The organism is Amycolatopsis orientalis DSM 40040 = KCTC 9412 (genome assembly GCF_000478275.1).
GTDB classification, from domain to species: Bacteria; Actinomycetota; Actinomycetes; order Mycobacteriales; family Pseudonocardiaceae; genus Amycolatopsis; species Amycolatopsis orientalis.
Genome location: NZ_ASJB01000083.1, coordinates 279,464 through 335,225, shown reverse-complemented (window position 1 = coordinate 335,225; position 55,762 = coordinate 279,464). Strand labels below are relative to the sequence as shown.

Annotated in this window: 57 protein-coding genes (1 of these 57 only partly in view); 29 read left to right on the top strand and 28 right to left on the bottom strand. The window is 68.6% G+C overall.

All coding sequences use genetic code 11. The annotated features are described in order from the left end of the window. Positions 1-114 precede the first annotated feature (114 nt). From L324_RS32750 to L324_RS32740, 3 genes are all read left to right on the top strand, one after another. A complete protein-coding gene (locus L324_RS32750) occupies positions 115-1,008 on the top strand; it encodes an endonuclease domain-containing protein (protein WP_037317898.1) in 894 nt (297 codons plus the stop codon). A 315-nt stretch (positions 1,009-1,323) separates the two neighbouring features. Beyond that, a complete protein-coding gene (locus tag L324_RS32745) occupies positions 1,324-3,015 on the top strand; it encodes an SDR family oxidoreductase (protein ID WP_037317895.1) in 1,692 nt (563 codons plus the stop codon). Positions 3,016-3,038: 23 nt separating this feature from the next. Then, positions 3,039-3,629: a TetR/AcrR family transcriptional regulator gene (locus tag L324_RS32740; protein ID WP_037317893.1), complete on the top strand. Its 591-nt coding sequence runs from the start codon at positions 3,039-3,041 to the stop codon at positions 3,627-3,629. A gap of 51 nt (positions 3,630-3,680) precedes the next feature. Here the strand turns inward: L324_RS32740 and L324_RS32735 are convergent, their stop codons facing one another. Beyond that, positions 3,681-4,835 carry a citrate synthase 2 gene (locus L324_RS32735; protein ID WP_037317889.1) on the bottom strand — a complete coding sequence of 385 codons (1,155 nt, stop codon included), beginning with the start codon at positions 4,833-4,835 and terminating at the stop codon, positions 3,681-3,683. Between the two features lie 291 nt (positions 4,836-5,126). Between L324_RS32735 and L324_RS32730 the strand changes: the two genes are divergently transcribed. Genes L324_RS32730 through L324_RS32705 form a run of 6 tightly spaced genes read left to right on the top strand, consistent with a single transcriptional unit; the run spans position 5,127 to position 9,527 of the window. Then, entirely contained in the window at positions 5,127-5,429 is a 303-nt protein-coding gene (locus tag L324_RS32730; RefSeq protein WP_037317886.1) for an urease subunit gamma, read from the top strand. A gap of 11 nt (positions 5,430-5,440) precedes the next feature. Beyond that, positions 5,441-5,734: an urease subunit beta gene (locus L324_RS32725; protein WP_037317883.1), complete on the top strand. Its 294-nt coding sequence runs from the start codon at positions 5,441-5,443 to the stop codon at positions 5,732-5,734. Next, positions 5,734-7,455, top strand: a complete 1,722-nt coding sequence (locus L324_RS32720; protein ID WP_037317880.1) for an urease subunit alpha — start codon at positions 5,734-5,736, stop codon at positions 7,453-7,455. The genes L324_RS32725 and L324_RS32720 overlap by 1 nt, the downstream gene beginning before the upstream one ends. Further along, complete coding sequence (locus L324_RS32715) at positions 7,455-8,129, top strand: urease accessory protein UreF (protein WP_037317877.1); 675 nt, start codon at positions 7,455-7,457, stop codon at positions 8,127-8,129. Before L324_RS32720 ends, L324_RS32715 begins: the two co-directional genes overlap by 1 nt. After that, entirely contained in the window at positions 8,119-8,826 is a 708-nt protein-coding gene (gene ureG, locus L324_RS32710) for an urease accessory protein UreG (protein ID WP_037317874.1), read from the top strand. The genes L324_RS32715 and ureG overlap by 11 nt, the downstream gene beginning before the upstream one ends. Then, positions 8,823-9,527 (top strand): urease accessory protein UreD, encoded by a 705-nt coding sequence (locus L324_RS32705; protein ID WP_037317872.1) that lies wholly within the window; start codon positions 8,823-8,825, stop codon positions 9,525-9,527. The genes ureG and L324_RS32705 overlap by 4 nt, the downstream gene beginning before the upstream one ends. A gap of 396 nt (positions 9,528-9,923) precedes the next feature. Here L324_RS32705 and L324_RS32700 read toward each other — a convergent pair whose 3' ends face one another. Continuing rightward, positions 9,924-11,015 (bottom strand): lipase family protein, encoded by a 1,092-nt coding sequence (locus L324_RS32700; protein WP_037317869.1) that lies wholly within the window; start codon positions 11,013-11,015, stop codon positions 9,924-9,926. Between the two features lie 91 nt (positions 11,016-11,106). Between L324_RS32700 and L324_RS32695 the strand changes: the two genes are divergently transcribed. Beyond that, entirely contained in the window at positions 11,107-11,727 is a 621-nt protein-coding gene (locus tag L324_RS32695; protein ID WP_037317866.1) for a TetR/AcrR family transcriptional regulator, read from the top strand. Between the two features lie 259 nt (positions 11,728-11,986). Here the strand turns inward: L324_RS32695 and L324_RS32690 are convergent, their stop codons facing one another. Genes L324_RS32690 through L324_RS32660 form a run of 7 tightly spaced genes read right to left on the bottom strand, consistent with a single transcriptional unit; the run spans position 11,987 to position 18,834 of the window. Next, complete coding sequence (locus tag L324_RS32690; protein WP_037317863.1) at positions 11,987-12,580, bottom strand: GTP-binding protein; 594 nt, start codon at positions 12,578-12,580, stop codon at positions 11,987-11,989. Further along, the gene (locus tag L324_RS32685; protein WP_037317861.1) at positions 12,558-12,938 is read right to left on the bottom strand and encodes a DUF742 domain-containing protein; all 381 of its coding nucleotides are present in this window, start codon (positions 12,936-12,938) and stop codon (positions 12,558-12,560) included. Before L324_RS32685 ends, L324_RS32690 begins: the two co-directional genes overlap by 23 nt. Positions 12,939-12,958: 20 nt before the next feature. Further along, positions 12,959-13,384, bottom strand: a complete 426-nt coding sequence (locus L324_RS32680) for a roadblock/LC7 domain-containing protein (RefSeq protein WP_005156032.1) — start codon at positions 13,382-13,384, stop codon at positions 12,959-12,961. Further along, on the bottom strand, positions 13,381-16,083 hold the full coding sequence (locus L324_RS32675) for a sensor histidine kinase (RefSeq protein WP_037317859.1): 2,703 nt from the start codon (positions 16,081-16,083) through the stop codon (positions 13,381-13,383). Before L324_RS32675 ends, L324_RS32680 begins: the two co-directional genes overlap by 4 nt. A 14-nt stretch (positions 16,084-16,097) precedes the next feature. Beyond that, positions 16,098-16,874, bottom strand: coding sequence for an ABC transporter ATP-binding protein (locus tag L324_RS32670; RefSeq protein ID WP_037318845.1), 777 nt, complete (start codon positions 16,872-16,874; stop codon positions 16,098-16,100). Beyond that, a complete protein-coding gene (locus L324_RS32665) occupies positions 16,871-17,830 on the bottom strand; it encodes an ABC transporter permease (protein WP_037317857.1) in 960 nt (319 codons plus the stop codon). The genes L324_RS32670 and L324_RS32665 overlap by 4 nt, the downstream gene beginning before the upstream one ends. Continuing rightward, complete coding sequence (locus L324_RS32660; protein ID WP_081736545.1) at positions 17,827-18,834, bottom strand: ABC transporter substrate-binding protein; 1,008 nt, start codon at positions 18,832-18,834, stop codon at positions 17,827-17,829. Before L324_RS32660 ends, L324_RS32665 begins: the two co-directional genes overlap by 4 nt. Before the next feature lie 391 nt (positions 18,835-19,225). On the opposite strand from L324_RS32660, the gene L324_RS32655 reads away from it, so the two are divergent. Further along, complete coding sequence (locus L324_RS32655; protein ID WP_037317851.1) at positions 19,226-19,597, top strand: hypothetical protein; 372 nt, start codon at positions 19,226-19,228, stop codon at positions 19,595-19,597. A gap of 62 nt (positions 19,598-19,659) precedes the next feature. On the opposite strand, the gene L324_RS32650 is transcribed toward L324_RS32655, so the two are convergent. After that, on the bottom strand, positions 19,660-21,348 hold the full coding sequence (locus L324_RS32650) for a purine-cytosine permease family protein (protein ID WP_037317848.1): 1,689 nt from the start codon (positions 21,346-21,348) through the stop codon (positions 19,660-19,662). A 241-nt stretch (positions 21,349-21,589) separates the two neighbouring features. Between L324_RS32650 and pdxH the strand changes: the two genes are divergently transcribed. From pdxH to L324_RS32630, 4 genes are all read left to right on the top strand, one after another. Next, positions 21,590-22,270: a pyridoxamine 5'-phosphate oxidase gene (pdxH, locus tag L324_RS32645; protein WP_037317845.1), complete on the top strand. Its 681-nt coding sequence runs from the start codon at positions 21,590-21,592 to the stop codon at positions 22,268-22,270. Between the two features lie 349 nt (positions 22,271-22,619). Next, entirely contained in the window at positions 22,620-23,891 is a 1,272-nt protein-coding gene (locus L324_RS32640) for an MFS transporter (protein WP_037317842.1), read from the top strand. Positions 23,892-23,915: 24 nt separating this feature from the next. Further along, entirely contained in the window at positions 23,916-24,500 is a 585-nt protein-coding gene (locus L324_RS32635; protein WP_037317839.1) for a hypothetical protein, read from the top strand. A 95-nt stretch (positions 24,501-24,595) separates the two neighbouring features. Next, a complete protein-coding gene (locus L324_RS32630) occupies positions 24,596-25,978 on the top strand; it encodes an APC family permease (RefSeq protein ID WP_037317836.1) in 1,383 nt (460 codons plus the stop codon). 29 nt (positions 25,979-26,007) lie between these two features. On the opposite strand, the gene L324_RS32625 is transcribed toward L324_RS32630, so the two are convergent. The 3 genes from L324_RS32625 to L324_RS32615 are packed head-to-tail and all read right to left on the bottom strand — an operon-like array spanning position 26,008 to position 28,222. Further along, positions 26,008-26,832: an MBL fold metallo-hydrolase gene (locus L324_RS32625; RefSeq protein ID WP_037317833.1), complete on the bottom strand. Its 825-nt coding sequence runs from the start codon at positions 26,830-26,832 to the stop codon at positions 26,008-26,010. Further along, a complete protein-coding gene (locus tag L324_RS32620) occupies positions 26,829-27,659 on the bottom strand; it encodes an MBL fold metallo-hydrolase (protein WP_037317831.1) in 831 nt (276 codons plus the stop codon). Before L324_RS32620 ends, L324_RS32625 begins: the two co-directional genes overlap by 4 nt. Next, entirely contained in the window at positions 27,659-28,222 is a 564-nt protein-coding gene (locus tag L324_RS32615; protein ID WP_037317828.1) for a TetR/AcrR family transcriptional regulator, read from the bottom strand. The genes L324_RS32620 and L324_RS32615 overlap by 1 nt, the downstream gene beginning before the upstream one ends. Before the next feature lie 87 nt (positions 28,223-28,309). Here L324_RS32615 and L324_RS32610 point away from each other — a divergent pair, with 87 nt between their 5' ends. Further along, a complete protein-coding gene (locus L324_RS32610) occupies positions 28,310-29,053 on the top strand; it encodes a helix-turn-helix domain-containing protein (protein ID WP_152547066.1) in 744 nt (247 codons plus the stop codon). Beyond that, complete coding sequence (locus L324_RS32605) at positions 29,053-29,847, top strand: hypothetical protein (protein ID WP_037317822.1); 795 nt, start codon at positions 29,053-29,055, stop codon at positions 29,845-29,847. The genes L324_RS32610 and L324_RS32605 overlap by 1 nt, the downstream gene beginning before the upstream one ends. Here L324_RS32605 and L324_RS32600 read toward each other — a convergent pair. Then, entirely contained in the window at positions 29,844-31,352 is a 1,509-nt protein-coding gene (locus tag L324_RS32600; protein ID WP_037317820.1) for a fatty acyl-CoA synthetase, read from the bottom strand. The two genes, L324_RS32605 and L324_RS32600, sit on opposite strands and share 4 nt — an antisense overlap. Positions 31,353-31,450: 98 nt before the next feature. Between L324_RS32600 and L324_RS32595 the strand changes: the two genes are divergently transcribed. From L324_RS32595 to L324_RS32580, 4 genes are all read left to right on the top strand, one after another. Next, on the top strand, positions 31,451-32,356 hold the full coding sequence (locus L324_RS32595) for an aldose 1-epimerase family protein (RefSeq protein WP_037317818.1): 906 nt from the start codon (positions 31,451-31,453) through the stop codon (positions 32,354-32,356). Continuing rightward, positions 32,356-32,844: a GNAT family N-acetyltransferase gene (locus tag L324_RS32590; RefSeq protein ID WP_037318843.1), complete on the top strand. Its 489-nt coding sequence runs from the start codon at positions 32,356-32,358 to the stop codon at positions 32,842-32,844. The genes L324_RS32595 and L324_RS32590 overlap by 1 nt, the downstream gene beginning before the upstream one ends. Before the next feature lie 11 nt (positions 32,845-32,855). Further along, positions 32,856-34,085: an amidohydrolase gene (locus L324_RS32585; protein ID WP_037317815.1), complete on the top strand. Its 1,230-nt coding sequence runs from the start codon at positions 32,856-32,858 to the stop codon at positions 34,083-34,085. Between the two features lie 67 nt (positions 34,086-34,152). Then, entirely contained in the window at positions 34,153-34,770 is a 618-nt protein-coding gene (locus L324_RS32580; protein WP_037317814.1) for a hypothetical protein, read from the top strand. Positions 34,771-34,842: 72 nt separating this feature from the next. Here the strand turns inward: L324_RS32580 and L324_RS32575 are convergent, their stop codons facing one another. Continuing rightward, positions 34,843-35,988 carry an acyl-CoA dehydrogenase family protein gene (locus L324_RS32575; RefSeq protein WP_037317811.1) on the bottom strand — a complete coding sequence of 382 codons (1,146 nt, stop codon included), beginning with the start codon at positions 35,986-35,988 and terminating at the stop codon, positions 34,843-34,845. Between the two features lie 103 nt (positions 35,989-36,091). Here L324_RS32575 and L324_RS32570 point away from each other — a divergent pair, with 103 nt between their 5' ends. The 4 genes from L324_RS32570 (at position 36,092) to L324_RS32555 (ending at position 40,639) form a co-directional block, all read left to right on the top strand. After that, a complete protein-coding gene (locus L324_RS32570; protein ID WP_037317808.1) occupies positions 36,092-36,682 on the top strand; it encodes a TetR/AcrR family transcriptional regulator in 591 nt (196 codons plus the stop codon). Between the two features lie 43 nt (positions 36,683-36,725). Beyond that, positions 36,726-37,667 carry a carbohydrate kinase family protein gene (locus L324_RS32565; RefSeq protein WP_037317805.1) on the top strand — a complete coding sequence of 314 codons (942 nt, stop codon included), beginning with the start codon at positions 36,726-36,728 and terminating at the stop codon, positions 37,665-37,667. Positions 37,668-37,859: 192 nt separating this feature from the next. Further along, positions 37,860-39,176 (top strand): citrate synthase, encoded by a 1,317-nt coding sequence (locus L324_RS32560; protein WP_051174222.1) that lies wholly within the window; start codon positions 37,860-37,862, stop codon positions 39,174-39,176. Positions 39,177-39,289: 113 nt separating this feature from the next. After that, entirely contained in the window at positions 39,290-40,639 is a 1,350-nt protein-coding gene (locus L324_RS32555) for a cryptochrome/photolyase family protein (RefSeq protein WP_037317802.1), read from the top strand. 65 nt (positions 40,640-40,704) lie between these two features. On the opposite strand, the gene L324_RS32550 is transcribed toward L324_RS32555, so the two are convergent. The 8 genes from L324_RS32550 to L324_RS32515 form a co-directional block, all read right to left on the bottom strand. Next, a complete protein-coding gene (locus L324_RS32550) occupies positions 40,705-41,895 on the bottom strand; it encodes an ABC transporter permease (protein ID WP_037317799.1) in 1,191 nt (396 codons plus the stop codon). Then, positions 41,892-42,818: an ABC transporter ATP-binding protein gene (locus tag L324_RS32545; protein ID WP_037317796.1), complete on the bottom strand. Its 927-nt coding sequence runs from the start codon at positions 42,816-42,818 to the stop codon at positions 41,892-41,894. The genes L324_RS32550 and L324_RS32545 overlap by 4 nt, the downstream gene beginning before the upstream one ends. Continuing rightward, complete coding sequence (locus L324_RS32540; protein ID WP_037317793.1) at positions 42,815-43,045, bottom strand: hypothetical protein; 231 nt, start codon at positions 43,043-43,045, stop codon at positions 42,815-42,817. The genes L324_RS32545 and L324_RS32540 overlap by 4 nt, the downstream gene beginning before the upstream one ends. Beyond that, entirely contained in the window at positions 43,042-43,497 is a 456-nt protein-coding gene (locus L324_RS32535) for a hypothetical protein (protein ID WP_037317790.1), read from the bottom strand. The genes L324_RS32540 and L324_RS32535 overlap by 4 nt, the downstream gene beginning before the upstream one ends. Beyond that, positions 43,494-44,048 (bottom strand): hypothetical protein, encoded by a 555-nt coding sequence (locus tag L324_RS32530; RefSeq protein WP_037317786.1) that lies wholly within the window; start codon positions 44,046-44,048, stop codon positions 43,494-43,496. Before L324_RS32530 ends, L324_RS32535 begins: the two co-directional genes overlap by 4 nt. Continuing rightward, complete coding sequence (locus L324_RS32525) at positions 44,045-44,314, bottom strand: helix-turn-helix transcriptional regulator (RefSeq protein WP_034308595.1); 270 nt, start codon at positions 44,312-44,314, stop codon at positions 44,045-44,047. Before L324_RS32525 ends, L324_RS32530 begins: the two co-directional genes overlap by 4 nt. 235 nt (positions 44,315-44,549) lie before the next feature. Then, complete coding sequence (locus tag L324_RS32520) at positions 44,550-46,091, bottom strand: glycerol-3-phosphate dehydrogenase/oxidase (RefSeq protein WP_037317781.1); 1,542 nt, start codon at positions 46,089-46,091, stop codon at positions 44,550-44,552. Continuing rightward, positions 46,088-46,651 (bottom strand): TetR/AcrR family transcriptional regulator, encoded by a 564-nt coding sequence (locus tag L324_RS32515; RefSeq protein WP_037317778.1) that lies wholly within the window; start codon positions 46,649-46,651, stop codon positions 46,088-46,090. The genes L324_RS32520 and L324_RS32515 overlap by 4 nt, the downstream gene beginning before the upstream one ends. Before the next feature lie 97 nt (positions 46,652-46,748). On the opposite strand from L324_RS32515, the gene L324_RS32510 reads away from it, so the two are divergent. After that, on the top strand, positions 46,749-48,368 hold the full coding sequence (locus tag L324_RS32510; protein WP_081736544.1) for an FAD-binding oxidoreductase: 1,620 nt from the start codon (positions 46,749-46,751) through the stop codon (positions 48,366-48,368). On the opposite strand, the gene L324_RS32505 is transcribed toward L324_RS32510, so the two are convergent. The 4 genes from L324_RS32505 to L324_RS32490 all read right to left on the bottom strand — a co-directional run bounded on the left by L324_RS32505 (position 48,346) and on the right by L324_RS32490 (position 53,360). After that, positions 48,346-48,993 (bottom strand): gamma-glutamylcyclotransferase family protein, encoded by a 648-nt coding sequence (locus L324_RS32505; RefSeq protein WP_037317774.1) that lies wholly within the window; start codon positions 48,991-48,993, stop codon positions 48,346-48,348. The two genes, L324_RS32510 and L324_RS32505, sit on opposite strands and share 23 nt — an antisense overlap. Beyond that, positions 48,987-50,081: an S-(hydroxymethyl)mycothiol dehydrogenase gene (locus tag L324_RS32500; protein ID WP_037318836.1), complete on the bottom strand. Its 1,095-nt coding sequence runs from the start codon at positions 50,079-50,081 to the stop codon at positions 48,987-48,989. Before L324_RS32500 ends, L324_RS32505 begins: the two co-directional genes overlap by 7 nt. Before the next feature lie 132 nt (positions 50,082-50,213). After that, positions 50,214-51,476, bottom strand: a complete 1,263-nt coding sequence (locus L324_RS32495; protein ID WP_051174220.1) for a C39 family peptidase — start codon at positions 51,474-51,476, stop codon at positions 50,214-50,216. A gap of 153 nt (positions 51,477-51,629) precedes the next feature. Continuing rightward, positions 51,630-53,360, bottom strand: coding sequence for a TIGR03767 family metallophosphoesterase (locus L324_RS32490; protein WP_037317771.1), 1,731 nt, complete (start codon positions 53,358-53,360; stop codon positions 51,630-51,632). 177 nt (positions 53,361-53,537) lie between these two features. Here L324_RS32490 and L324_RS32485 point away from each other — a divergent pair, with 177 nt between their 5' ends. The 3 genes from L324_RS32485 to L324_RS32475 all read left to right on the top strand — a co-directional run bounded on the left by L324_RS32485 (position 53,538) and on the right by L324_RS32475 (position 55,411). Then, positions 53,538-53,969 carry a hypothetical protein gene (locus tag L324_RS32485; protein ID WP_037317768.1) on the top strand — a complete coding sequence of 144 codons (432 nt, stop codon included), beginning with the start codon at positions 53,538-53,540 and terminating at the stop codon, positions 53,967-53,969. Positions 53,970-53,985: 16 nt separating this feature from the next. Continuing rightward, positions 53,986-54,381 carry a MerR family transcriptional regulator gene (locus L324_RS32480; RefSeq protein WP_037317765.1) on the top strand — a complete coding sequence of 132 codons (396 nt, stop codon included), beginning with the start codon at positions 53,986-53,988 and terminating at the stop codon, positions 54,379-54,381. A gap of 106 nt (positions 54,382-54,487) precedes the next feature. Further along, complete coding sequence (locus L324_RS32475; RefSeq protein WP_152547063.1) at positions 54,488-55,411, top strand: NADP-dependent oxidoreductase; 924 nt, start codon at positions 54,488-54,490, stop codon at positions 55,409-55,411. A gap of 115 nt (positions 55,412-55,526) precedes the next feature. Here the strand turns inward: L324_RS32475 and L324_RS32470 are convergent, their stop codons facing one another. Further along, on the bottom strand, positions 55,527-55,762 hold the 3' portion of the coding sequence (locus L324_RS32470) for a TetR/AcrR family transcriptional regulator C-terminal domain-containing protein (RefSeq protein WP_235783716.1). It continues 115 nt past the right edge of the window; the window shows 236 of its 351 coding nt (coding positions 116-351); its start codon lies beyond the right edge, outside the window; the stop codon is at positions 55,527-55,529.

Below are 55,762 nucleotides of genomic sequence, written 5' to 3'. Positions count from 1 at the left end.
GCATCCAGAGGACTAAACGCGGGGTTGTGCACAGGGGCGAGGCGTTGTGGACAAGTGCAGCGAAGATGATCTTGAAACCGAGGTGACGGCGGGGGCGGATGGCATCGTCGAATCGTGTCCAGAAACCACTACGCGACCATCTGCGATTTCTCCGGCCCCTTCGTGGGCAGCCGTGCGGTCAGCGAAGGCGACCTTACCCGCGCCCAGCTCCGGTCCGGTCCGTACAACCGCCTGTTCCAGGACGTCTATGTCCCGATAGGGATTCCTCAGGATCACGAACTGCGGTGCAAGGCCGCGATCCTCGTCGCTCCCGACGGCGCGGTGCTGACCGGATGCTCGGCCGCGACCGTGCGCGGATTCCCGTTTTCGCTCGAGAACGACCCTGTCGAGTTCGTCGTGCCCGAGCAGAAGGGCTTCCACAGCCTGAGCGGCACGCGCCTGCGCCGGACCAGGCTGCTCGGTAGGGATTTCGAGCCATGGCGGGACGGTCTGATCGCCACCCCGCTGCGCATGACGTTGGACATCCTCGCCGACACCCGGCTGCGCCGTTCCTTCCCGCGCGTCGTCGGACTGCTGGATGTCCTGCTCCGTGCGGGATTCGTCGATCGCGACACGCTCGAGGCATATCTGGCCCCCCGGCACGACAACGGCATCGTCCGGGCGCGTCAAGCCTTGGCGTTCTCGGACGGCCGGGCGGAGTCCATCCCGGAATCGGAGGTCAGGGTGTGGCTGCAGCGCCAAGGCATCCGGGCGGAGCCTCAGGTGGAGGTCTACCGGGGGACCCGGTTGCTCGGCAGGCTCGATCTCGCGATCCGGGAGGCCAAACTCGCCATCGAATACGACGGCGCCTGGCATCTCGAAGGCGAGCAGCCCCGGATGGACGCTCTCCGGCGAGCGTTGATCGAGGCGGAGGGCTGGAGGTTCATCGTCATCACCAAGGAGGAGCTCTACGCCGATCCGCACGCCATGGTCCGCCGGGTGCAAGCGGCCCTCGACTCCCGCATTTAGTCCTCTGGATGCGATCGTTGCGCGGGCAAGTACCGCATCCAGAGGACTAAATGCGGTGGCGCCGACCGGCGTGTCGGAGTGGCGAAGTTTCCCGTGGAACCAGCGAAAACGCCGTCACAGAAGGGAAAACCGGCCGCCTGCATGGTCCAGGTGAGCTCGCAAGCGGCCGAATTGGTGAAGGTCGATACGAACAGGCGCGCGAACCCGCTCCGGAACTGGGTGGTGTCTGCCGTGCCCTGCGTCCTCGCGCGGGAGGCGCTGGAAAGGCGGCCTTATTGACATGTTGTCTAACATGACACTATGTCTCATACGTGGGTGACGGCCAGCGACGGTGTCCGCCTCTCGGTCCGGGTGACCGGTGTCGACGACGCGCCCACGGTGGTGCTCGTCCACGGCTACCCGGACAACGGGTCCATGTGGGACGGCATCGCCGCCCTGCTCGAACGCCGCTACCGGGTCGTCGTCTACGACGTCCGCGGGGCAGGCCGTTCGGACAAGCCTTCGGGACGCGCGTCCTACAGGCTGGACCAGCTGTCCGAAGACCTGGCTTCGGTCATCGACGAGGTCCGCCCCGAAGGCAAGGTCCACCTGCTCGCGCACGACTGGGGCTCCATCCAGACCTGGCACGCCGTCACCGGCGACCGGTTGCGCGGACGGCTCGCGTCGTTCACCTCGATCTCCGGGCCGAGCCTCGATCACGCGGGCGCGTGGTTCCGCGCGCAGATGCGCCCGAGCCCGAAGCGGCTCAAGAACGCACTGGCGCAGGGGCTGCACTCGACGTACATCCTCGGCTTCCAGATCCCCCTGATCCCGCAGCTGCTGTGGCGCACCGGCGTGATGGGCACGCTGATCGGCCGGATGGACCCGGCGGCCGCCGCTCCGTCCACTTCGGACGGCCTGTACGGACTCAACCTCTACCGCGCCAACATGTTCACCCGGCTCTCACGGCCGCGGCCGCGTAAGGCCGAGATCCCGGTCCAGGTGCTCGCGCCCACCGGCGACAAATTCGTCACCACGCCGCTGCAGACCGAGGTCGGGCGGTGGGCCCCGGACCTCCGGATCCGCCGGATCGTCGGCACGCACTGGGTGCCCCGGGAGAAGCCGGAAGTGATCGCTTCGGCCGTGGGCGAGCTGATCGACCACGTCGAAGGCGGCGAGGAGAGCCGCGCGCTCAAGCGGGCCCGCTCGGCCGGGTTCGCGCACAAGCTCGTCGTGGTCACCGGCGCGGGCAGCGGCATCGGCCGCGCGACGGCACTCGCGTTCGCGGACAAGGGCGCCGATGTCGTCATCACCGACATCAACGGCTCGGCCGCCGCGGACACCGCCAAGCTCCTGCGGGACAAGGGTGTCACCGTCGGCGAGTACACAGTGGACTCCTCCGACGCCGAAGCGGTCGAGAAGTTCGCGCAGCGGGTCAAAGAAGAATTCGGTGTCCCGGACATCGTCGTGAACAACGCGGGAATCGGCCTTTCCGGCCCGTTCCTCGACACGACGATCGAGGACTGGGAACGCCTCATCGACGTGAACCTCTGGGGCGTCATCCACGGCTGCCGCGTCTTCGCCGAGCAGATGCGGGATCGCGCCGAAGGCGGCCAGATCGTCAACGTCGCGTCGGCTGCGGCGTATCTGCCGTCGAAGATCCTTTCGGCCTACGCCACCACGAAATCCGCCGTGCTGACGCTGAGCGTGTGCCTGCGCGCGGAACTCGACGCCGAGAACATCGGCGTCACCGCGATCTGCCCCGGCATCGTGAACACCAACATCACCAGCACCACGCGGTTCGTGGGTGTCGACGACATCGAGCAGAAGCGGCGCCAGAAGTCGAGCAGCAAGCTGTACGCGAAACGCGGTTTCGGACCGGAGAAGGTCGCGCGCGACATCCTGCGCGCGGTCGAAAAGGACAAGGCGATCCAGCCGTCGACCCCGGAGGCCAAGGCCGCGCTCGTCCTTTCCCGGCTCACCCCCGGACTGCTGCGGGCCTCGGCGAAACTGGACCTCACCCCGTGACCTCCGCCAGACGCCCTCGCCGGATGTCGCCCCAGGCGCGCCGCGAGGACCTGATCCGCGCCGCACTGGACCTGTTCGGCTCGCGCGCGCCCGAACTCGTCACGGTCGACGACATCATCGCCCGCGCCGAGGTCTCGCGGCCGCTGTTCTACCGGTACTTCTCAAGCCTGCGGGAACTGCAGGTCGAGGCGCTGAAGACGGTCACCGAAGGCCTCATCGACGGCCTCGCGGGCCTTGAGGAAGGGCCGCCCGAGACGAGGCTGCGCGCCGCGGTCCGCGGCCTGATCGACGTCGCCGACCACTACCGCGCCGGCTACGTCGCCTTGCTGCGAAGCGGTTCGGTGATCGCGACGTCGGAGACCGACGCGGCGATCGACGAGGTCCGCAACCGTGCCGTCGAGCTGATCCTCGACGCGCTGGAAGTGTCGGATCCCTCGCCCATGCTGCTGCTGACCTTGCGGTGCTGGACCGCCGTGGTCGAGGGCGCACTGCTGAGCTGGCTGCAGGAACGCGCCGTGCCCCGGGAGGTGCTCGATCGCTGGCTGGTCGATCAGCTCACGGCCATGCTCGCGACGACCGCGAACCACGAGTCCTCGGTCCCGCAGATGCTATGAAAGGTCCTTTCCTTGCAAATTTCGCAAGGAAAGGACCTTTCATAGCGCGCGCTACTGGGAGTGCTTCGTGACCAGTTCCCAGCCTTCGACCTCTTCCGGCTGACGCGGCTCCGGCCCGACGTACTTGGCCGAGGGGCGCACGAGGCGACCGGTCTTCTTCTGCTCCAGGATGTGCGCGGCCCAGCCGGCGGTGCGGGCCGAGCTGAACATCGCGGGCATCATATGCGGCGGCACCTGGGCGAAGTCCAGGATCACTGCCGCCCAGAACTCGACGTTGGTCTCGATCGGGTGATCCGGGCGCCGTTCGCGCAGTTCCTTCAGCGCGACCTGCTCCAGCTCCGCGGCCGCCTCGTAGCGGGACGCGCCGAGCTCCTGACAGGTGCGGCGCAGCACGCGCGCCCGCGGGTCCTCCGCGCGGTACACGCGGTGCCCGAAGCCCATCATGCGTTCCTTGCGGTCCAGGATGCCCTTGACCAGGCCGACGGCGTCACCGGTCTTCTCGACCTCTTCGATCATCGGCAGCACCCGCGCCGGCGCGCCGCCGTGCAGCGGGCCCGACATGGCGCCGATCGCGCCGGACAGCGCCGCGGCGACGTCGGCGCCGGTCGAGGCGATGACGCGGGCGGTGAAGGTCGAAGCGTTGAGGCCATGCTCGGCGGCCGAGACCCAGTAGGCGTCGATGGCCTTGACGTGGGCCGGGTCGGGCTCGCCGCGCCAGCGGACCATGAACCGCTCGGTGATCGACTTCGCCTCGTCGACCCTGGTCTGCGGGACGGCGGGCTGCCCGATGCCGCGGGCGGACTGGGCGACGTAGGAAAGCGCCATCACGGACGCGCGGGCCAGCTGGTCGCGGGCCTCTTCGTCGCTGATGTCGAGCAGCGGCCGGTAACCCCAGATGGGGGCGAGCATGGCGAGCGCGGCCTGGACGTCGACCCGGACGTCACCGGTGTGCACCGGCAGCGGGAAGGGTTCGGCGGGCGGTAGCCCGTGGCCGAACTGACCGTCGACGAGAAGGCCCCACACGTCACCGAAGGTCACCTTGCCGGCGAGGTCCTCGATGTCGACACCGCGATAGCGCAGGGCGCCACCGTCACGGTCGGGCTCGGCGATTTCGGTCTTGAAGGCGACCACGCCTTCGAGACCCGGTCGGAAACCGTCGTCGACCTGGTCGGACGGCTGATTGGTGCTGATCGTGGAGGTACTCACTGTGGTGAAACCTTTCGATGCGCATTCCCCGGCTTTGTGTTTCACGCGTGGACGGGATACACGCAGCGAAGGCGCGCCTCATCGCACGGATGGACAAACCTTGCTCCACGCACGCGCCCGGGGCAATCGAAAGATGTGGTGGTTTCGGTCACGATTACGAGAACGATTCAGTGAAAACCACCTTCGTACGCGAAGAGTTACGGCTTCGTTCACTTTGCGTGTACCGCCGCGCAGGTAAATCCTGTGTTTCGAGAACCGGCGCCACGCGGTTTCCGGTGATAGACCTTTGTCATGCACTTGAGCCCCCAGGAGCGGGACAAACTGCTCATCCACGTCGCGGCGGACGTAGCTCGCAAACGGCTGGAGCGCGGGGTGCTCCTGAACTACCCCGAGGCGGTGGCGCTGATCACCGACCACGTTCTCGAAGGCGCCCGCGACGGCCGGACGGTCAGTGAACTCGTCGCCAGCGGGCGTTCCGTGCTCAGCCGGGCCCAGGTGCTCGGCGGCGTACCGGAGATGGTCGATTCGGTCCAGGTCGAGGCCACTTTCCCGGACGGCACGAAGCTCGTCACCGTGCACGATCCGATCGTCTAGGAGGGGGACGAGTGCGTCCAGGAGAGATCATCACCGGTGATGGACCGGTCGAGCTGAATCCCGGCAGGCCGCGGCTCCGGCTGTTCGTCCGGAACCTCGGCGACCGGCCCGTGCAGGTCGGCTCGCACTACCATTTCGCGGCGGTCAATCCGGGCCTCGAATTCGACCGTGAAGCCGCGCGCGGGCATCGTCTCGACGTCCCGGCGGGGACGTCCGTGCGGTTCGAGCCGGGCGTCGAACGCGAAGTCGACCTCGTCCCGCTGGCCGGGAACCGCGTGGTGCCCGGATTGCGCAAGGAGTCCTGATGCCGTCGATCGACCGCGAGCGCTATGCCGAGCTCTTCGGCCCCACGACCGGCGACCGAATCCGGCTGGCGGACACTGATCTGCTCATCGAGGTCACCGAGGATCGCAGCATGGGGCCGTCCGGCAGCGGTGACGAGGTGCTGTTCGGTGGCGGCAAGGTCATCCGCGAATCGATGGGCCAGGGCATGGCGACCCGGGCGGAAGGCGCGCCGGACCTGATCATCACCGGCGCGGTGATCCTCGATCACTGGGGCATCGTGAAGGCCGACGTCGGCGTCCGTGACGGCCGGATCGTCGGCATCGGCAAGGCGGGCAACCCGGACACGATGGACGGTGTCGACCCGGCGCTGGTCATCGGCCCGTCGACGGAGGTGCTGTCCGGCAACGGGAAGATCCTCACCGCGGGCGGGATCGACTGCCACGTCCACTTCATCTGCCCGCAGCTGACCGACACCGCGCTCGCCTCCGGGCTGACCACGCTCGTCGGCGGCGGGACCGGCCCGGTCGAGGGCAGCAAGGCCACCACCGTGACCCCCGGTGCGTGGAATCTCGGCCGGATGCTGCAGGCGATGGACGGCCAGCCGGTCAACGTCCTGTTGCTGGGCAAGGGGAACACCGTCCGGCACGAGGCGCTGCGCGAACAGCTCGCGGCGGGCGCCGGCGGGTTCAAACTGCACGAGGACTGGGGGACCACCCCGGCCGCGATCGACGCCTGCCTCACCGTCGCCGACGAATCCGGTGTCCAGGTGGCGATCCACACCGACACGCTGAACGAGGCGGGCTTCCTGGAGTCCACTGTGGACGCCATTCGCGGCCGGTCGATCAACGCGTACCACACCGAAGGCGCCGGAGGCGGGCACGCGCCGGACATCATCCAGGTCGCCGGGCTGGCGAACATCCTTCCGTCGTCGACGAACCCGACGCGTCCGCACACCGCGAACACCCTCGACGAGCACCTCGACATGCTCGTGGTCTGTCACCACCTGAACCCGTCCGTGCCCGAAGACCTGGCGTTCGCCGAAAGCCGGATCCGGCCGACGACCATCGCGGCCGAGGACGTCCTGCACGACATGGGCGCGATCTCCATGATGAGTTCGGATTCGCAGGCGATGGGCCGGATCGGCGAGGTGATCATCCGCACCTGGCAGACCGCGCACGTGATGAAACGACGGCGCGGGGCGCTGCCCGGTGACGGCGCGGCCGACAACCTGCGTGCTCGTCGCTATGTCGCCAAATACACGATCAACCCCGCGATCGCGCACGGGATGGATCGCGAGATCGGCTCGGTGGAGGTCGGGAAGCTCGCGGATCTCGTGCTGTGGGAACCGAAGTTCTTCGGGGTCCGGCCGCACGTCGTGCTCAAGGGCGGGTTCGCGGCCTGGGCGGCGATGGGCGACGCGAACGCCTCCATCCCGACGCCGCAGCCTGTCCTCGCGCGGCCGATGTTCGGCGCGGCCCCTTCGGTCGCCGTCGCGAGCAGTTTCCATTTCGTGGCACCGGAAGCTCTGGAAAGCGGTGTCGCGGAGCGGTTCGGTATCGCGCGGAAGCTGGTGCCGATCTCGAACACCCGCTCCCGTGGCAAGGCCGACATGGTGCTCAACGACGCGACACCCGACATCCGGGTGGAGCCGGACAGTTTCGCCGTCCACGTCGACGGCGAGCTGATCGAGCCGCGGCCGGTGACGGAACTGCCCATGGCGCAACGGTACTTCCTCTTCTGATGGACCTCGCCGCACTCATCCTCGCCGACTCCCGGTTCCCCGGCGGCGGACACGTCCACTCCGGCGGGCTCGAAGAAGCCGTCACCCGGAAGCTGATCACGCACGAGCGTGATCTGCCGGGGTTCCTGTCCGGGCGCCTGCGGACCGCGGGTTCGCTGGCCGCCGTGTTCGCCGCGGCGTCGGCGCACGCGGCGGCACGCGATGTCCAGAGTGGACATTGGCGGCGGCTCGACCTCGAACTCGACGCCCGGACGCCTTCGCTCGCGCAGCGGGAGGCGTCCCGGGCCCAAGGACGGGGCACGGCGCGGGCGGGCAAGGCCGCTTGGCCGTCGCCGGTGCTTTCCCGGCTGCTGAAGGAAACGCCACGGCCGCATCATCCGGTGATCGTCGGCGCGCTGATCAAGGTGCCCTTCGACGCCGCGATGGCGGTGGCCTACCTCGCGATCAGCGGTCCCGCGAGTGCGGCCGTGCGGCTGCTCGGGCTCGACCCGTTCGCCGTCAACGCCGTGGTGGCGGGGCTTTCCGCCGAAGTCCGCGAAGTCTCCTTGCTCGCCGCCGAGGTCGCGGGGGACGACCCGGCCGATCTCCCGGCGCCCGGATCCCCGGCGCTCGATCTGTTCGCCGAGGCACACGCCCGGCATCACCAGGAAGAGGTGCGTCTCTTTGCCAGTTGAGCACGGTCATGGCCACGGGCACGTCCACCCGGTCAACTTCGACCCGACCGCGGCGGAACCCGACCACTACGAGCAGGCGCCGACCGCGGGCCGGGCCTACCGGATCGGCATCGGCGGCCCGGTGGGCAGCGGGAAGACCGCGCTCACCGCGGCGCTGTGCCGGGCGCTCGGCGACGAGGTGAACCTCGCCGTCGTCACCAACGACATCTACACCACGGAGGACGCGGACTTCCTGCGCAAGGCGGGTGTGCTCGATCCGGAGCGGATCGAAGCCGTGCAGACCGGAGCGTGCCCGCACACCGCGATCCGCGACGACATCACCGCGAACCTCGACGCCGTCGAACGGCTGGAGGAGCGGTTCCCCGGACTGGACCTGGTGATCATCGAAAGCGGAGGAGACAACCTCACCGCGGTGTTCAGCCGGGGGCTCGCCGACAGCCAGGTCTTCGTGGTCGACGTCGCGGGTGGCGACAAGGTGCCGCGCAAGGGCGGTCCCGGCGTGACGACGGCGGACCTGCTGGTGATCAACAAGATCGACATCGCGCATCTGGTCGGCGCGGACATGGACGTGATGACTTCGGACGCGCACCGGATGCGGGGTGAACTGCCGGTGATCACCCAGTCCCTTGTGGACACGCCGAACGCCCCGGCGGTCGCGGACTGGGTCCGCTCGCTGCTCCCGGTCCGCGCGGGGTGAAGGCGCACGCCCGGCTGGTCGCCCGTTGTGAGGGCGGCCGGACCGTTCTGCGTGAGCTGCGTTCGATGGCGCCGCTCACGCTTCTTCCCAAGCGGGGCACCGGTGCGACGGCGATCGTGCATCTGGTCAACTCGGCGACCACGCCCTTGGGTGGCGACGAGCTGAAGCTGACCGTCCGGATCGGACCGGGCGCCTCGCTGCGGATCTCCGGGGTGGCCGCGACGATCGCGCTCCCCGGCCTGCACGGCGAGGGGAGTTCGTCCCTTGTGGACGTCGAGGTGGACGAAGGCGGTTCGCTGGAATATCTGCCGGAGCCGACCGTCGTGACCGCCCGCGCCCGGCATGAGGCGGTGTTGCGGGCGTCCCTGGCCGCCGGGGCCTTCTTGCATACGCGGGAAGTGCTCGTGCTCGGGCGGTCGGGGGAGCGGCCGGGTTCGCTGGTGACGACGCAGCACGTGACGCGGGGCGAAGTCCCGGTGCTGCGGCAGACACTGGTGATCGGCGACTCCACTTTGGACTCCAGTCTCGCGCATCTGGCCGGGCGGCGGGTGCTGGCCACCGACCTGGTCGTCGGTGGTCCGGAGCTGCCCGCGGCTTCCGGCGACTGGTGGTCCCGTACCCCACTCGCCGCCGGTGGCACCCTCACGACCTCACTGGCCCCGGACGCCGTGACCGCGCTCAAGCCGCTCGCCGCTTGCTAGCGCCACTAGTATGCCTGCCGTTACTAAAGGTCCCTTGCTCCCCTCTGGAGTGACTGGTGGGACTTATGTGAACGGTCTGATGTCCCCAATGCCACTTTGGAGACGCTCAGCGTCTCCAAAGTGGCATTGGGGACATCGGCAGCCCTGACTCCCTGGTGTGGTCGGAGGCCGAGCGTGGAGGATTCGGGACGTTGAACGTCCCGAATCCTCCACGGCTGGCCCCGGTTGATGAGGGATGTTGGTCGTGACCGGCGCGATCAACATCCGCGACCATAGCGACCACCGTGACGATGAAGGAATCGGGACACTCAACGTCCCAATTCCTTCATCGTCGTCCCTCGACGACCGTCCCGAAAGTGGCTTTCGCGACGCGGGGGCGCCGCAGAGGCAGCCGGGTCAGAACTTGGTGCCCAGCCAGGACATCGCGACCGGACCACCCGCCGAGACCCCGCCGATGTGTTCCAGCAGCGGGAACTCCTGCCAGGTGACGTCGGCGCCGAGGGCGCGATAGCGGTCGCGCAAGCCCTTGCCGACCGACAGCGGGATCAGTTCGTCCAGCGACGCGTGGTACAGGTAGACCGGCGCGCCGGGTTTGGTCTTGCCCGCCAGGTTCTCACCGAGCCGGGCCTGCCAGCGCGGGTCCGACGACATGTTCGGCACGGTCGTGAAGTCGTTGAGCCGCGCGAAGGGCGCCGCCGCGCCGAGTTCGACGGTGCACGCTTCCTTGACCTTCGCGACGGCCTGCTCGCCCTTCGCGTTGAGCACGTCGTTGAACGGCAGTTCCGGGTACGCCGTCGAGTAACCGACAGCGGCGCCGAGCACCAGACCGAACGCCGGACCGCCGTCGTTGAACTTCAGTACCGCGTTCAGATCCGCCGGGACCCCGCCTTCCGCGACGCCGACGAGGTTGACGTCGGGAGCGTAGGACGGCTGCAGTTCGCCCGCGAACGCGGCGGCCTGACCGCCTTGTGAGTAACCGAAAACGCCCACCGGGCCGGTCTTGGAGAGACCGGCGTCGGGCACCCTCGCGGCGGCGCGGGCCGCGTCGAGGACGGCCCGGCCTTCGGACTGGCCGACGGCGTAGGTGTGCGTGCCCGGGGTGCCGAGGCCTTCGTAATCGGTCACGACGACCGCCCAGCCACGCGAAAGTGCTTGGCTCATCAGGAGGACTTCGTTCTCTGACCCGTTCGTCAGCCGGGTCGACGGCGCGCAGCGGTCGCCGAGACCGTGGGTGCCGACGGCGTAGGTGACCAGCGGGCGCGGCCCGTTCGTCCAGGGGGTGTGGGGGACGAGCAGGATGCCCGACACCGTGTTCGGCTGCCCTGTCGCCGAGGTGGAGCGGTAGAGGAGTTTCCAGGCCTTCGCCGGGGCGGTGGCGATGACCGGCTTGTATTCGACCAGATCCCCCGGCGCGCTCGGCGCGGCTTGCGCGGCCGGGGCGCCGATCAGGGCGGCGGTGAGAGCTGCGACCAGAACTGTCCGAAGCACCGTTGCCTCCAGTTTGGTAATTAAGATTTTCGCAATGTAGGCGCTGTTGGTACCATCTGGCAATCCCTATTACCGAATCGGGGGAGGTCGAGTGGCCCGCACCTACGGCGGCGTCGCACCCGAGCAACGGCGCGCCGAACGGCGTGAACGCCTGCTCTCGTCGGCGCTGGACCTGTTCACCTCGACGGGCTACCAGCAGGCGAAGATCACCGAGTTGTGCACCCGCGCCGGCGTCTCGACGCGGAACTTCTACGAGGAGTTCGAGAGCAAGGAGCAGGTGCTGCTGACCCTGCACGAGCGGATCAACGCCCTCGCGCTGGAACATGTCACCGGCGTCCTGGACCGGCTGGAGGACGCCGACGCGGTCACCCGGATCGGGACCCTGCTCGACGTCTTCGTCAGCACGGTGACCTCGGATCCCCGGATGCCGCGGCTGAACTACGTCGAGGCGGTCGGTGTCAGCGCGGCTTTGGAAGCGCAGCACCAGGAATGGGTCGACCGGTGGGCCGCGTTCATCGAAGCCGAGGCCCGGCACGCCGCCGAGCACGGCGTCGCCCCGGACCGCGACTATCACCTGACGGCCATCGCGCTCGTGGGCGCGGCGACCGGGCTGCTGCGCGAGTGGCAGGCGCATACGCCGCCGTTGCCCGTCGCCGACGTCGCCGCCGAACTGCGGGCCCTGATGCTGGCCGCCATCACCCGGCCGGTCTGACCCCCCGCGTTTCGTCCTCTGGTGGTCGTGAGTGGCAGGGGTAAGACAAAGTTGTCGTGACCGACACCCCCAACTGCGCGTTCTCCCGAAGCCAGTGGCTTTCGCGACACCTCGGTGAAGACTCCAGGAGCCGGGCACGTCTCCAATGTGGCATTGGAGACGCTGAGCGCCCCCAATGCCACATTGGAGACATCAGACCGCGACACCGGCAGCGGGCGCCGATTACGCCAGTTTGCCTTACCCTTCAATAGAACCCTCGTCAGGAGGCGGCGGAGGCCCGGCGGAAGGTGTTGTGCAGGACGGCCAGCAGCGCGTCCCGGACCGACAGCCGCTGCCGCGCGTCGAAGGTGATCAGCGGGACGTCGTCGCCCACCGCGAGCGCCCAGCGCACGTCTTCGAGGTCGTGCTTGAGCGAACCGTCGAACACGTTCACCCCGACCACGAACGGCAATCCGGCCTTCTCGAAGTAGTCGACGGCCGGATAGCAGTCGTCGAGCCGTCGCGTGTCGACGATGACGAGCGCGCCCAGCGCCCCGAGCACGAGGTCGTGCCACATGAACCCGAACCGGTCCTGGCCCGGGGTCCCGAAGAGGTACAGCTTCACCTCGTCGTCGATGGTGATGCAGCCGAAGTCCAGCGCCACCGTCGTCGTGGTCTTCGACGGCACGTCTCCGCCCGCGTCGTCGACGGCCGCCCCGGTCGAGGTCATCGCGGCCTCGGTGGTCAGCGGTTTGATCTCCGAGATCGCCCCGACGGTGGTCGTCTTGCCGACCCCGAACCCGCCGGCGATGACGATCTTGACCGGCGTCGGCGGCTTGGCCGACACCGGTTCAGCGAATTGCTTCGAGTCCACGAATGACCCTTTCGATCATGCCGAGGTCCTGGGTGAGGGCTCCGGTCGGCCGGCGCAGGACGACGTAGCCGAGTGCGGCCAGGTCGGCGACGAGCACCCTGGCCACGCCGATGTGCAGGCCGAGCATCGCCGCCACCTCGGCGACGGATTTCGTTTCCCGGCAAAGGGAAACGATCTCGCGCCGCTCGAAGGTCAGCCTCGCCTGGGACGCCGCGCCGAGCCTGCTCGTGAGCACCTGCGCCTCGATTTCGAGCGTGCCGTCCACCGGTTGTGCGCGGCCGGCGGTGAGCAGATACGGGCGCAGCAGCGAAATGTCCTGCTCGCCCCCGCGGGGGCGGGGTACCTGATCGTCGCTCATTCCCTTGTCCCCTCGTCCTTTCAGCTGCCGACGCTCTTCTTGAGTTCCTCGATCAGCGCGGGGGTGAGCACCTCGGTGGCGCGGTTGGCGAACATCGCCATCTCGTAGGCGATCGTGCCGAGGCTGGCCTGCTTGGTGGCGAGCACGCCGAGAGAACAGCCGATGCTGATCGTGCAGACCAGCAGGTAGCCCTGCTCCAGCTCGATGATGATCTTGTCGGGCGAACCGAGCGGGTGGCTCTCGGACACACCGTGTGCCAGGCCGAGCATCGCCGAGCAGATCGCGGCCAGCCGGTCGGCGTTGGCCCGCTCCAGCTCGGACGACATCGCGATCAGCAGGCCGTCGGCCGAGACGGCGATCGCGCCCATCGCGCTCGCCGTGTTCTGCGCGAAGCGCGTCACCAACCAGTTGAAGTTCCGGGCTTCGACGCTGACTCCGGTCGTCATCTCTTGCTCTTCTCTCTCTGTTCCATCGCCGGGTTGACGGCTTTCTCCAACCCGTCACTGAAGGCGTCGAACGCGGCACGCTCGGCCTCGGGGTCACGCATGCCCTTGGGCTTGGTGGTGTTCAGCGCCGCCCGCGCGGTCTGGTGGCGCGCGGCCGGCCCCTTCGCCAGGCCCGGCGCCAGCTGGGCGCCGGGGACACGCCGGGTGAGCCCGCCGCGCGAGGCGGCGGGCACCGGTGTCGGGGTCGGCATCGGTGTCGGGGTCGGCATGGGCGGCGGCGGGGCTTGCGGCGGAACGGTATTCATCGGCGACGCGGGGTTCGTCGGCGACCCGGTAGCCTTTGCGAGACCTGCCTCGAAGCCGTCGAACGCCGCTTTCGCCGCCTCCGGATCATGCCTGGACTTCTGCCGCGACGGTGCTTCGGGGGCACCGGGAAGCTGCGCGCCCTTGACCCGCCGCCGCAGCCCGCCCCGGGTCTCCCCGGAATCGGCGGCGGTCAGCGTCGGCGCGGGCGCCTGGTACACGGGTGCGGGCGTGGGTGCCGGTGGCGTCGGCACCGGTATCGGCTCGGGCTCCGGCATCGGCTCCACGATCTCCCCGTCGGTCTTGCGGAACCACCGGAAGTCCTTGGGACGCTGGCCGTCGCGCGGGATCATCCCGGCGATCGCGAGCGTCGGCAGCTCACGCGAGGACGCCTTCTCCCGCGACTCCGTCCGCGCCGGTGGCTGAGCCTGAACGGGTTCGTCGATCGGCTCCGACGTCGGCCACGCCGGCGGCGGAACGCTCTTCTGCACGGGTGCCCGGTAGGTCAGCAGATTCGGCGGGACGGTGATCCGCGCCGTGATGCCCGCACCGGGTTCGGTCTCGGTCAGCTCGACCTTGAGCCCGTGCCGCCGCGCGAGGCGGCCGACCACGAACAGGCCGAGCACACTGGTCGGCGCCAGTTCGAGCCGCTCGCGTTCGACCAGCCGCCGGTTCTCCTCGGCGAGCCGTTCGGCGGTCATGCCGATGCCCTGGTCCACGATCACGATCAGGCAGGAGCCGTCGGGGAGTACCTTCGTGCCGACGTCCACAAAGGACTCCGGCGGGGAGAACGACGTCGCGTTCTCCAGCAGCTCCGCGAAGATCAGCACGAGATCCGAACCGAAGGGCGACGACAGCAGGACATCGCCCATCGAGCCGAGCCGGACCCGCTGGTACTCCTCGATCTCCGCGAGCGCCGAACGCAGCGCCGTCGACAGCTCGATCGGACCGGAGATCCGCGCCTCGTCACGGTTCCCCGAGACGACGAGGAGGTTGTCCGCGTTCCGGCGCAGGCGGGTGGAGAGGTGGTCGAGCCGGTAAAGGCTCGCCAGCAGGGCGACGTCCTGCTCGTTGCGCTCCAGTTCGTCGACCAGCGCCAGCTGCCTGCCCACCAGGTTCTGCGTCCGCTTGGCGACGTTCGCGAACATGAGACCGACGTTGCGCCGCGTGACGGCCTGCCGTTCCACCAGTTCGGCCGCGGTGGCCTGGACCCGGTTGAACGCCTCGGCCAGCTTCCCGAGTTCGTCCTGAGAGGTCACGTCGATGGTGGCGAGCCGGGGCGCGAGTTCCTCGGCCTGCTCGGTGTCGGTCACGCGGACCAGCTCGGTGCTCGCGAGGTCGGCGACGGACGTCGCCGCCGTGGTCAGCTTCCGCAGCGGATCCGCGATCGACCGGCTGACCGCGATCGCAAGACCACCGACCAGCAGGAACAGCACACCGGCGCCGATACCGATCGTCCACGCCAGGTTCTGCGCGGCGTCGGCTCGCGCGGTCGCGGCGTCGGCGATACCGGCGGTGACCTCGTCCTGGGCGACGCGCCGCTGGTTCGACTGTGCCTCGACGGCGCCGAGGATGTCCGGCAGCAGCGCCTGCACGGCCACCGGGGTGCGCGCCAACGGGAGCTTGGCTTCCAGCGCGTCGACCCGGCGGCCCGTGTCGCCCTGATCGACCGCGACGACCTCGGTGGCCTGGTTGACGTCGGCCTGCTGCACGAACCGTTCGAGGAACAGCGAAGCCTGCTGTTTCGCGTCCGCCAGCACGGGTTGCCCGGACTCCGGGGTGACCAGCACGATGATCAACGCCATCCCGCGCAACGAGTTCTCCTCGTTCGCGCGCAGCAACGCTTCGAGCGCGGTGAGCTGCCGGGTGCCCTCCGCGTCACTGGTCTGCTGCGGTACCAGGCGAAGCGAGTTGATGACCGCGTCGATCACCGCGTGATACGTGCGCGCCACGCTGTCCAGTGACGCGCCGCGCCGGAGCGCGTTCGCGCGGATCTCGTCCAGCGAACCGATCCGGACCAGCGCGGCCGAAAGCTCTTCCGGCGCGTCGGAACTCAGCTGCGCGCGGACCTGGTTCACCGTGTCGGAGACGACACCCTGCTGTCGCACCATCGCCGAACTGCCCGCCGACGACGACGCGATGTAGTGCGCGGTCAGCAGCCGTTCCCGCTGCAGTTCCCAGGCCAGCGTGCCCAGCGCGCGGGCCTGCGACGCCACGTCGGCCGTGGTGCGGGCGGACCGCGCGTCGTCGATCTCGCCGGCGACGTAGGGCACCGACACCAGGACCACCGCGGTCAGCGGCAACATCAGGAGCAGGTTGAGCTTGCCCCGGATGCCGAGTCTGCCGAGAAACCCGGAGCGCGCTTTGCGCTCCGGCCGCGTTTTCCCGTGCCTCATGGTCACCTTTCCCGTCAACTCCGCCCGAGGTGGCCGCGGTGCTGCTCCCGGACCAGATCTTCGATGGACGCGCGCAGCGCGAGGAACTCCGGCGCGCGTTTGACCGCGAGGTCCCGCTCATCGGGCAGCTCGACCACGATGTCGGCGGCGACCCGCCCCGGATCCGACGCCAGCACCACGACCCGCCGTCCGAGGAACACGGCCTCTTCGACGTCGTGGGTCACCATCAGCACCGTCGTCCGGGTGTCGGTCCAGATCCGGCGGATCAGGACCTGCATGTCCTCTTTGGTCTGTACGTCGAGTGCGCCGAACGGCTCGTCGAGCAGCAGCACCTCGGGCTCGCACGCCAGCGCCCGCGCGATCGCGACCCGCTGCTTCTGTCCGCCGGAAAGCTGCTTGGGCAACGATTTCCGCAGTCCGGCGAGCCCGGTCTCGTCGAGATACCAGTCCACCCGGCGGGTGCGCTCGGCCTTGTCGAGGCTCAGCAGTTCGAGTCCGAACGCGACATTGCTCTCCACCGTGCGCCACGGGTACAGCGCCCCGTGCTGGAACACCAGCCCGCGATCCGGGCCAGGCCCGGTCACCGCCTCGCCGTCGAGGGTGATCAGGCCCTCGGACGGTTCGGTCAGCCCGGCGATCAGCGAGAGCAGGGTCGACTTGCCGGACCCGCTCGCGCCGACGACGCAGACGAAATCGCCGCGCGCGATGTCGAGATCGATCCCGTCGAGCGCACGGGTGGTCTTGCCGCGGACGGTGTAGTCCTTGGCGACACCCTTGAGTTCCAGTGTCACGCCGCCCACTTCCCGACCCGTGTCCGCAGTTGCCGGAGCGCGATGTCGATGATCAGGCCCAGCAGGCCGATCACGATCAGCAGCGCGAAGATCCGGTCGGTCTGGGTGAACCGCTGCGCCCGCATGATCCGCAGCCCCAGCCCGGCGGTGGCGTTGATCAGTTCGGCGACCACCACGAAGTTCCACGCGGCCGCGGCGTTGACGCGGGTCGCGTCGATCATGCCGGGCAGCGCGTGCGGGACGATCACCTTGCGCAGTACCTCACCGCGCCGCGCCCCGAGCGTGTAGGACACGTCGATCAGCGAACGCGGCACCCCGCGGACGGCGTCGGCCGTCATCAGCGTGTTGAAGAAGACCGTGCCGAGGAACAGGACCGCGACCTTCGACGGCTCACCGAGGCCGAGCCAGATCATCAGCAGCGGGATGAACGCGCTCGCCGGTAGGTAGCGCAGCATCGCGATGACCGGTTCGAACAGCGCCAGCCCCGCGTTGAAGGTGCCCATGACGATGCCGAGCGGCACCGAGACGAGCACCGCGAGCCCGAAGCCGAGCAGCACGCGCTGGGTGGTGGCCCAGAGGTCGCTGAACAGTTCACCCGACTCGATCATCTTCAGCAGCGCGTCGAACACCGCGACCGGCGTCGGCAGGAACATCGGCTTGATCGTGCCCAGCGCGTTCAGCGACACCCAGATCAGCAGCGGGATCGCGAACGACGCCACCGCCAGCGCCCACCGCCACCGGGCGGGGATCGGCGTCCGGAGCGAGAACAGCGGGGAGGCGTTCGGTTTGAGACCGGCCCGCCGGGGCAGCGGTGCCCAGGCCGGTCGCGCGCCGCCCTGACGGCGGCCCTCCTGTGCCTCGGCGAGCCGCTGCTCGTCGTCGAGGAGACGCGCTTCGGCCTCTTCGGCTGTGTTCGTCCGCTGAGTGGCCTCGCGCGCCGAGCCCGTGGTGCTCACGGCACCGACTTGACGTACTGGTCGTCGAACAGCCCGTCGAAGTTGGGCCGGGTCTGGGCGAGCCCGGTGGACACCATGAAGTCGGCGATCTTGCCCGCCTGGAAGTTCAGGTGCGCGGGGGTGACGCCCGGGGTGAACGCGTCGAGGTTCTGCTGTTTGGTGAAGATCGTGGTGCCGGCGTCGTAGGTCTTGTACTCGTCGGTCGTCACGGCGCCGCGCTTCGACATGATCTTGACGGCTTCGTCCTTGTTCTGCTTGATCCAGTCGATCGTCTGGAACCAGGTGGTCACCAGCGCCTGGACCTCCTTCTTGCGCTCCTTCGACAGCTGCTCGGAGACGACGAGGTGGTCCGGGATGGCACCGGGGAACTCGGCGGACGTCGCGATCGCGCGGCTGCCGGGGCGTTCCAGCGCCTTCGAGGTGAACGGGGCGAACGCGGCGACGGCGTCGACCTGCCCGCCGACGAACGCGGCCGCGGCGGCGTCGGTCAGCAGCGGGACCAGCTCGATGTCCTTCTCCGTCAGCTTCGCCTCCTGCAGCGCGAGCAGTAGCAGGTAGTGGTCGACGGTGCCCTGCTCGACGGCGACCTTCTTGCCCTTGAGGTCGGCGACGCCGGTGATCCCCTCACGGGCGATGATCTTGTCGTTGCCGGTCGAGTTGTCGTTGACCAGGACGACCGACAGCTTCGCGCCGCCGCTGACCGAGGCGAGCGTGTCGTTGAGGGTCTGGCTGTTCGCGTCGATCGCGCCCGAGGAAAGTGCGTTGATGCTTTCGGTGTAACTGTCGAACCACTTCAGGTCGACGTTCACGCCGTTCTTCTCGAAAAGACCTTTCTCCTGGGCCACCGCCCACGGGAACCAGCCCGGCCAAGCGCTGTAACCGATGGTGAGCTTGGTGCCGGAAGCGGCCGTGCTGGTGTCCGAACAAGCCGAAAGGGCCGTTACACCGGCCAGTGAAAGGGCACACAACAACGCCGTCATGAGACGGCGGGAACGGGAAATCACAACGCACTCCTGGGGAAGGGGAGTAACACGGGCGTAGAAAGTTCCGGCGGCGCGAGCGCAGGAGTGATCGACCGGCGTCGAACTCCCTCTCGGAAGCGCGGCCGGCAATAGCGGATGGAGCAGCCGCACACCCGGCCGTCCCACCCTGAACCTCTAAACACTCTGTATAGAGGTGATCACCCCGTTGCCCTCGGCGGCGATCCTATCGAGCGGCGCAAGGTCTACCTAGTGTGATCATCAGCTCTTGCTCGATTTGCTGTCACATTCTGCTAAATCTCCGGCGGTCGCCCCAAGGGGCGAGGTCTCGCCGAGGTGGCAACCCGGGGTGCGGCGGCGCGCGTCCACCAGGTGGCCGGTGAATCCCAACCGGCCGGTCGGGAGGGAGTGGAAGATGAAATTTCGTTCGGCGGCGTTGTGCGTCGCGGGGGCGGCGCTCGTGTCCATGATGGCCGGAGCGGGGCAGGCGAACGCGACCAGACCGTCCAGTCTGGTCTTGAGTCCGAACGCGATCGTCGCAGGTGGGACGGTCACCGCGGATATCTACTGCCTGCGCCCGTCGGGTGCCGGTGAGCTCGCGACGACGCTCGTCGCGGACGGTCTCGCCGCGCCGATTCCCTTGCGGGTAGTGGGAGACGGTGGCACCGGCGGGATCGGCGTCGCGTTGCGGGGCGACGGTCCGGTCGGGACGGTGCCGGGGCGGTACACGGCCTCGTACGACTGCTGGGGCTGGATTGTTCGCGCGGAATTCACTGTCACGAGCTGACAACGCGACATGCGGGAAGCGAAGGCCGCCGCCGGGGTCCCGGCGGCGGCCTTCGCCGCTTGTCACGGGCGGGCCGTCGGCATCGTGGGCATCGGCAGGTCGACCGGACCCGCCGTCTGGCACAGGTCGTGGCAGGTCGAGTCGAGCGTGCAGCACAGCGAGCAGATGGCCCCGGACTGCTTCGCGCAGTCGGCGATGTCGGGCAGTTCGAACTCGTCCTGGCACACCGTGCAGATATGTGTCGCGCGAAGTTCTTCCGAGGATAATTTCTGTCGAATGACAGAATTAGGCCGGGCCAGATAGGTCCGGCCCTTCGTGGCCGCGGCGAGGGCCGGGACGAGCACCATCGCGACGACCAAGGCGAGCAACGGGCTGAAGGCCGCCATGAATTGCCCGAAAGCGCCGAAATAGGCGGTGATGGAAAGCGCGGAAGCGACGATCATGGATCCGAAACCCACCGGATTGATCTTCGGAAGATAAGCCCTTTTGAATTCGATGTATCTCGGCGAGAGTCCGAGCGGTTTCACGATGATCAGATCCGCGCAAACCGCCCCTATCCAGGCGATTGCCACGTTCGAGTAGAAACCGAGGATCTTGTTCAGGAAGGCGAACGCGCCGAATTCCATCAACGCGAGCGCGATCCCGCAGTTCACCAGGACGTACCAGACCCGGCCCGGATGGCGGTGCAATACCCGGGAAAAGAAGTTGGCGAACGACAGCGATCCCGAATAGGCGTTCGTCGTGTTGATCTTGATCTGGCTGACCACGACGAACAGCGCGGCGAAGGTCAGGGCCGCCGGGCCGAGCGCCGGCTTGACCGCCTCCAGGTAGGGCGCGATCGGCTCCAGCGCGTGCGCCTTCCCGACCACACCGAGGGCGAGGAAGGCCAGCAGCGCGCCGCCGATCTGCTTGGCGGCGCCGAGGATCACCCAGCCGGGGCCCGCCGCCAGTACCGCTCCCCACCAGGCGCGTTTGTTCGAGGACGTCTTCTCCGGCATGAACCGGAGGTAGTCGGCCTGCTCGCCGATCTGCCCGATCAGCGACAGCGCGACCCCCATGCCGAAGCCGAACCCGATCGCCGAGAAGCCGGACCCGGCGCCCTCGGTGCCGCCGAACGAGGCGAACTCCGCGAACTTGCCCGGCTCCCGGATCGCGACCACCACGAACGGGAGGACGAGCCCGGCGATCCACAGCGGCTGCGTCCAGGCCTGCATCTTCGCGACCGCGCCCATGCCGTACAGCGCGAACGGCAGGACGATCAGTGTCGAGAGCAGGTAGCCGATCGGCAGCGGGATGCTCAGGGCCAGCTCGAAGGCCTGAGCCATGATCGAGCCTTCGAGTGAGAAGAAGATGACGGTGAAGCTCGCGTACACGAGCGACGTCAGCGTCGAGCCGAAGTAGCCGAAGCCCGCTCCGCGGGTCAGCAGGTCCATGTCGACGCCGTACTTCGCGCACGCGTGCGCGATCGGGACACCGGTCACGAAGATGACCAGCGCCGCCGCGAGGATCGCGAGCACGCCGGAGGTGAACCCGTAGGAGAGGACGATGCTGGCGCCGATCGCGAAGTCGGCGAGGTAGGCGATCCCGCCCAGCGCCGTCGTCGCGACGACGAACGGCGACCAGCGGCGGAACGAGTGCGGGGCGAAGCGGAGTGAGTAGTCCTCGCGGTTCTCGTTGGCGGCGAGCGGGGCGTACGTGCGCTTCGGCGGAGCGGTCTCCGGGGTTCCGGTGGTGGGCAGTGTGCCGGTCATGAACCTGCCTCCGTGGTGGTGGGGGAAGGAGAGCACGCCGAAAGTAGGTCCGGCCTTTATCGATCAGGGTCCGGCAGGTAACCAGGGGGTTACGGCTTGCGGTCCAGCGGTTACACGCTGATGACCGCGCCCGGGTGGCGGGAGTCACCGTTCAGTGGGTTTCGCCGCCGCGTTCTAGGCAATACCGTCGGCGGCAAAGCCGAAGTCACAGATGCCCTGACCGGGTACGGAGGTTTGGCGGATGATGCCGGAGATCAAGGATGGCGTGGACGACGACGCCGTCGTGCGCCTGCCCGGGATGCGGGTGGCCTACGAAGGGGGCGCCTTCGACGAGTCCGCGCTCGCGGAGACCTGGACCGCCCAGCTGCAGGACTGGCTGAACCAGGCCGTCTCCGCCGGGGTCGCCGAACCGAACGCGATGGTGCTCGCCACGGCGGACCCGGAGGGCAGGCCGTCCTCCCGGACCGTCCTGTGCAAGGGCCTCGACGAACGCGGCGTCGTGTTCTACACGAACTACACGTCGACGAAGAGCCATGACCTGACCGCGACGCGCTACGCGTCGATCACCTTCCCGTGGTACGCGCTGCAGCGTCAGGTCCACGTGCGGGGCGAGGTCGAGAAGGTCAACGTCGCCGAGACCGCGGCGTACTGGGCGTCCCGGCCGCGGGGTTCGCAGCTCGGGGCCTGGGCCTCGCCGCAGTCCCGCGTCGTCGACGGCCGCCGTGCCCTCGAGACCGCGCTTCACGGCATCGAACGCCGCTTCGCCGACGTCGAGAACATCCCGTTCCCGCCGCACTGGGGCGGGTGGCGCATCCGGCCCGACGTCGTCGAGTTCTGGCAGGGCCGCGAGGACCGCATGCACGACAGGCTCCGCTACGTCCGGACCGACGACGGCTGGCAGATCGAGCGCGTCGCGCCGTAATTTTTGTCGCGCGCTTCCGCAAACACGCCGAAGGGGCGCCGTTCCGCATCAACGTCACGTTGAGAGGGAAGGCGCCCCTTCATCGCGTTTCCGGGGGCCTTCGGCCCGAAAGAGGGCGCGCGACGGTGAAGTCTCCCTGTCGCGCTGGCGCGCTCCCGGGAGACCGTGAGGTCGCCGAGCCTCGGTGCGCTTCCGAGAGGGCTGAAGGGGCCCTTCGCCGCATGGGATGCGGCGAAGGGCGCTTTCGTCGCGTCTGATGAGGGGAAAGGGCCCTTCGGCTCCCCGGTGACATAAATCGCGCGCGCCCGGTTAGTTAGCGCGGCTAAGCTGTCGGGCTGTGGGTAGTGACATGGGGGTTGACCAGCGCAAAGGCGTCCGCAAGCTGTTCGGTTCGATCGTCGTGGACACCCGCCCACTCAAGATCCCGGCGTTCCGCCGCCTCTGGCTGTCCACCGCGGTCACCGCCGTCGGCTCCCAGCTCACCGCGGTCGCGGTCCCCAAACAGGTCTTCGACCTCACCGGTTCTTCGGCCTACGTCGGCCTGACCGGCCTGGTCGCGCTGGTCCCGCTGCTCGTGTTCGGCCTCTGGGGCGGTGCCATCGCGGACGCCGTCGACAGGCGCAAGCTCCTCATCGTCACCAACGTCGGGGTCACCGTCGCCTCGGCGGTCTTGTGGCTCCAGGCGTTCCTGAACATCGGCTCGGTCTGGCTCGTGCTCGTCCTGCTGGCGGTCAACCAGGCGTTCTTCGCGATCAACATGCCGACCCGCAGTGCGGTCGTCGCCCGGCTGGTGCCGGACAACCTGATCGCGTCCGCTGTCGCGCTGAGCGGCACGATGTCCACCTTCGGCGCGGTCTTCGGCCCGTTGCTCGCCGGTTCGCTGATCCCGGTCCTCGGCCTCTCGACGCTCTATCTGATCGACGTCGTCGCGCTGACCGTGACCCTCATCGCCGTCTGGAAGCTGCCCCCGATCCCGCCCCTCGGCGAGGTCGCGCGCCGCGCCGGGATCCGCGACATCATCGACGGCTTCAAATACCTGGCGACGCGGAAGATCCTGCTGGCCTCGTTCCTCGTCGACATCATCGCGATGGTCGCCGGCATGCCGCGCGCGCTGATCCCCGAGATGGCCGAACGCACTTTCGGTGATCCGCCCGGCGGCGGTCCGGCGCTGGGCTGGCTCTACGCCGCGCTCCCGGCCGGCGCGATGCTGATCGGCCTCTTCTCCGGACGGCTGACCAGAATCCGCAAACAGGGCGTCGGCGTGATCGTCTCGGTCTGCGTCTGGGGGCTCGCCGTCGCCGGTTTCGGCCTCGCGAACTCGCTGTGGCTCGCGGTCTTCTTCATGGCGCTCGCCGGGGCGGCCGACATGGTCAGCGCGATCTACCGGATGTCGATCCTCCAGGTCGCCACCACCGACGAGATGCGCGGACGGCTGCAGGGCGTGTTCACCGTCGTCGTCGCGGGCGGTCCCCGGATCGCCGACCTCACCCACGGCTGGGCCGCCGCCGGTGTCGGCACCGCCGCGGCGGCCTCGGGCGGCGGGGTGCTGGTCATCGTGCTGGTCATCGGGGCGGCGCTGCTGATCCCGTCGTTCTGGCGGTACCGGGCACCGGCGGACTGATCCGTTCGGACTATCGTCGGGCGCATGCGTATTTCACGAGCGATCGTCCTGTTCGCCGCTGTCATCGCGACCCTTTCCGCCTGTTCGTCCGGGGATGAGAAGTCGGACAACGCGGCGAAGCCGGCCAGCCAGGCACCCGCTCCCTCCGCCGCGCCGAGTTCCTCGGCCGCCCCCGCCGGAGGCGCCGGCTCGAAGGAGCCGTGCGCGTTGCTGCCCGCGGAGGCCGTTTCGAAGGCGATCTCCATCCAGGGCGTGACGTCGGCGCCGGGTCCGGTGCAGGACAACGCCGCCAACGGCGGCAAGGTCAAGAGCTGCGTCTACTCCGTCGGCGGCAAGGAGGTCGGCGCGCTCGCGGTGACCCGGTTCGAGGGCAACAAGATCAAGCCCGCCGAGATGATCGCCGCGCTGAAGAAGGCGAAGGCGAACGCGAAGGACGTCGCCGGTGTCGGCGACGGCGCCGTCTACTACACCGACCAGAACAAGACCGCGACGCTGGCGGCCGCGGAACTCGTGGACAACGTTCCCGCGCTGGTCAACTACACCGGGCCGACGAAGATGACGCAGGAGATGATGGTCCCGCTGGTGAAGGCCGCCGTCGACGCCAACTGACCGGATTACCCAAAACGGTACTTCGTCAACCCGTGACGAAGAACAGACCAAATCGGACTGTCGGCCACAGACGTGATGCGGCACACTCTTGCCGCATGGCGGACACGACAACAGAACAGACCGGTCCGGCCGGTCAGCCGAGCCTCAAACGGGTCATGGGTTCCAAGCTCCTGCTGTTCTTCGTGGTGGGGGACATCATCGGGACGGGCATCTACGCGCTCACCGGACAGGTGGCCGGCCGGGTGGGCGGCGCGCTGTGGCTGCCGTTCCTGCTCGCGTTCATCATCGCGATCATGACCGCCTTCAGCTACCTGGAACTGGTCGGGAAGTATCCGCAGGCGGCGGGTGCGGCGCTGTACACGCACAAGGCGTTCAAGATCCGCTTCCTCACCTTCATGGTCGCGTTCACGGTGATGTGCTCGGGGATCACGTCGGCCTCGTCCGCGGCGAAGGCGTTCGGTGAGACCTATCTCAACGAGTTCATTCCCGCGCCGATGCCGCTGGTGGCGATCCTCTTCGTGATCGGGCTGGGACTGATCAACTTCCGCGGGGTCTCCGAATCGGTGAAGACCAACGTGGTGCTGACCTGCATCGAGATCAGTGGTCTGCTGATCATCATCGGGGTAGGCGTATGGGCGGTGCTCAACGGCAACGGCGACGCCTCGCGGCTGGTCGAGTTCGACACCGAGAACCAGACCATGCTGGTGGCGATCACCTCGGCCACGTCGCTGGCGTTCTTCGCGATGGTGGGCTTCGAGGACTCGGTGAACATGGCCGAGGAGTGCAAGGACCCGATCCGGATCTTCCCGAAGGCGATGCTGTGGGGCATGGTCATCGCCGCGACCATCTACATCATGGTGTCCGTGACCGCGTCGCTGCTGGTGCCTGCCGGCGATCTGGCCGGGGCCAAGAGCGGCGCGCTGCTGAAGGTGCTCGACGTCGGGGCGCCCGGCTTCCCGCGTGAGATCTTCTCCGCGATCGGTCTCTTCGCGGTGATCAACTCGGCGCTGATCAACATGCTGATGGCCAGCCGCCTGCTCTACGGGATGGCGAACCAGCGGATCATCCCCAAGCAGCTGGGTACGGTGCACCCGTTCCGCCGCAGCCCGTGGGTGGCGATCGTGTTCACCACCCTGATCGCGATCGGCCTGGTTTACTGGGTGGACATCAGCGTCCTCGGCGGCACGACGGCGTTACTGCTGCTCGCCGTCTTCGCCATCGTCAACGTCGCGGTCTTGGTACTGCGCAAGGAAAAGGCGGCGCACAAGCATTTCCGTGCGCCGACGCTCATCCCGGTCCTGGCCACGATCTTCTGTATCTACCTGGTGACCCCGTTGTCCGGGCGGCCCGCCCGCGACTACAAGGTCGCCGCGATCCTGCTCGGCGTCGGCGTCGTGCTGTGGGGGATCAACTGGCTCGTCATGCGGGCCACGCACAAGGAAGAGGACCGGCAGCCCATCGAGCCGCCGGTCGGCTGACCCCACGGGCGCTCAGTGCCGGCCTTCTTTCAACGGCTGAGCGCCTGGTACTCCACCGGGCTGTGGGCCGAGAACACGGTGACCTCGTCGGCGTGTTCCCGGCTCAGCTCCCGCAGCCGCTCGACGTTCTCCAGCCGCGGTTTGCGCAGGGTCTGCACCATGTTCTGGAACGCGGTCATCCCCGGCGGGCAGTGCGGTTTCACCGGATCCAGCTGACCGTGGAAGAAGTACGCGTCACCCGCGTGCAGCAGCCAGCCGTCACCGGTGTCGACGGCCACGCCGGTGTGGCCCTTGGTGTGGCCCGCCAGCGGTACCAGCAGGATCTCCGGCGGCAGGCCCTTGAGTTCGCGGACGGCCTGGAAGCCGAACCACTCGTCACCCGCCTCGTCGTATTTGCTCCACAGTGGACGGTGGGCGAACTGGTTGGCGCGGAACCGGAGCTTCTCGCTCTGGTTGGACGGTGCCGTCGCCGCGTCGTGCTCCTCGGCGCGGACGTGCACGACGGCGTTCGGGAAGTCCGCGAGCCCGCCGGCGTGGTCGACGTCGAGGTGGGTGCAGATGATGTGCCGCACGTCCTCCAGCTTGTGGCCGAGCGCCTCGACGTGGTGGGCCGCCGTTTCCGTCTCGACCGGTTTCGCGCCGACCATCAGCGTGAACGGCGTGCCGAGCCACGCGCCGGGATTCGCCACCCCCTTGCGGCCGAAACCGGTGTCCACCAGTACGAGTCCGTCGCCGGTCTCGATGAGCAGGCAGTGCGCCACCAGTTCCGAGCGGCGCAGCAGACCGGGCTGGCCGTCGAGCAGTTTGCCGCCCGGTGCGCGCATCGTGCCGCAGTTCAGATGGTGGACCTTCATATCCTGCTCCTCTGGCTGAGCCGCTCGAATGCGGTGGCGTCGTGCGCGGCGAAGACCGTCACCTCGTCACCGTTGTTACTGACAAGTTCGCGCAGGCGGCGCTGGTTGTCCAGTCGGGCCTCCTTCTCCGTCTGCATGTACGACTCGAAGAACCCGAGTGCGAAGGGGATGTGCGGCTTTCGCTCGAGTTCGCCGTTGCTGAAGACGGCGTCCCCGGCGTTGAGCAGCCAGCCGTCGCCGGTGTCGACCGCGACCCCGGCGTGCCCGCGGGTGTGCCCGGCGAGCGGGATGATCAGGACATCCGGGACGCCCTCGAGTTCGCGGACGGCGTCGAAGCCGAACCACGGCTCGCCGTCGGCGCGGTAGGACTTCCAGTTCGGACCGTGGCTGAACTGGACCTTCCGGTAGCGGCTCGCCTCCTTGCGGTCGGCGGGCTTCTCCAGCGCCTGGAGTTCGCGGGCGTGGACGTGGACCCTGGCCTGCGGGAAGTCGACGAGCCCGCCCGCGTGGTCGAGGTCGAGGTGGGTGAGCACGATGTCGCGCACGTCGGCCGGGTCGAAGCCGAGTTTGCGGATCTGCGTGGTGGCGCTGAGGTCGTCGTCGCTGTCGGGATGGACCAGCCGGACGAACCCGGCGCCGAGCCATTCGACGGGCCGCGTGACCGTCGGGGTCCCGACGCCGGTCTCGATGAGCACGAGCCCGGTGTCGGTCTCCAGGAGAAGGCAGTGGCAGATCAGCTCCGCGCGGCGGAAGAGGCCGGGCTTGCCGTCGACGAGTTTGCCGCCGATCGGCCGCATGGTGCCGCAGTTGAGATGGTGGACGCGCATCAGGACAGCTCCCGTTCGAGGGTGGTACGGAGATGGGGGGCGATCGCGCGCAGCGGCGCGGTGTCGTGCAGGGTCTTGGCCAGCAGCAACCCGCCCTCGATGGTGGCGAGGACGACGGTCGCGAGGTGATCCGCCTTGCCGGTCTTCAGCGCCCCGGCGATGAGCGTGTGCCAGGAGGTGTAGCCGTCGGCGCAGGCCTGGCGGATCAGCTCGCTCTCGCCCGAGGCGTCGAGCGCGACCGTCGCGAGTGGACACCCGCGCTGGAAATCCGACTCCTCCAAGGAAGTCGCCAGCGCGTCGACGACGTTCTCCATCGCCGTGATGACATTCGGGGAGTTCGCGACGATCGTGCGCAAGCTGTCGCAGAGGCGTTCGGCGGACTGGTGGATGGCCTCGGCGGCCAGCTGTTCCTTGCCGCCGGGGAAGTGGAAGTAGAGCGAGCCCTTGGGCGCGCCACCGGCGGCGACGAGCTGGTTGAGGCCGGTGGCGTGGTAACCCTGCTGGTGGAAGAGCTCGGCGGCGGAGTCGAGCATGCGCTGCCGGGTGTCGGTGCGGCGGACCATGCGACCGACTGTAGCTCAAACTATGACGACCGGTCTAGTAATAAGAATTTACACAAATACCCCTGTCCAAGGGAGGTTTGTGTAAACTTGACGACGAGATCGCTCGAAGGGACCGGCATGGTGAGCTCGGCCGACCTGCTCCCGGTGGCGCGGGTCGCGCAGATTCTGGACATTTCGCGGGAGCGCGTCCGTGAGCTGGTGCACGAGGGCAGGCTGGACGCCATCCGCATCGGCCGCGAGCTGCTGGTCGACGTCCGGTCGGTCGAGCGTCGGAAGAACGTGGTGAAACCCGCCGCCGGCCGGCCGTTGTCCGCGAGGATGGCCTGGGGGCTCCTGTGGTCGCTGAGCGGTCATCGCCCGTCGTGGATCTCGCCGTCGGAACGGGTCCGGCTCGAGCGCTACGCACGGGAACGCGAACCGGCGGAATGGCCGCGCCTGCTCTCCGGCCGTGCGCGCGCGTACCGCGCCCGGATGCTGGCGGGGCCGCTCGCGCGGCTGCGGGAAGACGCGCACGCCGTCGTCAGCGGTCCCGCCGCCGCCGGGCACCACGGCGCGGACCTGATGGCGGGCGGTGCGGACGAGGAGTTCTATGTGGACGCCGGTCGGTTCGACGAACTCGCGCGGTCACGCCGGCTCCGGCTGGACGGCGCGGAAGCCAACGTGGTGATCCGTGTGCCGGCTCTGCATGATGTCCTGCGTCCGCCGGGGTCGGACGGTTATGCGATTCCGGCGGCGGTCGCCGCCGATCTGCTCGACGTGGGGGATGAGCGCTCTGTCCTTGCGGCACAACAACTTCTCATTCGTTTGGGCGAGGTGCCTAAGCTCGGCTGATGATCGATTCCGCGCCGCGGCCCAGCTTGGGAACGCTGGTTTTACCCTCTCTGCGAGGCGAGGGTGACCGTGTCGTCTGGCCCGCGATGTTCGACCTCGCCGACCGATTGCCCCGGCCCTGGGTCATGATCGGCGGGCAAATGGTCATCCTGCACGGTCTGCTGGCGGATCGTTCGATCCCCCGCGTGACGAAGGACATCGACCTGCTCTTCGATGTTCGTTTCACGCTCGACGCGTTCCGCCGTGCACACGGGGTGCTCGGGAATCTGGGCTACGAGGTCGACGGCGTCAGCGCGGACGGCAAGGCTCATCGCTACCGCCATCCGGAGACCGGCATGGTGGTCGACATCCTCGCACCGGACAAGCTCGGTGCGCGCGCCGCTCCGCGGCTCCGGACGCCCGCGGGAAGGATTGTGTCGATACCTGGCGGCAAGACAGCGCTGGACGACGCAAGATCGCTCGCGGTCGCTTACGAGGGAAGAGCGGCGACCCTGTATTTGCCCGGACTTGCCGCCGCTCTGGTCGTCAAGGTGAAGGCCCTGATCGACGAACCGGCCAGACCCGGCATGCCCAGTCGTCATATCGCCGACATCGCGTTTCTGACATCCCTCGTCGACGACCCCGAGGGACTCTTCACTGGCGCGCCACCGGCGACGCCTCGTTTCGGATGCCTCGTGGATTGCCTCGACGATCCACGGCATTCGGCATGGCTCGCTCTCGGGACTCCTCACGCCGAAGACGGGTTCAACGCCTGGGAGATCTTGCGGGAGACCAGCGCCGCGACGAGGCGTTAGGTGCCGATCGCGGACGCCGAGCCGCCGAGCTGCTGCCGCAACTCGCGTTTGAGCAGCTTCCCCGACGCGTTCTTCGGCAACTCGTCGACGAAATGCACCGACTTCGGCACCTTGTGCGCGGCAAGGGATTCCTTGGCGAACTCGATCAGCGCCGCTTCCTCGACCGGCTCCTTCGCCACCACGACGGCGGCGATCGCCTCGATCCAGCGTTCGTGCGGCAGGCCGACGACGGCGACCTCGGCGACGGCAGGGTGCGCGTACAGCGCGTCCTCCACTTCACGCGAGGCGACGAGCACACCGCCGGTGTTGACGACGTCCTTGATCCGGTCGACGACGAACAGGTAGCCCTCTTCGTCCTGGCGCACCAGATCGCCGGAATGGAACCAGCCGCCCGCGAACGCCTCCACCGATTCCTCCGGTTTGCCCCAGTATCCGGTGCACAGCTGCGGCGAGCGGTAGACGACCTCGCCGAGTTCGCCCGGCGGGAGGTCGTTCATCTCGGCGTCGACCACGCGCGTCTCGACGAACAGGACCGGGCGGCCGACGGAATCCGGCCGCGCGTCGTGCTCCTCGGGGCGCAGGACCGTCGCGAGTGGACCGATCTCCGACTGGCCGAAACAGTTGTAGAACCCGACTCCCGGCAGTCGTGCGCGCAGCTTCTCCAGCACCGGGACGGGCATGATCGACGCGCCGTAGTAGGCCTTGGTGAGGCTGCCCAGATCCGCGTCCGCGAGACCGGGATGGTTCGCGAGTCCCACCCAGACGGTCGGCGGGAAGAACAGGGAAGTGATGCCCTGGCGCGGGATCCGCGCGAAGATGTCGCCGATATCGGGGGTTTCGACGAGGTGGTTCGTCGCGCCGACGGCCAGTCCCGGCATGAGGAACACGTGCATCTGCGCCGAGTGGTACAGCGGCAGCGCGTGCAGCGGTACGTCACGGTCGTTGAGGTCGAGCGCGGCGATGCAAGAGGAATACTCGTGCACCAGCGCGCGATGGGTGAGCATCGCGCCCTTCGGCCGGGAGGTCGTCCCGGAGGTGTAGAGCAGCTGCACGAGGTCTTCGTCGGCGACACCGGATTCTTCGTGGGGGACAACGGTTTCGTCGAGTGCCCAGTCCAGGATGTCCAGTGTGGACACATGATCGTTCTCGACGTGCTCGCTCAGCGCGGGGTCGACGAACGCGACGGCGGGCTCGGACTGGGTGAGCAGGTACCTGAGTTCTTCGCCGCGTGCGTTGAAGTTCACCGGCACGTGCACCAGCCCGGCCCGCGCGCAACCGAGGTACAGCAACAGGTACGCGTCCGAGTTCTTGCCGAAGGCCGCGACGCGGTCACCGTGGACGAGCCCGCGTTCGAGCAGCTTCGCCGCGACCCGGCCGGCCGCACTGTCGAGTTCGGCGTAGGTCCACACGCGATCGGCGAACGTGAGCGCGACGTGGGCGGGGACGCGCCGCGCGCTGCGCTCCAGGACGCGGCCGACGGTGCTGGGGTAGCCGGGAACGGTCATCGCGGCGGTCTCCTTCGTCCGGGCGTGGCATTCCCACAGTACTTTCCCGGCAGTGCGTCCCGGCACCTTTTCCGGCGGCCGCCGGTAACCTCGTCCGCATGGCCAATCCCACCGGAGAGCAGTTCGAGATCACCCGCGGCAACGCGCGCGCCGTCGTCACCGAGATCGGTGCCGGGTTGCGCGCGTTCGAGGTCGGCGGGGTGCCGTACGTCGAGGCGTTCGCCGAGGACGAGAAGCCGCCGAAGGGCGCCGGGCAGGTGCTGTTGCCCTGGCCGAACCGCACCAAGGGCGGCCAGTGGGTCCACCAGGGGGAGAAACAGCAGCTCGCGATCACCGAGGAGGCCCGCGGCAACGCGATCCACGGCCTCACCCGGCACGAGGAGTGGGAGCTTCTCGAACACGCCGAATCGTCGATCACGCTGGCCATCGACGTTCCGGCGCAGGAGGGCTGGCCGGTACCGCTGCGCGCGACGATCACCTACGAGATCTCGCCGCGCGAACTGGTCGTGACGCACGAGATCCGCAACGAGGGCGAGAGCCCGATCGGCGTCGGGCTCGGCACGCACCCCTACTTCCGCATCGGCGACGTGCCCACCGACGAGCTGACCCTGACGCTGCCCGCGAGCCGCGTCCGGCCGTATCTCGGTGACGAGCAGATGCCGTACGCCGACGAGCAGGACGTCGAAGGGACCGAGTACGACTTCCGGTCCGGCAAGCTGCTCGAAGGCGTCGACCTGGACACCGCGTTCGGCGGGCTGAGCGTCGCCGAGGACGGCAACCACCACCACGTCCTCACGCACGGAGACCAGGAACTGCTGGTCTGGGCCGGGCCCGACTTCCGCTGGGCGCAGGTGTTCACGCCGGATGACCTGGTCGGCCGCGGCCGGGCGGTGGCCATCGAGCCGATGACCTGCCCCGCCGACGCGCTCAACACCGGCACCGACCTGATCGACCTGGAGCCGGCCACCTCGTGGACCGGCAGCTGGGGAATCCGGGTCCGCTGATGACGTCGCCGCCGCTCCGGCTGGGGCCCGTGGACGCGGGGGAGGTGCTCACGCTGCAGCGCGCGGCCTACGTGCCCGAGGCGAGGGCGCACGAGAACCTCGACCTCCCGCCGCTGATGGAGACCTTCGAGCAGACCAAGGAGGCACTGGGCGATCCCGCGTGTTTCTCCTGGGGCATCAGGGAATCCGGACGGCTGGTGGCGAGCGTCCGGATCGTCGTGCACGGCGAGGCCGGGCTCGTCGGCAGGCTCATCGTGGCTCCGGACAGGCAGGGACACGGTCTCGGCAGCTCCCTGCTGCTCGCCGCCGAAGCGGCCATGCCGCCGGTGGTGACCGTGTTCCGCCTGTTCACCGGGCAGTTCAGCGCCGGTCCGCTGCGGATGTACCCGAAGCTCGGCTACGTCGAGACGCATCGCACGACGGAAGAACACTACGAACTGGTGCACTTTGAAAAGCCCCGCGTGCGACCGGACGGCCCAGTTCGTTAGCGTGTCAAAGTATGTCGAACAAAGCACAGGTCAAGGCCATTGTCGGTGGTTACGTCGTCCCGGTCGACGGTGAGCCGATCGACGGCGGCACGGTCCTCATCGAGAACGGGAAGATCGTCGCGGTCGGCACCGACGCCGACGTCGACGTGCCCGACGACGCCGAACTGATCGACGCCGCGGGCAGCTGGGTGCTGCCCGGGTTCATCGACGCGCACGCCCACCTCGGTGTCCACGAGGACGGCGAAGGCTGGGCGGGCAACGACACCAACGAGATGACCGACCCCAACGGCGCGCGCTTCCGGGCCCTCGACGGAATCGACCCGTACGAGCCCGGCTTCGACGACGCGCTCGCGGGCGGGGTCACCAGCGTCGTCATCAAGCCGGGCTCGGGCAACCCCATCGGCGGCCAGACGATCGGCGTCAAGACCTGGGGCCGGACAGTGCTCGACATGATCTTCGCCGAGGACGTCAGCGTGAAGAGCGCGCTGGGCGAGAACCCGAAGCGGGTCTACGGCGAGAAGAAGCAGACGCCGTCGACCAGGCTCGGCGTCGCGTCGATCATCCGCGACGCGTTCACCGCCGCGCGCAACTACGCCGCGCAGCGCGACCACGCCGCCGGTGAGGGCAAGCCGTTCGACGTCGACCTGTCCAAGGAGACCCTGGCCAAGGTGCTCGACGGCGAGCTGTTCTGGGATCAGCACGTCCACCGCGCCGACGACATGGTCACCGCGATCCGCCTGGCCGACGAGTTCGGCTACAAGCTCGTGATCAACCACGGCACCGAAGGTCATTTGATCGCGGATCTGCTCGCCGAGCGGGACGTGCCGGTGATCCTCGGCCCGCTGTTCACCACCAAGTCCAAAGTGGAGCTGCGCAACCGCACCCTGCGCGCGCCCGGCATCCTCGCCAGGGCGGGGGTGCGGATCGCGATCACCACGGACCACCCGGTCGTGCCGATCAACTTCCTGGTGTACCAGGCGGCGCTGTCGGTGAAGGATGGCCTCGACCCGGAGACCGCGCTGAAGGCGCTGACCGTCAACCCGGCCGCGATGCTGAACCTCGACGACCAGGTCGGCTCGCTGAAGCCGGGCCTCGACGCCGACGTGGTCATCTGGTCGGGTGATCCGCTGGACGTGATGAACCGGGCCATGCGGGTGTTCGTCCGCGGACGCGAGGTCTACCACTTCGACGAGGAGGCCGGCGTCGGCGTCACCGAGGAGCGCCGGTACCGCGAAAGCTGATTCCGGTCTTGTCATCGCGACCGGCCTGTGCTCTCATGTGTTACACACGGGGGAGGATGTGTAACACATGAAGCGCTGGGTTCTTGTCCTGGTCGTCGGTATCGGGTTCTTGGTCGTCACCTTGCTGTTCTCACAAGAGAATCCGAACCTGATCAAGTGTGGCGGCAGAATCATGTCACCCGGTGACGTCTGCGAGACCACCAAGAACGGTCGCAAGACCGGCGAGGACACCTACGACGAGATGAAAGCCGCCGCGACGTCTCGTGCCGAGACGTTCCGCAACCACGGGCTCTGGATGGCCGGGGTCGGGGTCGCGCTGACCGGCTTGGGCGCGACGATGGTGATCCGCGCGAAACGGCGCAAGGCGCGTGCCGGTGTGACGGCGCCGCAAGGTGGGCAGCCGCAGCAGCAGTGGCAAGGTCAGCCGCAGCCGGGATTCCCGGCGCAGCAAGGAAACCAGCAGCCGTACGCGCATCAGGCGGTTCAGCAGTACCCGCCGCGGCAGCCCGCTCCGCCGGCGCAGGCCGTTCAGCAGTACCCGCAGCAGTATCCGCCGCCGCAGGGCGGCTGGCCGCAGCAACCGCCCCAGCAGCCCGGCCCGCCCCGGCACTCCGGCCCGTCCCAGCAGTCCGCACCGCCTCAGCAGTCCGCACCGCCGCAGCACTTCGGCCCGACAGGGCACTGAGCGCGTCACCTGGGCGTCTGGTCTCGTGAGTGGTAATGACGGTTCTAACCGTCATTACCACTCACGAGGCAGTCAGGACTTGCGCAGTTCCCGCGCGATCACCATGCGCTGGATCTGGTTCGTGCCCTCGAAGATCTGCGGCACCTTCGCCTCCCGCATGTACCGCTCCACCGGGAAGTCCTTGGTGTAGCCCGCGCCGCCGAGGACCTGCACCGCGTCGGTGGTCACCTTCATCGCGCCGTCGGTCGCGACGAGCTTCGCGATCGACGCCTGTCGCTGGAACGGCAGCCCGCGGTCGCGGCGGCGGGCGGCGTCGAGGTACATCGCGCGCGACGTCTCGACGGTCGCGGCCATGTCGGCCAGCAGGAACTCCAGGCCCTGGAACTCGATGATCGGCCGCCCGAACTGCGTGCGGCCCTTCGCGTACTCCAGCGCCTCGTCGAGCGCGGCCTGCGCGAGCCCGACGGCGCAGGCGGCGATGCCCAGCCGTCCGGAGCTGAGCGACGACAGTGCGATCTTCAGGCCCTGGCCCTCTTCGCCGATCCGCCGGTCGGCGTCGACGGCGGCGTCCTCGAACATCAGCTGCGCGGTGGTCGAGCCGGTGAGCCCCATCTTCCGCTCGGGCGGCGCGGCGGAAAGGCCCGGCGTCGACGCGTCGACGAGCAGGCACGAGATGCCCTGCCCGCCGTCGTCGCTCGTGCGCACCATGGTCGTGTAGAAATCGGCCTCGCCCGCGTGGGTGATCCACGCCTTCGTGCCGTTGACGACGTAGTGGTCGCCGTCGAGCCGCGCGCGGGTCGAGAGAGCCGCCGCGTCGGAGCCTGCGTGGGTCTCCGACAGCGCGTACGCGCCCAGCAGATCACCCTCCAGCATCCCGGGCAGCCAGCGGTCGCGCTGCGCGTCGGTGCCGTGGTGGGCCAGCGCGAAGCAGGACATCGTGTGCACGGAGAGCCCGACGCCGACCGACATCCACGCGGACGCGATCTCCTCGAGAACCTGCAGGTAGACCTCGTACGGCAGCTCGCCGCCGCCCCAGCGCTCCGCGTACGGCAAGCCCAGCAGCCCGGCCTGGCCGAGCAGCCGGAACTGCTCGCGCGGGAAATGCGCGGTCTCTTCGTACTTGCCCGCGATCGGCGCCAGTTCCTCCCGCGAGATCTCCTTGGCCAGGTCGATCAGATCCTGGGCCTCGGTGCTGGGCAGCAGACGGTCCGCCGGCATGGCTCCTCCGAGCTGAGCTGTACTAAAAACAGTACTGTGGGCTGATTCAGCGTACAGTAGCAGTCGCTGGGGGTACACCTTTCGCGTAAGGGATAGTGATCCGATGACCCCGCGCCGCCAGCCCACCGCGCGTCAGAGAGCACTGCTCTCGGAGCTTGAAGCGCTCTTCCTCGCCGAGGGGTTCTCCCAGTTCACGTTGGACGACCTCGCCGCTCGCCTGCGCTGCTCGAAGTCGACGCTCTACGCGCTCGCCCCCAGCAAGGAGCAGCTCGCGGTCAAGGTCGTCGCCCACTTTTTCAAGGGCGCCGCCGAACTGCTGGAGGAGCGGATCGCCGGTATCGACGACGCCCGCAAGATCCTCGGGGAGTACCTCGCGGGCATCTCCGAATACCTGAATCGCGCTTCGGCCGCCTTCATGACCGATATCGCGGAATTCGCCCCGGCGCGGGACGCGTATCAGCTCAACAGCCGCGCCGCGGCCCAGCGGATCCGGTCGTTCATCGATCGCGGCGTCACCGACGGTGTTTTCCGTGAGGTGCACGCGCGGCTGATCGCGGAAATGGCGGGGCTGATCATCGAGGGAATCCAGACCGGCGTCGTCGGTCAGCGTGCCGGGGTGACCGACGCCGAAGCGTTCACCGCTTTGTCGGAACTCCTGCTGGGAGGCATCGCGACAAAAAATGTCCTGAGCTGACAATTCTGGTGGTATGAGTACCGCCTCGGCTAGCATCGCGCCCGTGATCGTGGTGGGTGGAGAGGCGCTGGTCGACCTCGTTCCTGGTGAACCGTTGGATTCCACTGTGGACGGTGGGCTGCGTGCGCTGCTGCCGCGGATGGGCGGTGGTCCGTACAACGTCGCGCTCGCCGCCGGACGGCTCGGTGTGCCGACGGGCTTCTTCTCCCGGGTGTCGAACGACCGGTTCGGCGTCGCGCTGATGGAGCGGCTGCACGCCTCCGGTGTCGAGACCACCTTGGTGCAGCGGGGAAACGAGCCGACGACGCTCGCCGTGGTCGCCCTCGACGAGAAGGGTTCCGCGCGGTACACCTTCTACACCGAGGGCACCGCGGACAGGCTGGTCGGCGATCCCGGCGCGCTGCCGGAAGATGTGACGGCGCTCTCGCTCGGCACCCTAGGCATGGTCCTGGAGCCGGGTGCGAGCACGTACGAAACGGTGTTGCGCCGCGAATCCGCCCGCGGCGTCCTGACCGTCCTCGACCCGAACATCCGTGAGGCGTTGATCACCGACCCGGTGTCGTACCGGGCCCGCTTCCGGTCCTGGCTGCCGCATGTCCGGCTGCTCAAGATCTCCGACGATGACACGGAATGGCTCGCCGAGGGCGCCGATCCGGTGGACGCGGCAAAGGTCTGGACCTCTTGCGGAGTCGACGCCGTGGTGCTCACGAGGGGCGCGGAGGGGTTGTCCGTCATCACACAGGCGGGCGAAATCGCGCGGGTCCCGTCACGCCGAGTCGCCGTCGTCGACACGATCGGTGCGGGCGACACCGTCCAAGGCGCCTTGCTGGCGTGGCTGTACTCGAACGAAGTACGCGACCTGTCCACAGTCGACGCCGACGGCTGGCGTTCCGCGCTCGAATTCGCGGCGAAAGCGGCGTCGATCACGGTCTCGCGGAGCGGGGCGGAACCGCCGACGGCCGCGGATATGGCATCCGCCGTGTGAACCTGGTCCCAAAGGGGCTGTTGTGAGCAACTCACCCGCTGCGCGGTGACCCCATTCTCGACTAGCGTGGAGGGGAATTCATACCCCAGCGGGGCGGTGTGCAGCGAGGCCATGGGTCACGCGCGTGAAAGAGGGCGTACCTGTGGAACCTACAGGCGCCGCCGGCCCGTGCTGAACGTGAGAGGGACTTACATGTCCGACGCGACGACGGCTGCGGGGCAGTCCGGCGAGACCGCGACGCTGCGCCTGCCCAATGGCGAGCACGAGTTCAAGGTGATCCACCCGGTCGAGGGTGCGCCGGGAATCGAGCTGGGGAAGCTGCTGGCGACCACCGGGTACATCACCCACGACCCGGGTTTCGTGAACACCGGCGCCGCGTCGTCGGCGATCACCTACATCGACGGTGACGCCGGCATCCTGCGCTACCGCGGGTACCCGATCGAGCAGCTCGCCGAGAAGTCGACCTTCATCGAGGTCTCCTACCTGCTCATTTACGGCGAACTGCCCACCGAGACGCAGCTGTCGGAGTTCACCGAGAAGATCCAGCGCCACACCCTGCTGCACGAGGACCTCAAGGCATTCTTCAGCGGCTTCCCGCGTGACGCGCACCCGATGCCGGTGCTCTCCAGCGCGGTATCGGCGCTGTCGACCTTCTACCAGGACTCGCTCAACCCGTTCGACGAACCGAACGTCGAGCTGTCCACCATCCGCCTGCTGGCCAAGGTCCCGACCCTGGCCGCGTACGCGTACAAGAAGTCCGTCGGGCAGCCGCTGCTGTACCCGGACAACTCGCTCGGCCTGGTCGAGAACTTCCTGCGGATGACCTTCGGCTTCCCTGCCGAGCCCTACGAGGTCGACCCGGACGTCGCCAAGGCGCTCGACCTGCTGTTCATCCTGCACGCCGACCACGAGCAGAACTGCTCGACCTCGACCGTGCGCCTTGTCGGTTCCTCCGAGGCGAACCTGTTCGCCTCCATCTCGGCCGGCATCAACGCGCTCTTCGGCCCGCTGCACGGTGGCGCCAACAGCGCGGTCCTGGACATGCTCGAGGGCATCCAGGCCGAGGGTGGCGACGTCGCGAACTTCGTCCAGCGCGTGAAGAACAAGGAAAAGGGTGTCCGCCTGATGGGCTTCGGGCACCGGGTCTACAAGAACTACGACCCGCGCGCGAAGATCATCAAGAACACCGCGGACGAGATCCTCTCCAAGCTCAAGGGCGGCGACCAGCTGCTCGACATCGCGAAGAAGCTGGAAGAGACCGCCCTCTCGGACGACTACTTCATCGAGCGGAAGCTGTACCCGAACGTCGACTTCTACACCGGTCTGATCTACCGGGCGCTCGGCTTCCCGACGAAGTACTTCACCGTGCTGTTCGCGCTCGGCCGCCTGCCGGGCTGGATCGCGCACTGGCGCGAGATGATCCAGGACCCGGCCACCAAGATCGGCCGCCCGCGGCAGATCTACACCGGTTACGCGTCGCGGGACTACGCGCCCATCTCGGAGCGCTGATCCCCCTCCGGCAAGCGCCATGAAAGGTCCTTTCCTTGCAAAATTTGCAAGGAAAGGACCTTTCATGGCATCCGGGCGTGCGAGGACCGGAGCCCGCGCTTAGGGTTTCCGGGGTGACCAGAGAAGCCCCCGTAGTGCTGTGGTTCCGCCGCGACCTCCGCCTCGGCGACCACGCCGCCCTGCTGGAAGCCTCGAAGCACAGCAAGCACGTCCTCGCGCTGTACGTCCTCGACGACGCGCTCCTCAAGCCCTCGGGCGCCCCGCGTGTCGCGTTCCTGCACGGATGCCTCAAGGCGCTGGACGACCAGCTCGGCGGACGGCTGATGCTCGTCAAGGGCGATCCGGTCAAGGAGGTCGTCAAGGCCGCGCGCGAGATCGGCGCCGCGGCCGTACACGTCAGCGCGGACACCGGGCCGTACGGTCGCCGCCGTGACGCCGAAGTCGCGAAAGCGTTGGCGGAACACGACATCGCGTGGACCGAGACAGGTTCGCCGTACGCGATCACGCCCGGCCGGATCACCAAACCGGACGGCGACCCCTATCGCGTGTTCACCCCGTTCTACCGGGCGTGGGCACGTCACGGCTGGCCGCGGCCCGCCGACACCGGGAAGTCCATAGTGGACTGGGTGGAGCCGCCGCGGTCGGTGAAACTCCCGAAGTCGCCGTCGTTGAAGGGAATGGAGCTGCCGGAGCCCGGCGAGAAGGCCGCGCTCAAGCGCTGGCACGAGTTCCTGGACGACGGCCTGGAGACCTACGACGAGGATCGCGACCGACCCGATCGCCCTGGTACGACAAGGCTTTCACCGTACCTGCGCTGGGGTTGCGTCCATCCGCGCACGCTCCTGGCGGACATCGCCGGTAACGAGGGGGCGGGCGCGAAGGCGTTGCGCGGCGAGTTCGCCTGGCGCGAGTTCCACGCCGACGTTCTGTGGCATCGCCCCGAAACCGCGCGGAAGAACTACGATTCCCGGTTCGACGCCATCGAATACGAGAAGGACGACGAAGCCTTCCAACGGTGGTGCGAGGGACGAACCGGATTCCCGATCGTCGACGCCGGGATGCGGCAGCTGCTCGCCGAGGGCTGGATGCACAACCGCGTCCGGATGATCGTGGCGAGTTTCCTGGTCAAGGATCTGCATCTGCCGTGGTGGCTCGGCGCCCGGCATTTCATGAAGCATCTGGTGGACGGCGATCTCGCGTCGAACCAGCTGAACTGGCAGTGGGTCGCCGGCAGTGGCACCGACGCGGCACCGTACTTCCGGATCTTCAACCCGACCACGCAGGGGGAGAAGTTCGACCCCTCCGGCGACTACGTCCGCCGTTATGTCCCCGAACTCGGCACTGTGCAAGGAAAAGCCGTGCACAAACCGCAGGACGTCAAAGGCTATCCCGCACCCATGGTCGACCACGCCCACGAACGTCAGGTCGCCTTGGAGCGCTACGGCGCCATCAAAGGATCCTGAAACGCGCGTGAAGGCCTCCTTCCCTCGGCTCAGCCGAGGGAAGGAGGCCTTCACGCGCAAAGCGGTCAGCCGCGAAGGGCCTCGGTCAGCTTGATCCGGCTGCCGACCCGCAGGACACTGTTCTGGTAGATCCGCGCGCCCAGCCAGGTGAACAGGGCGATGGCGCCCACGGTCAGGCCCAGCGACAGCGCGATCTCCCACACCTCCACGGTCCCGGCCGCGATCCGCGCGGGCATCAGCACCGGGGCCAGCAGCGGCACCAGGGAAAGCACCTTCGTCCCCGTCCCGTCCGGCGCCTGCGCCAGCAGGTTGAACCCGACGATGAACCCGAGGATCAGCACGATGTTGACCGGGCCGATGACCGACTGCGTGTCCTCCTGGCGGGAGACCAGCGAGCCCATCGCGCCGTAAACGGTGGCGTACAACAGGAAGCCGAGCAGGTACCAGGCCACGCCCCACAGCAGCGCGCTCGTCGCGACCCCCGACAGCGTCAGGACGTCGGTCGCCGACGCGACGATCAACCCGGCGCCGCCGATGATCACCAGCTGGGCCAGCCCGACCAGGCCGAGCCCGATCACCTTGCCCAGCAACAGATGCCACGGCCGCACGGTGGACAGCAGGATCTCCACGACCCGGCTGGCCTTCTCCTCGACCACACCCTGTGCCACGAGCGTCCCGTAGGTCACGATGCTCATGTACAGCAGGACGGCCACGATCAGCCCGATCACCATCCGCTGGGCCTTCTCCGGATCCGGCGGTTTGACCGAGTCGACCTCGACCTGGGTCTGCTGGACCGTGCGCATCACCTGCTCGGGCGACTTCTGGGCTTCGGAAAGGATGCCGTTCAGCACTTCCTGCTGCGAAACGCCGTTCAGCACGGTGCGGAGCTTGTTGTCCAATTCGGACTTGACGAGCACCTTCAGCTCGGTGGCGTTGCCGGACACCAGCGCGTCGAGGTCACCGCTCTCGACCTGCGACCGGCCCTGCGCCGGGTCGGCGACCGTGACGGTCTCGATCTTCTCGCCGAGTGCCGCGCCCGCCGTCTGCAGCTGTTGCGCGATCCCGGTGGCCTGGCCGGTGAGCCCGATCTTGCTCTTGTCCTCGTTGCTCATCAGCGTGGACTGCAGCAGGACGTAGCCCATCAGCATGACCAGCAGCACGGCGGTGCCGATCACGAAGGACCTGGTGCGCAGGCGGGTGTTCAGCTCGCGTTTGGCGATGAGCCAGACCGCGCGCCAAGAGGAGACGGTGTTCATGCGGAAACTCCTTGTGCCGCGGGCTTCTCGGCGACGGCGTCGCGGAACAGCTCGGTCAGCGAACGCCTGCGTTTGGTGAATTCGGTGACCGGCCCGGTGGCCAGCGCCGCGGCGAGCACGGCCTGGTCGTCGGCGTGGTCTTCGAGTTCGAGGATCGTGGTCGGGCCGTGCTGTTCGACCGTCCGGACACCGGGGACGGCCGAAGCCCAGCCGGGTGCGGCCCCGGGCGCGGTGACGACGAGACCGTTGCCCGCGTCCGCCGTCAGGTCCGCGACGGCGCCGGAGGCGACCATCCGTCCACTTCGGATGATGCCGACCCGATCGCACAGCCGCTCGACCAGATCCAGCTGGTGACTGGAGAACACCACCGGTACCCCGGTCGCGGCCTTCTCGCGCAGGACACCGCTCATCACGTCCACGGCCAGCGGGTCGAGGCCGGAGAACGGTTCGTCGAGCACGAGCACCTTCGGGTCGTGCACCAGCGCGGCCGCCAGCTGCACCCGCTGCTGGTTGCCGAGACTGAGTTTCTGGACCTCGTCCTTGCGGCGTTCGGTCAGCCCGAGCCTGGCGATCCAGTTCTCCGCGCTGCGGTGGGCGTCGTTGGCCGACATCCCGTGCAGCTCCGCGAGGTAGACCAGCTGTTCCAGCACCTTCATCTTCGGGTACAGCCCGCGTTCCTCCGGCATGTACCCGATATGCGTGCGGGTCTCGTGGGTGATCGGCGCCCCGCCGAACCGCACCTGCCCGGAATCGGCGGCCAGTACCCCCAGGACGATCCGCATCGTGGTCGTCTTGCCTGCCCCGTTGCTGCCGACGAAACCGAACAGCTCACCGGGCTGGACCTCGAAGCTCACCTCGTCCAGCGCGACCTTCGCGCCGTAACGCTTGGAGATCCGGTCGATCTCCAGTTTCCCCTCGCTCATTTCCATTTCCCCTCCTCGAAATACCGCACCAGCGCCGTGATTCCCCGATGGACGCCGGTAACCGTGCGGTTGCGCTGGAACAGACCGTCCAGCTTGACGTTGTTCACCACCGAGGTGGCCCGGTAGACCAGGACCGCCCGGCTCGCGCCGGCGAGGACCCCGCCCGCCACCAGCGCGACGGCGACCACGCCGACTGACACCTTGTAACGCTTCTTGTCCCCGGTCACGCCGGAGCCACCCCCTCGAAGTCTTCGGGATCGTCGTCCGGCAGCTTCCAGGCGAGCCAGAGCGCCGGCAGCGACGTCCCGAAGACGAGTAACGCCGCCGTCATCGCGGCCAGCAGGGAACCGGCATCCGGTTGCCCGGCCGCGTAAAGCCCGTAACCGAGGTCCACCACCATCAGGAGGCAGATCCCTTGGAAGGCGCTGTAATGCGCCCTGTCACGCAAGAGCAGTTCCCGTTCGTCGAGGTCGCCCGCCGCGGAACCGGGTCTGCCGACGGCCTTGCGCAGGACCGCCGCGGTGCCGACGCAGAGAACCAGTCCCGGCCCCATCAGGCCGACGGCGAACCACAGCGTCGGTTCGCGGAGCAGGGCCGCCCCGGCGATCACGACGAAATGGCCGATCACGGCGGAGACGGCGAGGCGACGGCGGTCCGACCGCGTCCTGGTGACGGTCACGCGAGGCTCCCCTCGTCGAATTCGGTGAAGTCTTCGGGGTCATCGTCGGGCAGGGTCCAGCCGAGGATGACGCTGGAGAACGTGGTTCCGGTGACCAGCAGCGCGCAGCCCATCATCGCGCCGCGCGCGCCGCCGTCCTCGGTGCCGGAGATGATCAGCCCGTACACCACGGAGACGAACATCAGGGCGACCAGGATCTGGTAGCTGGCGAAGGTGACGCGGTGGCGCCATTCCCGCTCGCGCTCGTCGAGCCGGATCGAGAACCCGCCGCTCATCTTGCCGGTGAGGATCCGCAGGAGGTACTGGGCGAGACCGGCGATCGCCGCGCCACCGAACCAGGCCACGACGAAGTAGGTTTCGGGTTGCCGATGGAACAGTGCCGCGCCGGCGATCAGGATCAGGTCGCCGAGCAGCACGAACACGCTCAAGGTCCGGCGGCGCTTGCGGGTGCGCCAGGTCGGCAGCCGCCGGGCGCGTCTGCGTTCCACCTCCTCCCAGCGCTCCTGCTGTCGTTCCCAGTAGGCCGCGAGGACTCCTCGCTTCCCGCTCATGTTCCCCCCTCCCGGTAGACCTGAGTGGACAGTGGTGTGAACGGTTCCCGGCTGAACACGGCCTCGACCGGGAGGTCGAACACCGCGCAGATGCGGAACGCCAGGTCCAGACTCGGGTAGTGGTCCCCTCGTTCGAGCGCGCCGATGGTCTGTGGGTTGACCTCGACGGCCGCCGCGAGGGCGGCCCTGCTCAGTCCGCGCTCCGCCCGGAGCACCGGGAGCCGGTTGTAGATCGGCAGCTCTTTGCCGCGTCTGACCGGGCTCATAGAACATACTGTTGCAAAAACCCAACGACTCGTCAAGCTGGGGAACACCCGACCCGCATTTAGCGGCCTAAACGCGACCGCGGTGACCCACCCCCTACCCGCAGTTAGCGGGCTAAACGCGAGTGCGGCGGCGCACCCCGGCCCGCAGTTAGCGGGCTAAACGCGACCGCAGGGGCCCAGCCCGGCCCGCAGTTAGCGGGCTAAACGCGAGTGCGGTTGGTGGGCTGAGCGTGGGTCAGGTGAGGCCGGCGAGCGACTTGTCGACAAGTTCCTGGACGCGGGACCGGGCGGCCTCGGCGTCCGCAGCGACCAGGCCGAGCCGCGTCCGGCGCTCCAGAACGTCCTCGACGTCGAGAGCGCCTTCGTGCCGCACGGCCCAGACGACCTCGGCCGCGCTGATGTCGGTGTGCTCGGACACGGGCAGGCCCAGTTCCGGGTCGACCTCGCCGAGGGCCGCGATCCGGGGCGCCTCGGTGCCGTACTTCGCGACGAGCCGGGCCGGAGCCTCCACAGTGGACAGGCGACTCCGCGGTGCCGCGCCCAGCAGGGGAAGCCGGGACGTGGTCGAGGGCCCGGCGTGGAGCCCGGAGCGCTTCAACGCGGCGTCGACGGCGTCCTCGGCCATCTTCCGGTACGTCGTCAGCTTGCCGCCGACGACGGTGAGCACGCCGTCGGCGCCGGTCACCACCGCGTGCTTGCGCGAGAGATCCGCGCTGCGCCCGCCGTCGCCTTCGACCAGCGGCCGCAGCCCGGCGAACGAACCGGCGACGTCGGCGCGGGTCAGCGGACGGGTGAACGCCGTCGACGCCACTTCGAGCAGGAAGTCCACATCGGACTCCGGCACGGACGGCACCCGCGGGATCGGGCCGTCGATCGGTTCGTCGGTGACGCCGACGAAGACGTGGCCATCCGGTTGCGGCAGCAGGAAGACGAACCGGTTGTTCTCGCCGGGGACCGGTACGTTGACCGACGTCGCGCCGATCGCCGCCGCCCCCGAAGCCAGGATGAGATGGGAGCCCCGGGACGGCCGCAGCCGTACCGACTCCGCCAGTTCACCGGCCCAGACGCCGGTCGCGTTGATCACCTGACCGGCGTGGATCTCCACTTCCCGGCCGGTGAGCCTGTCCCTGGCCAGCACCGAACCGGCGTCGAGCCGCAGTGCTTCGACCCTCGTCAGGATCTTCGCGCCACGTGACGCCGCCGTGCGCGCCAGGCTCACCACGAGCCGCGCGTCGTCGGTCAGCGCGCCGTCGTAAGCCAGCAGCGCGCCGCGAAGGCCTTGGGGCGACAGGCCGGGGGCGAGCGCGAGCGCCTCCGCGGCCGGGATCGACCGCGGCCTCGGCAGCACCGACGCGGGGGTCCCGGCCGCGCGGCGGAGACCGTCGCCCGCGACCAGGCCGGTCATGATGAACGCCTGCTGGCCGCGGGAGGTCTTGCGGTACATGGGGAACAGCTGCGGGATCGCCCGGGTGAGATGCGGCGCGGTGCGGGTCATCAGTATCCCGCGCTCGACGGCGCTTTCGTGCGCCAGCGCCAGGTCGCCCTTGGCGAGGTAGCGAAGTCCGCCGTGGACCAGCTTGCTCGACCATCGCGACGTCCCGTACGCCAGGTCGTACGCCTCGATCAGGGCCACCGAGAGCCCGCGCGCGGCCGCGTCCAGCGCGATCCCCGCGCCGGTGACGCCGCCGCCGACCACCGCCAGGTCGACCCGCTCCCCGCCGTCCAGTGCCGCGAGTTCCCGCTCGCGGCGGCGGGCGTTGAGCGAGCCCGGCGTCACGGCCGGAGCGCCGCGTCGAGCACGTGGGCGAATTCCGCCATCAGGTCGCTCTCGTTCACGTCCGCGGTGGCGGGGCGCAGCGAGAACGCGAAGGACTGGATGAGCAGCAACAGGGTGCGCGCCTGCGACGGCAGGTCACCCTTGCGGATCGAACCGTCTTCGTGGCCGGACCGGAGCAGGTGCAGGATCACGCCCTCGGCGAAACGCTGGGTCTTGCCGAGCCGCTCGACGATGTAGGGCAGGACGAGTTCGGGATCGAGGTCCAGCAGCGTGCGGAACAGCGGGTCGCCCGAGAGCGCCGCGACGGCGGCCGTCGAACTGCGCACCAGCTGCTCGCGGAAGTGGGCCGGTTCGGCGCCCGGTTCGGCGGCGCCTTGCAGCAGCCCGCCGAACTCGCGGGTCATGAGGGTCGCGAGCACACTGCGGACGTCCGGGAACCGGCGGTAGACCGTCATCCGGCTGACCTTGGCGGTCCGCGCGATCTCCGCGAGCGTGGTGCGCCTCACGCCGACGGCGAGCACGCACTTCTTCGCCGCGTCGAGCAGAACGTCGTCGGACACGCGTGTCGAGGCCTGGCGGGATCGAGTGTCCGCCAGTGCCGAAACGCCTGTTTCCGCAGGTGAGTGACGTTTTACGTCCATATGTAACACTGTAGTCGTGACGGAGCCTATTGACCACCGGTTAAGACGATCCTGGACGCCTCAAGCCGGTGACGCGGCACACCTTCCGGCGAAGGCGCTGAGATGGCTCGTCCAGCGTATCGGCCCGTTGGCCCCGGTGGCACCGATAGCGCCGGATTCGGCCTCGTCCGTTCCCGAATCGGCGCTGGCGGAGCAGTCGAAACGAGACATCGAAGAAGTCGTCGGTACCGAACATGTCCTGCTGTCACCGGGGTCGAGGCTCGCCCGCGCGAGCGGTATGTCCTATCTGGACCTGATACGGCGCCGGGGCTTCGGTGATTTTCCGGTGCCGGACGCCGTCGTCCTGCCGGGAGATCCCGCCGAAGTCCAGTCGGTACTGGAAATCTGCGCGCGGCACGACGTCGGCGTCGTCCCGTTCGGCGGCGGGACGTCGGTGGTCGGCGGCGTTTCGGCGCTGCGCGGGGACAAGACCGCGGTGATCGCCCTCGACCTCGCCAGGCTCGGCGACCTGGTCTCCGTCGACCCCGTGTCCCGGATCGCGGTCCTTCAGGCGGGTGTCACCGGCCCGGCGGCCGATCGGCTGCTCGCCGCGCACGGCTTCACCCTCGGGCACGTGCCCCAGTCCTACGAACGCGCCACCATCGGCGGATACGCCGCGACCCGGTCCGCCGGGCAGGCCTCGTCGGGCTACGGCCGGTTCGAGGACATGGTCTCGGGTGTCCGGCTCGCCACCCCGCGCGGCGAATGGAAACTCGGCGTCGCGCCCGCGTCGGCCGCCGGACCCGACCTGCGGCAACTCGCCGTCGGCAGTGAGGGCGCGCTCGGCGTGATCACCGAGGTCGCCCTCCGGGTCCGCCCGGTGCCGGAAGTACGCCGGTACGAGGGTTACGTCCTCGACGGCTGGGAGAACGGCACCGCCGCCGTCCGCGAACTCGCCCAGCGGCACGCGCTCGCGGACGTCACACGACTGTCCGATGTGGACGAGACCGAGGTTTCACTGGCGCTCAACGACAGCTGGAAGACCAAGGCGCTGCGCCGGTACCTGAGGACGAGGGGGATCGCCAACCCCTGCCTGCTCATCGTCGGCTGGGAGGGCGCGACGAAACGCGAGGTCGCGCGGCGCCGTCAGGACACCACCCGGGTACTGGAGCCGTTCGGCGCCGTCCGGATCGGGCGGACCCTCGGTGAATCCTGGCGCCGTGGCCGGTTCTCCGGGCCGCGGCAGCGGGATGCCTTGCTGGACAACGGCGTCTGCGTCGAGACCCTGGAGACGGCCGCGTACTGGGGCGAGCTGAGCGACCTGCGGGACGCCGTGCGCGCCGCGCTCACCGCCACCCTCGGCCGGGCGATCATCATGTGCCACGTCTCGCACGCCTACGAAACGGGCGCGTCACTGTATTTCACCGTCCTCACCGCACGCGACGAGACCGATCCGATCGGACAGTGGCGGCGGGCCAAAGCTGCGGCGTCGGAGGCGATCACCGGGATCGGCACCATTTCGCACCACCACGCCGTCGGCGTCGACCACGCGCCCTATCTGGCCGCGGAGATCGGCGACATCGGCGTGGAGGTGTTGCGGGCGGCGAAGAAGGCCGTCGATCCGACGGGCATCCTCAATCCCGGGAAGCTTCTCTGACCAGCGTCCCGGCGTCGACCAGCGTGCAGTCCAGGCCGTGCGTCTCGGCGGGGATCCCCTGCAGGGCCGCCGCCCGGCGCTGTTCGAGATCGGCGACGCGGATATGCCTGCCGTCCACGAGGATCGGCAGGCGGATGTCCGCGGCGCCGACGTACGCCACCACGTCGTCGAGCACGGTGCCGTCGTCGAGCGTGATGGCGGGCGAGGTCAGCCGCACCAGGCGGTAGCGCCGGCCGTTGCCCTCGCAGTGGTCGAGGACGGCGAGCTGCTCGGGCGTCGCGAACCAGACGGCGTGCTCCTCGACGACGCCAGGGGCCGCGGCGAGGGTGGCGGGCCGCTGCCCGTCCCGGAACCGCAGCCCGGACGCCCAGACCGCGGCGAGGTCGGTGCAGCGCGCGTGGCAGACGACGACCGGGCCGGTCAGCCCCATGTTCTCCCGCAGCCAGGTGATCTTGGACGGGCAGGCATTCGAGCCGTAGGCGAGTACGGCCTGGCGTTCGCGCCAGCCCTCCGGCGCGGTGTCGAGGCTGTGGCCGGCGCCGTCGAAGTGGACGAACGAATGCCCGGGTCGCGCTCCCGGATACGGGTCGGCCGGGAAATCGGCGTCGGTGAAGAGTTTCACCACGTCACCACGCTGCGCAGGACATCCCCGTGACGCATGCGTTCGAAAGCCTTTTCGACGCCGTCGAGCGCGATCCGTTCGGTGACGAACTTGTCGAGCGGGAGCCTGCCCTGGAGGTAGAGGTCGATCAGCATCGGGAAATCGCGTGAGGGCAGGCAGTCGCCGTACCACGACGACTTGAGCGAGCCGCCGCGTGAGAAGAAGTCGATCAGCGGCAGGTCCAGCCGCATGTCCGGGGTCGGGACGCCGACGAGCACGACGGTGCCGGCCAGATCGCGGCCGTAGAACGCCTGCCGCCAGGTTTCCGGCCTGCCGACCGCGTCGATCACGACGTCCGCGCCGAAGGAATCGGTGAACTCCTGGATCGCCTCGACGACCTGGTCTTCGCCGAGCCCCTTGCTGTTCAGTGTGTGCGTCGCGCCGAACTCCTTGGCCCAGGCCAGTTTCCGGTCGTCGGTGTCGATGGCGACGATGGTCTTCGCGCCGGCCAGGTTCGCCCCGGCGATGGCCGCGTCACCGACACCGCCGCAGCCGATGACCGCGACGGTGTCGCCGCGCCCCACCGCACCGGTGTTGAGTGCCGCGCCGAGACCGGCCATCACCCCGCAGCCGAGCAGTCCGGCGACGGCGGGTTCGGCGGCGGGGTCGACTTTCGTGCACTGTCCACTGTGGACGAGTGTCTTCTCGAGGAAGGCGCCGACGCCGAGCGCGGGAGACAGGACCGTGCCGTCGGCGAGCGTCATCGACTGGGCGGCGTTGAACGTCGAGAAGCAGTACCACGGCCTGCCCCGGCGGCAGGCCCGGCAGGTGCCGCAGACCGCGCGCCAGTTCAGGATCACGTAGTCACCGGGTTCGAGGTCGGTGACGCCCTCGCCGACGGCCTCGACGAAGCCCGCCGCCTCGTGGCCGAGCAGGAACGGGAACTCGTCGTTGATCCCGCCCTCGCGGTAGTGCAGGTCGGTATGGCAGACACCGCACGCCTTGACCGAGACGACGGCCTCGCCGGGCCCGGGATCGGGCACCGTCACGGACTCCAGCGAGACCGGTTCACCCTTGGCGCGGGAAACGACGCCTTGGACCTCGTACGGCATGCCCACCTCCGAGTAGTCCATCCATGCCCCCGCCGCCGCCCTCAACGGACGCGCTGCGCGCGCGAGTCTGATTACGCGAAGCTTGCCACGGAATCGGCTCGGATCGCGACATCCGCTCGGGTGGGGAACGATTCAGTGTGGCGTGATGATGTACGCGATCCCGCCCGGGCCACCGGAAACGCCTCCGGTGGTGTTGTACCGCTTGGTGCGCTGCCAGATCGTTTCGAACTGGTGTCGCTTGTAGACATTTCGGACCCGGTCGTTGCTGCTCGCGGCCGGGTCGTTCGCGATCACGTCACCGTCCTTCGTGAAGCCGACGACGACCATGATGTGACCGGCGGTGCCGTATCCCGCGCCGTCGAGTTCCTCCGCCTTGAACGACTGCGACGTGATCACCGGAATGCCGCGGGCGATGTAGTTTTCGAGTTCGTTCAATGAGTGCAAACGGGTGATGTGCCCACGCAGTCCGAGTGACGCGGCGTACGCGGTGTTGAACGGCCAGTTGCCGGTTCCGTCGTAGGCGTAGTCGAACGTGTGGCGGGCGGCGTACGCGACGGTCGGATCGACGTAACCCTCCGGGATCCACGTCATGTCCTCGCGCTTGGGTCGTTTGCCCCAGTACTCGGCCACCATTTCGGTGGACGTCGGGCTGCACCAGTTCTCCCCGCCGCCGCCGTATTCGGGGAACTGTCCTTTGTGGAGGTTCTGGGCGTAGGCGGGCACCTTGAGTTCGATGCCGGTGGCGCGGCCCGGTTTCGTCGCCTTGACCTCGAACCGGTCCGGGACCAGCGACGTCATCGCGCCGACCGAGGTCACCGACGGCGTGGCGCGTGACCCGGCCTCGCGGTACAGGCTGATCCGCAGCTGATACGACCGGAGCGCGACGCCCGCCTTCATGACCAGCGTGTCAACGTCGACGGCCGCGTTGGCGTCGCTCTGGCCGTCGACGCTGGTGCGCTTGATGTCGCCGTCACCACTGGCCCAGCGGCCCATGACGTACCAGGTGGTTTCGGCGCCCGTCGCGGTGCGGCCCTTCGCCTCGATCTTGAGCCAGGTCTTGGCCGGCGTCCTCGCGTTCCACGACGCGACCAGTTGTGAGGCGTCGAAACCCTGCGTGTGACTGCTCGACGTCCATTGGCCGTATTCGTAGGTCTTCGTGGTGCCGAGCGTGGGTTCGGTGTGCTCGATGGTGCCGATCGGGCGGTCGATGCGCAGCGCGCCGTGGTCGAGGCCGAGCCCCTCCAGCCTGCCGTCGCGGAAACCGTGGTGACCGGCCCATTCGTGGTAGTCGATCGCTTCGTCGTCCGAGTGGCCAGGGCCCGCTTCCGCCGACTGTGCCGTCACCGCGCTCAGTGTCGCGATCGTCAGCAATGTCAGCAGCCCTCGTACGCGCATCACGACTCCATCCCTCGTGTCCACCCAGTAGGGAAGGGATTTTCGTCGCTCACGCACGCTATGTAAATACTCGCCCGCAAGACGTATGCGTTTCGTCCTCTGGATGCGGTAGTTGCGTGCGCAAGGACCGCATCCAGAGGACGAAACGCGGGATCAGGCGAGCGGGTGGGGCAGCAGGAGTTCCGTGTTCTGGTCCTGGGCGGTGCCGACGGCGCCCAGTGAGGCGTGGATGTCGTTGTACGAGAACTCCCGGTACAGCGACGCAAGCGCTTGCGCCGAGCTGTCCGAGTACGACACCTCATACGGCGCTTCGGCCTCGATCAGCGTCGTGAACAGGGACAACGTGCCGTCGGCGTTGTCGGCGACCTCGATGATCCGCGCGTGTTGCGGGAAGTCGATATGCGACGCCGTGTTGATCTCCCAGAAGCCCTGCTTCGCCGTCTTGCCGGGGTGCGGCGTGATCTTGTTGTGGTGCGTATGGCCGTTCACCCACGCCAGCACGTTCGGGAACCGGTTGAGCAGCGAGACGAACGTGTCGCCGTTGAGCCGCGGCTCCAGCGGATGCCGCGCGTCCGGCAGCACGTTGCCCATCGTTCCGCTGGTGTGGTGGCTGAACAGGATGAACAGCTCGTCCGTCACGTTCTGCGTGACCTTGCGCCCGAAGAAGTCGTAGTACGTCGAGCTATTGCGCTTGAGCGTGTTCTCCACCCAGGTGAACTGCCCGAGCCCGATCGATCCGTCGGCCAGCCCGGCCATCGTCGTGGTGTCGAGGCTGATGCCGATGACACCCGGCGCGATGCGGAAGGTGTAGTACACGTTCCGGCCGTCGGCGTTGTTGTCGCTGAACCCGTGGCCGACCGGACCGGGGCCGGTGTTGGCGGTGTCGAGGTGATGCCGCACGAACTCCGCGGTGCTGAACGGCCGCCGCCGCTCGTCCGGGGTGATCTCGCGGATCGTCCCCGACCCGCCGAACAGCTCCGTGATCGGCACGCCGGAGCCGGAGTCGATGGCGTTGGCGAGTTTCCGCGACGTCGTCTCGTCCTTGCCGATCACCTTGAACCGGCCGGTGTACCAGGCGTCCATCCCGGGCAGATCCGGGAGCGAGCCGACGATGCTGTCGTCGTGGTTGCCGAAGGTGCAGAACCACGGGACGTCGAGACCGGGCGAGGTGAACGTGCTCGACGCCGCGCCGAGCAGGCCGGGCAACTGCGGGAAGCCCTTCTTCGTGTACTCGTCGTCGAGCGTCTTTCCGGGGTTCCAGTAGTGCGCGGATCCGGAGGTCTGCACGCCTTCGTGCGTGTTCGGATCACCCGAGGCCGGGGTCACCGTGCCGCCGTTGAGCACCTTGAGGAACCACTCCAGCTCGATCAGCTCGTGGTTGTCGGTGTTGTCGCCGGTGGTCACCATGAAGTCGATCGCGCGGCCGGTGAACGGCCCGGTCTTCAGGCTGTTCACCCGTTCGACGAGCGCCGTCGTCGCGACCGGCCCGAGCGTCTCCTGGGGCCGGTGCGCCGAACCGATGAACGGGTGCAGGTACTCGAACCGCGCCGGGCTTTCCGCGTCGGTGAAGTGCAGGTCGGTGAACTGCGCGAACGACGCCATCCCGCGCCGCCGGTCGTCGCGGCCGGACTTCGGCGCGGCGAGGTCGCCCCGGACCACGAGCGGCCAGCCGGGACCCGCGGTCAGCCGGGTGTAGCCCGGACCGGCTTTCACCGGTGCCGCGGCGGATTCGAGCGTGGTGCCCGCGGTGCGCACCGCGCGGCCGGTGGTGAGCGCCAGCGCCCGGTCGAGCGCGTTGGCGGTCGGAGTGCACAGCAGCAGGCCGACGCCGACGGCGCCCGCCGCGGTGAAGGTGCGCCTGGAGACCGTGGAGCCTTCGGACATGGCGGTGCCCCTAGTCGTCGCGGGTGAGTGTCGCGGAAGGACGATGCCGGACGAGGTTAGCCGTGGGGTGAACGACAGAAAAGGGTAATGCGAAAATTTGTCACGTTCGGCCGAATACCAAAGATCCCCCATCCGGCTCGCTACGCTGGCCGCTTGGCGAGCGAGGAGGTGGCCCGGGTGGGTGCTTCGGTTTGGTCGGTCCGCGGCCGGTTCGACGGTGATCCGGAAGCGGCTCTGGAGGCGATGAAGGCACGGGCCTTCGCGGAGGGTGACTACCTCTGGGAAGAGGACGAAATCGGCCGCCCGGATACGCTCGAAGAGCTGTACGAAACGGAGAGCGTCCAGGAGTCCGGGACGCATTCGGTGCTCGACGTCCACGAGTTCATCAGCGCGACGGGCGAAGACGACTTCGGCACGATCCGGCCCTTGACCGACGCCGAGCTCCTCGCCGCCTTCGGTACCGAAGAGCCCTCCGTCGCCCTCTTCGACGAACTCGACAAGGCGGGACGGCTGCCGTACAACCGCCCGCGCTGGAGCGCGCACTGCGCGCTGCTCTACGAGGACGACGTCGCCGTCGACCTGGCGATCTGGGGCTATTCGGGGGACTGACCGTAGGCTCTGAGGGATGCGGATCGGCGAGCTGTCCAAGCGTACGGGCGTGAGTTCGCGCTCACTGCGGTACTACGAAGAGCAGGGCCTGCTGACCAGCTCGCGCTCCGACGCCGGGCAGCGTCACTATTCCGACGCCGCGGTCCAGCGCGTGTCGCTCATCCGGCAGCTGTTCGACGCGGGTATGTCCAGCCGGGTGATCGCGACCGTGCTGCCGTGTGTGGACATCCCCGGTGACCTGGGCGTCGCCGAGGAGACGTTCACGGCGATGACGCGTGAGCGCGACCGGATCGACGCCGACATCGCGCACCTGATCGAGACCCGGGCCGCGCTCGACGTGCTGATCGCGGCCAACAGCCGGCACCGGGCGAAGCTGTCCACGGCCCCGGAACCGGTGACCCGGTCGGCGTGATGCTGTGACCCGCACCTCTGCCGCTTGCCTCTTACACCGATGTCAGCGGTGAGGATGGCGACAGCGCCCGGAAGCACCGGGCCGGTCATCCGGGAGGCGGCGGAAAATGGGGCAGGCGTGGGGTTTCGGCAGATATGGCGGGCCCGAAGTGCAGGAGTTCTTCGATCGTCCCGATCCCGCCCCCGCCCGCGGCGAGGTGCTGATCCGGGTCACCGTGGCCGGCGTGAATCCGCTCGACCACGCGGTGCGCTCGGGTCTGGTCCCCGGGCTCGACGGCGGGCGTCCGTTCCCCCGCGTGCTGGGCATGGAGGCGGCCGGAATCGTTCTTGCCTTGGGCGAAAACGTCGACGGCCTCGAGGTGGGTGACGCCGTCTTCGGCTTCGCGCTCACCGGTGGCGGCACCTACGCCGAGACGACGGTGCTGTCCGCGCCGAACACCGCGCGCGTCCCGGCGGGTCTGTCCGCGACCGTGGCGGCGACGCTGCCGGTGGCCGGGACGACCGCGGTGGACGTACTCGACCAGCTCGGCCTCTCGGCCGGTGCCACGGTCCTGGTCAACGGGGTCGGGGGCGGGGTCGGCCTCGCCGTCGCCCGGCTGGCCGCCGGGCGCGGGCTGCGGGTGATCGGCACCGGGAGTGCCGCCAAGCGCGAGCACGCCGAGGCCATCGGGGTGCGGTTCATCGACTACACCGCCGAGGACGTCGTCGCCGCGGCACGCGAGCTGGTCCCGGACGGCTTCGACGGGATCGTCGATCTGGTCGGAGGCACCTCGCTGCGGACGGTCGCTCCGCTGGCCCGGGATCCCCGCAACGTCGTTGCCGTGGGTGACATGTCCGTGCCCGGTCTCGGTGGGCGTTTCGTCGAGCGCCGGCTCGACCGCGAGAACCTGGAGCGGTCCGCCCGGCTGGCCCTCGACGGAGTCCTCGCGCCCGTGATCACCGCGGTCCACCCGCTCTCCGACGCCCCGGCCGCGCTCGCCATCGTCGAGAACGGTCACACCTCGGGCAAGGTCGTCATCAAGGTGGCCTGAGAAGGGCTCACCCTGGGGTTCCGAGGGGGGCTGAAGGGCCCCTTCCCCTCATCTCACGCGGCGAAGGGCGCTTTCACCGCATGCGATGCGGGGAAAGCGCCCTTCAGCTCCGCCGTCACCCTCGAAGCCGGAGCCGGGCTTCGAGACCGCCGAGGATCACCTCGACGCCGAGTTCGAACAGATCCTCGCCATCCTGCTTCGCGAAAGCCGGGCCGAGTCTGTTCACGTGGGGAAAAGCCGCGAGTCGTGCGAGAAACCCTTCGTCCGGCTTCCGGGCGGGGAGCGATTCCACCGAAGCGAGCACGTGTGCCGTGAGCAGCCGCGAAATCCCCGCCGTGTCCGCCTCGGAGA

Excerpts from the sequence above, each read along its gene's own strand:
- L324_RS32640 (WP_037317842.1), top strand. The coding sequence starts at position 22,620 with ATGGGGGTTGACCAGCGCAAAGGCGTCCGCAAGCTGTTCGGTTCGATC.
- L324_RS32550 (WP_037317799.1), bottom strand. The coding sequence starts at position 41,895 with ATGAACACCGTCTCCTCTTGGCGCGCGGTCTGGCTCATCGCCAAACGC.
- L324_RS32600 (WP_037317820.1), bottom strand. The coding sequence starts at position 31,352 with ATGACCGTTCCCGGCTACCCCAGCACCGTCGGCCGCGTCCTGGAGCGC.
- L324_RS32475 (WP_152547063.1), top strand. The coding sequence starts at position 54,488 with ATGGGGCAGGCGTGGGGTTTCGGCAGATATGGCGGGCCCGAAGTGCAG.
- L324_RS32575 (WP_037317811.1), bottom strand. The coding sequence starts at position 35,988 with ATGCCGGCGGACCGTCTGCTGCCCAGCACCGAGGCCCAGGATCTGATC.
- L324_RS32680 (WP_005156032.1), bottom strand. The coding sequence starts at position 13,384 with ATGACGACCGGAGTCAGCGTCGAAGCCCGGAACTTCAACTGGTTGGTG.
- L324_RS32620 (WP_037317831.1), bottom strand. The coding sequence starts at position 27,659 with ATGCGCGTCCACCATCTCAACTGCGGCACCATGCGGCCGATCGGCGGC.
- L324_RS32585 (WP_037317815.1), top strand. The coding sequence starts at position 32,856 with ATGTCGAACAAAGCACAGGTCAAGGCCATTGTCGGTGGTTACGTCGTC.
- L324_RS32630 (WP_037317836.1), top strand. The coding sequence starts at position 24,596 with ATGGCGGACACGACAACAGAACAGACCGGTCCGGCCGGTCAGCCGAGC.
- L324_RS32635 (WP_037317839.1), top strand. The coding sequence starts at position 23,916 with ATGCGTATTTCACGAGCGATCGTCCTGTTCGCCGCTGTCATCGCGACC.
- L324_RS32525 (WP_034308595.1), bottom strand. The coding sequence starts at position 44,314 with ATGAGCCCGGTCAGACGCGGCAAAGAGCTGCCGATCTACAACCGGCTC.
- L324_RS32685 (WP_037317861.1), bottom strand. The coding sequence starts at position 12,938 with ATGAGCGACGATCAGGTACCCCGCCCCCGCGGGGGCGAGCAGGACATT.
- L324_RS32730 (WP_037317886.1), top strand. The coding sequence starts at position 5,127 with ATGCACTTGAGCCCCCAGGAGCGGGACAAACTGCTCATCCACGTCGCG.
- L324_RS32545 (WP_037317796.1), bottom strand. The coding sequence starts at position 42,818 with ATGAGCGAGGGGAAACTGGAGATCGACCGGATCTCCAAGCGTTACGGC.
- L324_RS32655 (WP_037317851.1), top strand. The coding sequence starts at position 19,226 with ATGAAATTTCGTTCGGCGGCGTTGTGCGTCGCGGGGGCGGCGCTCGTG.
- L324_RS32490 (WP_037317771.1), bottom strand. The coding sequence starts at position 53,360 with ATGTCCGAAGGCTCCACGGTCTCCAGGCGCACCTTCACCGCGGCGGGC.
- L324_RS32570 (WP_037317808.1), top strand. The coding sequence starts at position 36,092 with ATGACCCCGCGCCGCCAGCCCACCGCGCGTCAGAGAGCACTGCTCTCG.
- L324_RS32650 (WP_037317848.1), bottom strand. The coding sequence starts at position 21,348 with ATGACCGGCACACTGCCCACCACCGGAACCCCGGAGACCGCTCCGCCG.
- L324_RS32560 (WP_051174222.1), top strand. The coding sequence starts at position 37,860 with ATGTCCGACGCGACGACGGCTGCGGGGCAGTCCGGCGAGACCGCGACG.
- L324_RS32590 (WP_037318843.1), top strand. The coding sequence starts at position 32,356 with ATGACGTCGCCGCCGCTCCGGCTGGGGCCCGTGGACGCGGGGGAGGTG.
- L324_RS32480 (WP_037317765.1), top strand. The coding sequence starts at position 53,986 with ATGCGGATCGGCGAGCTGTCCAAGCGTACGGGCGTGAGTTCGCGCTCA.
- L324_RS32740 (WP_037317893.1), top strand. The coding sequence starts at position 3,039 with ATGTCGCCCCAGGCGCGCCGCGAGGACCTGATCCGCGCCGCACTGGAC.
- L324_RS32720 (WP_037317880.1), top strand. The coding sequence starts at position 5,734 with ATGCCGTCGATCGACCGCGAGCGCTATGCCGAGCTCTTCGGCCCCACG.
- L324_RS32580 (WP_037317814.1), top strand. The coding sequence starts at position 34,153 with ATGAAGCGCTGGGTTCTTGTCCTGGTCGTCGGTATCGGGTTCTTGGTC.
- L324_RS32715 (WP_037317877.1), top strand. The coding sequence starts at position 7,455 with ATGGACCTCGCCGCACTCATCCTCGCCGACTCCCGGTTCCCCGGCGGC.
- L324_RS32675 (WP_037317859.1), bottom strand. The coding sequence starts at position 16,083 with ATGAGGCACGGGAAAACGCGGCCGGAGCGCAAAGCGCGCTCCGGGTTT.
- L324_RS32615 (WP_037317828.1), bottom strand. The coding sequence starts at position 28,222 with ATGGTCCGCCGCACCGACACCCGGCAGCGCATGCTCGACTCCGCCGCC.
- L324_RS32500 (WP_037318836.1), bottom strand. The coding sequence starts at position 50,081 with ATGCCGTACGAGGTCCAAGGCGTCGTTTCCCGCGCCAAGGGTGAACCG.
- pdxH (WP_037317845.1), top strand. The coding sequence starts at position 21,590 with ATGATGCCGGAGATCAAGGATGGCGTGGACGACGACGCCGTCGTGCGC.
- L324_RS32495 (WP_051174220.1), bottom strand. The coding sequence starts at position 51,476 with ATGCGCGTACGAGGGCTGCTGACATTGCTGACGATCGCGACACTGAGC.
- L324_RS32625 (WP_037317833.1), bottom strand. The coding sequence starts at position 26,832 with ATGAAGGTCCACCATCTGAACTGCGGCACGATGCGCGCACCGGGCGGC.
- L324_RS32530 (WP_037317786.1), bottom strand. The coding sequence starts at position 44,048 with ATGAGCGGGAAGCGAGGAGTCCTCGCGGCCTACTGGGAACGACAGCAG.
- L324_RS32605 (WP_037317822.1), top strand. The coding sequence starts at position 29,053 with ATGATCGATTCCGCGCCGCGGCCCAGCTTGGGAACGCTGGTTTTACCC.
- L324_RS32595 (WP_037317818.1), top strand. The coding sequence starts at position 31,451 with ATGGCCAATCCCACCGGAGAGCAGTTCGAGATCACCCGCGGCAACGCG.